At 58.4% G+C, this 57,671-nt stretch carries 42 protein-coding genes (1 of these 42 running past the window's edge); 31 read left to right on the plus strand and 11 right to left on the minus strand.

Annotated features, from left to right (window positions below; all coding sequences use genetic code 11):
- Positions 1-105: 105 nt before the first annotated feature.
- A complete protein-coding gene (gene ngg / locus PMI37_RS08020) occupies positions 106-1,851 on the minus strand; it encodes an N-acetylglutaminylglutamine synthetase (RefSeq protein ID WP_008079752.1) in 1,746 nt (581 codons plus the stop codon).
- Positions 1,852-1,854: 3 nt separating this feature from the next.
- Entirely contained in the window at positions 1,855-3,627 is a 1,773-nt protein-coding gene (locus tag PMI37_RS08025; RefSeq protein WP_008079753.1) for an N-acetylglutaminylglutamine amidotransferase, read from the minus strand.
- Positions 3,628-3,985: 358 nt separating this feature from the next.
- On the opposite strand from PMI37_RS08025, the gene PMI37_RS08030 reads away from it, so the two are divergent.
- The gene (locus PMI37_RS08030; protein WP_238552697.1) at positions 3,986-8,764 is read left to right on the plus strand and encodes an NEL-type E3 ubiquitin ligase domain-containing protein; all 4,779 of its coding nucleotides are present in this window, start codon (positions 3,986-3,988) and stop codon (positions 8,762-8,764) included.
- 3 nt (positions 8,765-8,767) lie between these two features.
- Here PMI37_RS08030 and mnmC read toward each other — a convergent pair whose 3' ends face one another.
- Positions 8,768-10,747 (minus strand): bifunctional tRNA (5-methylaminomethyl-2-thiouridine)(34)-methyltransferase MnmD/FAD-dependent 5-carboxymethylaminomethyl-2-thiouridine(34) oxidoreductase MnmC, encoded by a 1,980-nt coding sequence (gene mnmC, locus PMI37_RS08035; RefSeq protein WP_008079755.1) that lies wholly within the window; start codon positions 10,745-10,747, stop codon positions 8,768-8,770.
- Positions 10,748-10,974: 227 nt separating this feature from the next.
- Here mnmC and pap point away from each other — a divergent pair, with 227 nt between their 5' ends.
- Complete coding sequence (pap, locus tag PMI37_RS08040; protein WP_008079756.1) at positions 10,975-12,489, plus strand: polyphosphate:AMP phosphotransferase; 1,515 nt, start codon at positions 10,975-10,977, stop codon at positions 12,487-12,489.
- Between the two features lie 102 nt (positions 12,490-12,591).
- Positions 12,592-13,776: a thiolase family protein gene (locus PMI37_RS08045; protein ID WP_008079757.1), complete on the plus strand. Its 1,185-nt coding sequence runs from the start codon at positions 12,592-12,594 to the stop codon at positions 13,774-13,776.
- A gap of 135 nt (positions 13,777-13,911) precedes the next feature.
- Here PMI37_RS08045 and PMI37_RS08050 read toward each other — a convergent pair whose 3' ends face one another.
- Positions 13,912-14,106, minus strand: a complete 195-nt coding sequence (locus tag PMI37_RS08050) for a DUF6316 family protein (protein ID WP_008079758.1) — start codon at positions 14,104-14,106, stop codon at positions 13,912-13,914.
- Positions 14,107-14,316: 210 nt separating this feature from the next.
- On the opposite strand from PMI37_RS08050, the gene PMI37_RS08055 reads away from it, so the two are divergent.
- On the plus strand, positions 14,317-15,270 hold the full coding sequence (locus PMI37_RS08055; RefSeq protein ID WP_008079759.1) for a DMT family transporter: 954 nt from the start codon (positions 14,317-14,319) through the stop codon (positions 15,268-15,270).
- Between the two features lie 79 nt (positions 15,271-15,349).
- Here the strand turns inward: PMI37_RS08055 and PMI37_RS08060 are convergent, their stop codons facing one another.
- Positions 15,350-16,744 (minus strand): class II fumarate hydratase, encoded by a 1,395-nt coding sequence (locus PMI37_RS08060; protein ID WP_008079761.1) that lies wholly within the window; start codon positions 16,742-16,744, stop codon positions 15,350-15,352.
- Positions 16,745-16,938: 194 nt separating this feature from the next.
- On the opposite strand from PMI37_RS08060, the gene PMI37_RS08065 reads away from it, so the two are divergent.
- From PMI37_RS08065 to PMI37_RS08085, 5 genes are all read left to right on the plus strand, one after another.
- Entirely contained in the window at positions 16,939-17,460 is a 522-nt protein-coding gene (locus PMI37_RS08065; RefSeq protein ID WP_008079765.1) for a DUF2059 domain-containing protein, read from the plus strand.
- A 12-nt stretch (positions 17,461-17,472) separates the two neighbouring features.
- Positions 17,473-17,772, plus strand: coding sequence for a BolA family protein (locus PMI37_RS08070; RefSeq protein WP_008079766.1), 300 nt, complete (start codon positions 17,473-17,475; stop codon positions 17,770-17,772).
- A 296-nt stretch (positions 17,773-18,068) separates the two neighbouring features.
- Positions 18,069-19,010: an oxygen-dependent tRNA uridine(34) hydroxylase TrhO gene (trhO, locus tag PMI37_RS08075; RefSeq protein WP_008079767.1), complete on the plus strand. Its 942-nt coding sequence runs from the start codon at positions 18,069-18,071 to the stop codon at positions 19,008-19,010.
- A gap of 35 nt (positions 19,011-19,045) precedes the next feature.
- Complete coding sequence (locus PMI37_RS08080) at positions 19,046-19,648, plus strand: DsbA family protein (RefSeq protein ID WP_177323301.1); 603 nt, start codon at positions 19,046-19,048, stop codon at positions 19,646-19,648.
- Entirely contained in the window at positions 19,641-21,458 is a 1,818-nt protein-coding gene (locus PMI37_RS08085; RefSeq protein WP_008079769.1) for an ABC transporter ATP-binding protein, read from the plus strand. Before PMI37_RS08080 ends, PMI37_RS08085 begins: the two co-directional genes overlap by 8 nt.
- 4 nt (positions 21,459-21,462) lie before the next feature.
- Here PMI37_RS08085 and PMI37_RS08090 read toward each other — a convergent pair whose 3' ends face one another.
- Positions 21,463-25,974, minus strand: a complete 4,512-nt coding sequence (locus PMI37_RS08090; RefSeq protein ID WP_008079770.1) for a deaminase domain-containing protein — start codon at positions 25,972-25,974, stop codon at positions 21,463-21,465.
- Between the two features lie 177 nt (positions 25,975-26,151).
- Here PMI37_RS08090 and PMI37_RS08095 point away from each other — a divergent pair, with 177 nt between their 5' ends.
- A complete protein-coding gene (locus tag PMI37_RS08095; RefSeq protein ID WP_008079771.1) occupies positions 26,152-28,611 on the plus strand; it encodes an EAL domain-containing protein in 2,460 nt (819 codons plus the stop codon).
- 79 nt (positions 28,612-28,690) lie between these two features.
- The gene (locus PMI37_RS08100) at positions 28,691-29,452 is read left to right on the plus strand and encodes a TenA family transcriptional regulator (protein ID WP_443216814.1); all 762 of its coding nucleotides are present in this window, start codon (positions 28,691-28,693) and stop codon (positions 29,450-29,452) included.
- Positions 29,453-29,590: 138 nt separating this feature from the next.
- On the opposite strand, the gene PMI37_RS08105 is transcribed toward PMI37_RS08100, so the two are convergent.
- The 5 genes from PMI37_RS08105 to PMI37_RS08125 all read right to left on the minus strand — a co-directional run bounded on the left by PMI37_RS08105 (position 29,591) and on the right by PMI37_RS08125 (position 34,559).
- Positions 29,591-30,517, minus strand: a complete 927-nt coding sequence (locus PMI37_RS08105) for a GGDEF domain-containing protein (protein WP_008079773.1) — start codon at positions 30,515-30,517, stop codon at positions 29,591-29,593.
- Positions 30,518-30,878: 361 nt separating this feature from the next.
- Positions 30,879-31,619: a YciK family oxidoreductase gene (locus PMI37_RS08110; RefSeq protein ID WP_008079774.1), complete on the minus strand. Its 741-nt coding sequence runs from the start codon at positions 31,617-31,619 to the stop codon at positions 30,879-30,881.
- A 173-nt stretch (positions 31,620-31,792) separates the two neighbouring features.
- Positions 31,793-32,464: an N-acetylmuramic acid 6-phosphate phosphatase MupP gene (gene mupP, locus PMI37_RS08115; protein ID WP_008079775.1), complete on the minus strand. Its 672-nt coding sequence runs from the start codon at positions 32,462-32,464 to the stop codon at positions 31,793-31,795.
- A gap of 4 nt (positions 32,465-32,468) precedes the next feature.
- Complete coding sequence (gene ubiG / locus PMI37_RS08120) at positions 32,469-33,167, minus strand: bifunctional 2-polyprenyl-6-hydroxyphenol methylase/3-demethylubiquinol 3-O-methyltransferase UbiG (RefSeq protein WP_008079776.1); 699 nt, start codon at positions 33,165-33,167, stop codon at positions 32,469-32,471.
- Positions 33,168-33,224: 57 nt separating this feature from the next.
- Positions 33,225-34,559 (minus strand): TRZ/ATZ family hydrolase, encoded by a 1,335-nt coding sequence (locus PMI37_RS08125; RefSeq protein ID WP_008079777.1) that lies wholly within the window; start codon positions 34,557-34,559, stop codon positions 33,225-33,227.
- 108 nt (positions 34,560-34,667) lie between these two features.
- Between PMI37_RS08125 and mtnA the strand changes: the two genes are divergently transcribed.
- From mtnA to PMI37_RS30925, 20 genes are all read left to right on the plus strand, one after another.
- On the plus strand, positions 34,668-35,744 hold the full coding sequence (gene mtnA / locus PMI37_RS08130) for an S-methyl-5-thioribose-1-phosphate isomerase (RefSeq protein WP_045123059.1): 1,077 nt from the start codon (positions 34,668-34,670) through the stop codon (positions 35,742-35,744).
- A gap of 433 nt (positions 35,745-36,177) precedes the next feature.
- On the plus strand, positions 36,178-38,952 hold the full coding sequence (gyrA, locus tag PMI37_RS08135) for a DNA gyrase subunit A (RefSeq protein ID WP_008079779.1): 2,775 nt from the start codon (positions 36,178-36,180) through the stop codon (positions 38,950-38,952).
- Between the two features lie 229 nt (positions 38,953-39,181).
- Positions 39,182-40,267 carry a 3-phosphoserine/phosphohydroxythreonine transaminase gene (serC, locus tag PMI37_RS08140; RefSeq protein ID WP_045123060.1) on the plus strand — a complete coding sequence of 362 codons (1,086 nt, stop codon included), beginning with the start codon at positions 39,182-39,184 and terminating at the stop codon, positions 40,265-40,267.
- On the plus strand, positions 40,267-41,361 hold the full coding sequence (gene pheA / locus PMI37_RS08145; protein ID WP_007908404.1) for a prephenate dehydratase: 1,095 nt from the start codon (positions 40,267-40,269) through the stop codon (positions 41,359-41,361). Before serC ends, pheA begins: the two co-directional genes overlap by 1 nt.
- Before the next feature lie 13 nt (positions 41,362-41,374).
- Positions 41,375-42,487 (plus strand): histidinol-phosphate transaminase, encoded by a 1,113-nt coding sequence (gene hisC / locus PMI37_RS08150; protein ID WP_008079782.1) that lies wholly within the window; start codon positions 41,375-41,377, stop codon positions 42,485-42,487.
- 28 nt (positions 42,488-42,515) lie between these two features.
- Entirely contained in the window at positions 42,516-44,723 is a 2,208-nt protein-coding gene (locus PMI37_RS08155; protein WP_008079783.1) for a bifunctional prephenate dehydrogenase/3-phosphoshikimate 1-carboxyvinyltransferase, read from the plus strand.
- Positions 44,720-45,409 (plus strand): (d)CMP kinase, encoded by a 690-nt coding sequence (gene cmk, locus PMI37_RS08160; RefSeq protein WP_008079784.1) that lies wholly within the window; start codon positions 44,720-44,722, stop codon positions 45,407-45,409. Before PMI37_RS08155 ends, cmk begins: the two co-directional genes overlap by 4 nt.
- A 119-nt stretch (positions 45,410-45,528) precedes the next feature.
- Positions 45,529-47,214, plus strand: a complete 1,686-nt coding sequence (gene rpsA / locus PMI37_RS08165) for a 30S ribosomal protein S1 (protein ID WP_008079785.1) — start codon at positions 45,529-45,531, stop codon at positions 47,212-47,214.
- Positions 47,215-47,410: 196 nt separating this feature from the next.
- Positions 47,411-47,689, plus strand: a complete 279-nt coding sequence (locus PMI37_RS08170) for a hypothetical protein (RefSeq protein ID WP_008079786.1) — start codon at positions 47,411-47,413, stop codon at positions 47,687-47,689.
- A gap of 151 nt (positions 47,690-47,840) precedes the next feature.
- On the plus strand, positions 47,841-48,137 hold the full coding sequence (gene ihfB, locus PMI37_RS08175) for an integration host factor subunit beta (protein ID WP_003189779.1): 297 nt from the start codon (positions 47,841-47,843) through the stop codon (positions 48,135-48,137).
- 30 nt (positions 48,138-48,167) lie between these two features.
- Positions 48,168-48,407 carry a lipopolysaccharide assembly protein LapA domain-containing protein gene (locus PMI37_RS08180; protein WP_008079788.1) on the plus strand — a complete coding sequence of 80 codons (240 nt, stop codon included), beginning with the start codon at positions 48,168-48,170 and terminating at the stop codon, positions 48,405-48,407.
- Positions 48,408-48,632: 225 nt separating this feature from the next.
- Positions 48,633-49,709: a dTDP-glucose 4,6-dehydratase gene (gene rfbB / locus PMI37_RS08185; protein ID WP_177323300.1), complete on the plus strand. Its 1,077-nt coding sequence runs from the start codon at positions 48,633-48,635 to the stop codon at positions 49,707-49,709.
- Complete coding sequence (gene rfbD, locus PMI37_RS08190) at positions 49,706-50,599, plus strand: dTDP-4-dehydrorhamnose reductase (RefSeq protein WP_008079790.1); 894 nt, start codon at positions 49,706-49,708, stop codon at positions 50,597-50,599. The genes rfbB and rfbD overlap by 4 nt, the downstream gene beginning before the upstream one ends.
- Positions 50,596-51,486, plus strand: a complete 891-nt coding sequence (gene rfbA / locus PMI37_RS08195) for a glucose-1-phosphate thymidylyltransferase RfbA (RefSeq protein ID WP_008079791.1) — start codon at positions 50,596-50,598, stop codon at positions 51,484-51,486. The genes rfbD and rfbA overlap by 4 nt, the downstream gene beginning before the upstream one ends.
- A 57-nt stretch (positions 51,487-51,543) precedes the next feature.
- The gene (locus PMI37_RS08200) at positions 51,544-52,467 is read left to right on the plus strand and encodes a glycosyltransferase (RefSeq protein WP_008079792.1); all 924 of its coding nucleotides are present in this window, start codon (positions 51,544-51,546) and stop codon (positions 52,465-52,467) included.
- Positions 52,464-53,423 carry a UDP-glucose 4-epimerase family protein gene (locus PMI37_RS08205; protein ID WP_008079793.1) on the plus strand — a complete coding sequence of 320 codons (960 nt, stop codon included), beginning with the start codon at positions 52,464-52,466 and terminating at the stop codon, positions 53,421-53,423. Before PMI37_RS08200 ends, PMI37_RS08205 begins: the two co-directional genes overlap by 4 nt.
- 349 nt (positions 53,424-53,772) lie before the next feature.
- Positions 53,773-54,780, plus strand: coding sequence for a glycosyltransferase family 2 protein (locus PMI37_RS08210; protein WP_008079794.1), 1,008 nt, complete (start codon positions 53,773-53,775; stop codon positions 54,778-54,780).
- A gap of 117 nt (positions 54,781-54,897) precedes the next feature.
- Positions 54,898-55,716: an ABC transporter permease gene (locus PMI37_RS08215; RefSeq protein ID WP_008079795.1), complete on the plus strand. Its 819-nt coding sequence runs from the start codon at positions 54,898-54,900 to the stop codon at positions 55,714-55,716.
- Entirely contained in the window at positions 55,706-57,073 is a 1,368-nt protein-coding gene (locus tag PMI37_RS08220; RefSeq protein ID WP_008079796.1) for an ABC transporter ATP-binding protein, read from the plus strand. The genes PMI37_RS08215 and PMI37_RS08220 overlap by 11 nt, the downstream gene beginning before the upstream one ends.
- 4 nt (positions 57,074-57,077) lie before the next feature.
- Positions 57,078-57,671, plus strand: partial view of a glycoside hydrolase family 99-like domain-containing protein gene (locus PMI37_RS30925; RefSeq protein ID WP_008079797.1) — the 5' end (the start) only. It continues 4,275 nt past the right edge of the window; the window shows 594 of its 4,869 coding nt (coding positions 1-594); it begins with the start codon at positions 57,078-57,080; its stop codon lies beyond the right edge, outside the window.

The following is a 57,671-nucleotide window of genomic DNA, read 5'->3' on the forward strand; positions in this document are numbered from 1 at the left end:
CACGCTCTGCGTGGGAATGCAGCCCGGGACGCTCTGCGTCCCAAATGGACGCGGAGCGTCCGGTGAGGCGTTCCCACGCAGAGCGTGGGAACGATCAGGAAGGGGTTAAATGGCCGGCTGGCTGTGTGGAAACAACAAATCGACAAACCGCTCCGCCGTCGGCTGCGGCTCATGGTTGGCCAGCCCGGCGCGTTCGTTGGCCTCGATAAACACGTACTCCGGCTGATCCGCCGCTGGCACCATCAAGTCGAGCCCGACCATCGGAATGTCCAGCGCGCGCGCCGCACGCACCGCCGCGTCGACCAGTGTCGGATGCAGAATCGCCGTGACGTCTTCCAGCGTGCCGCCGGTGTGCAGATTCGCCGTACGCCGCACGAACAGATGCTCGCCGGCCGGCAAAACACTGCTGTAGTCATACCCGGCGGCATGCAAGGTGCGCTGGGTTTCGTGATCCAGCGGAATCTTGCTCTCGCCACTGGTGGCCGCCTGGCGACGCCGACTTTGCGCCTCGATCAACGCACCGATCGAATGCTGACCATCGCCGACCACTTCCGCCGGTTTGCGAATCGCCGCCGCGACCACTTCAAAACCGATCACCAGAATTCGCAGATCAAGGCCTTCGTGGAAACTCTCCAACAGCACGCGGCTGTCGAACTGCTTGGCCGCTTCGATGGCCTGCTGCAGCTCTTCGATGGTCTGCAGATCCACCGCAACGCCCTGGCCCTGTTCACCGTCGAGCGGCTTGACCACCACCCGTTGATGCTCATCGAGAAAGGCCAGATTGTCGTCGGCATTGCCCGCCAATTGCTGAGACGGCAGATTCAGACCGGCCGCTTTCAGCACCTTGTGCGTCAGGCTTTTGTCCTGACACAGGCTCATGCTGATCGCGCTGGTCAGGTCGCTCAGCGATTCGCGGCAGCGCACGCGACGGCCGCCATGGCTGAGGGTGAACAACCCGGCATCGGCATCGTCGACCTGCACATCAATGCCGCGCCGATGCGCTTCTTCAACGATGATCCGCGCGTACGGATTGAACTGCGCCTCCGGGCCGGGGCCAAGAAACAGCGGCTGGTTGATACCGTTCTTGCGCTTGATCGCGAAGGTCGACAGGTTGCGGAAACCGAGCTTGGCGTAGAGGCTTTTTGCCTGACGGTTGTCGTGCAACACCGATAGATCCAGATAGCTCAAACCGCGACTCATGAAGTGCTCGATCAGATGTCGCACCAGCACTTCGCCAACACCCGGCCGCGAGCATTGCGGATCAACCGCCAGGCACCACAGGCTGCTGCCGTTTTCCGGGTCGTTGAACGCCTTGTGATGGTTCAGGCCCATGACGCTGCCAATCACCGCGCCGCTGTCCTCATCCTCCGCCAGCCAATACACCGGGCCGCCCTGATGGTGCGGGGTGAGCAGCGTGGCATCGATCGGCAACATGCCGCGTGCCGAATACAGCAGGTTGATCGCCTGCCAGTCCGCCTCGCTCTGCGCACGGCGGATACGGAAGCCGCGGAACACGCGAGTGGCCTGGCGATAATCGCTGAACCACAGGCGCAGCGTGTCGGATGGGTCGAGAAACAGCTGCGTCGGTTCCAGGCCGAGAATCTGCTGCGGCGCGGCGACGTACAAGGCAATGTCGCGCTCGCCGGGTTGCTCATTGAGCAACTCGCGAGCCAGCGATGCCGGGTCGGGAAAGGTGTGGCCGATCAGCAACCGGCCCCAGCCGCAATGCACTGCAATGGGGTCGGCCGCCAGGGTGCTGCCATCTTCGGCCAGCCGTGCCTGCAAGCGTTCGTAGGACGGTGTCTGACCGCGAATCAGGCGTTGGTTGATGGCCGTGGCGTGGGGTTTCATCGATCAGATTCCTTGTTCACTGAGCCACAGGTTCAGGGCCGCCAGTTGCCACAGTTTCGAGCCGCGCAATGGCGTCAGTTGGCCTTGCGGATCAGTCAGCAGTTTGTCGAGCATGGCCGGGTTGAACAGGCCGCGATCCTGACTCGGATCGAGCAGCAGTTCGCGCACCCAGTTCAGCGTGTCGCCTTGCAAATGCTTGAGGCCAGGCACCGGGAAGTAGCCTTTTTTACGGTCGATCACTTCACTTGGAATGACCCGGCGCGCGGCTTCTTTCAGCACCTGCTTGCCGCCATCGGGCAGCTTGAATTTGCCTGGGACACGGGCCGACAGTTCAACCAGTCGATAGTCGAGAAACGGCGTTCGTGCTTCCAGGCCCCAGGCCATGGTCATGTTGTCGACGCGTTTGACCGGATCGTCGACCAGCATCACCGTGCTGTCCAGACGCAAGGCTTTGTCGACTGCCGCATCAGCGCCGGGCTGTGCGAAATGTTCTTTGACGAAGTCGCCGGCGGCGTCATTTGCAGTCAGCCATTTCGGTTGTACGGTGGCGGCATAATCGTCGTAGCTGCGGTCGAAGAACGCGTTGCGATAGGCCGCATAAGGATCGGCCGCGCCATCGACTTGCGGGTACCAGTGATAACCGGCGAACAGCTCGTCCGCGCCCTGGCCACTCTGTACCACCTTGCAGTGCTTGGCCACTTCGCGCGACAGCAGATAGAACGCGATGCAGTCATGGCTGACCATCGGTTCGCTCATCGCGCGGAACGCGGCGGGCAGTTGCTCGATGATCTCTTTCTCGTCGATGCGCAGTTGATGGTGCTGCGTGCCGTAGTGCTTGGCGATCAGATCGGAATACTGGAACTCGTCGCCGCGCTCGCCGCCGGCATCCTGGAAGCCGATGGAAAAGGTCGACAGATTCTCAACGCCGACTTCACGCAACAGACCGACCAACATGCTCGAATCGACACCGCCGGACAGCAGCACGCCGACATCGACGGCGGCACGTTGACGAATCGCTACCGCTTCGCGAGTGCTGTCGAGCACGCGGTCGACCCAGTCTTCCAGCGTCAAATTTTTCTCGTCGTCGTGTGGGCCGTAAGGCAGCGTCCACCAGGTTTTCTGCTCGGTGGTGCCGTCGGCTTCAACACGCATCCAGGTCGCTGGTGGCAGCTTTTCAACGCCAGCCAGCAGGGTGCGTGGCGCAGGGACCACGGCATGGAAATTCAGGTAGTGATTAAGCGCCACCGGATCGAGAATCGGGTTGATGTCGCCGCCCTTGAGCAGCGCCGGCAGGGCCGAGGCAAAACGCAAACGCTGGCCGGTGCGCGACAGGTACAGCGGCTTCACGCCGAGACGGTCACGGGCGATGAACAGGCGCTTGGCGTCGCGCTCCCAAATGGCAAACGCGAACATGCCGTTGAGTTTCGGCAGCAGCGCTTCGCCCCAGGCGTGGTAGCCCTTGAGCAGCACTTCGGTGTCGCCACCGGAATAGAAGGCATAACCCAGCGCTTCGAGCTCAGCGCGCAATTCCGGAAAATTGTAGATCGCGCCGTTGAAGGCCAGCGACAGGCCGAGTTGACTGTCGATCATCGGCTGCGCCGAGCCGTCCGACAGGTCCATGATTTTCAGGCGACGATGGCCCAGGGCAATCGGCCCTTGGGCATGGAAGCCCCACGCATCAGGGCCGCGAGGCGCCAGGTGATGGGTGATTCGCTCGATGGCTGCAAGGTCTGCAGGTTGTTGATCAAAACGTAACTCGCCAGCTAATCCGCACATAAAGTCCTTACCGGTTTTTCCGTTGGGGAGGGTGTTTCTTCAGCGGCCAAATGGCCGGTACTCAGAAACTGACCCGGTGCGGTGGTGGGAGTTTTAGAACGATGAGTTATAAGCGCGTGGATTCGACCCTGCGCAATGACGCGACTTGCCTCATCTCACTTAACAGCTGATTGAAATCGAATGGCGGTATATAGATATTTTATCGGTGCAAAAAACTGTTGAATCAGCTGGATTTCAGGCGTTTTTTTAGGTTTTTTATTCTTCCTCGGTGTTGATATGGTCGACGTTCGAACCTCGCAATAAAGGACTATTGCAGATGCCGACCACAGAAATAAAAACGCAGTCTCCGGATTTGACTTTGAACACGTTGCTTGACGCCACTGGCGATCTCGACAGCGCCGAAGCCTTGCAAAAAAGCCTGCCTGCTTTTTTGCTGAAATGTTCAGCCATCCAACTCGCGGCGATTGATCGAACCACCCGGGAGTTGCACGCCATTCAACTGACAGTCCAGAGGGAGCTGGACACGCTCAAGCCGTTGCACACCTTTTGTATCGATGAGCTGAACCTCGCGCTGCGCCACAAGTGGCCAGTGAATTTCGACGTAGAAAAAGATTTCCTGAGCTTGCCGGGTGCCGATTGCGGTTGCGAGCCCCTATCGACGGACGAAAACGGCGTACAAACCTTTCCGGCTGCCACGCAGACACTGTTACAAGCGGCAATGCAGAACTTCACCGCTGAGGAAGCCACAGGTGATTTTCCTGTCGGCGGTCAGGTTGTCGTGCACAGCGCCACGGCTGGCGTCAGCGGTTTGACCGTGGCGGCCTTTGCCGGACTATGCCGAGAGCTGGACCTTGGCAAACGCTACCAGGCGCATTTTCAGCAGGTCTTCGGTCTTTTGGGGGCTGACGGCAAGGTCGTGGTACGCAACACCATGATTCGCGACATGGCGAAAATGAAAAAGCTGTTGTTGCAAATGGACACCCACCTTGCCGCGATCAGGCATCACATCTCACCTGCCGGTTTGCAGACCGTGCAACGGCTGATTGACGCCGAGGGTGTGGCGTCGGCAGCGACGCTGCACTACAACGACCAGACACTGATGATGCAAGGCCTGGAGATTTTCAACAGCTGCGTCTGGGGTGTCGTGGTGTTTTGCGCCCATTCGTTCGAAACGCATCCTCAGGAACCGTGCCTGGTGTATATGGCGGGAGAGCCCGAGCGCGCGTTGTACGAGTACCCGAGTTTCAATGCGTTCAAACAGTACCTGACGCAAAAGTTGAAGGATCGGCGCTACAAGGATTACTTCGCCAACAGCATTGATGAAGATGACAAGGCAGATTTTTTCAAGGCTGTTGCCGATTCCGCCGAGCTGGAATCCATCAGGTCATTGCCGATCACGGTGCCGTTGTTCGAGTTCATGGTGCAAAGTCACGTGGGCAAAATGCAGGTTGATGCACGCAAACTGGCGGTGCCGACCGCCGATATTGATGACGATGCACGCCGCAAACGTCTGCTGGACTTTCTCCAGCTCGGTGTCAGCGTTGCCTCCGTAGCAGGACTCTTTGTACCGGTTCTCGGCCAACTGATGATGGGTGTTGCGGTAGGGCAATTGCTTGGCGAGGTGTATGAAGGCGTCGAGGACTGGCAGCGGGGCGACCAGCAGGAAGCGCTGTCACACCTGCTCGGCGTCGTGGAAAACATCGCACTGATGGGCGTGCTCGCGGGGGGCCAGAAAGTCGTTGGCACGCTCGGACGCCATCTGGTGCGCTCCCACCCGACGTTCTTTGGCCAGTTCACCGCGATTTACAATCAAGCCGGCAAACCGCGCCTGTGGAAGCCAGATTTAAGCCCTTACGAGCATGACCTTCCGCGCGGATTCACGCTGGCCGACGGTGCCGAAGACCTTCATCAAATCGGCAGCAGGTTTTACGGTCGGGTCGGGCACCGAATCCTTGCGGGCACTACCGATTCGGCAGCGCGTAGCTGGCGTCTGCAACATCCCGGGCGCCCTGAAGCGTTCTCCCCTGTACTTGAACGTCACGTCGAAGGTGGCTGGCGCACTCCGGCCGAAGACACAGAACAGTGGCGCAGCGCGGCGTATACCCTCAAACGCATCGATCCACAGCTGTGTGATTTTACCGATGCCGAACTGGACATGATGCGCAGGATCAGCGGCGACCGCTACGAAGCGTTGCAGCGTGCCTTGCACGACAATCTGCCGCTGTCATCCCGGCTGCGCGACAGCGTGGAGCGACTGCGTACGGAGCGACGGTTACGCGTGCTCATCGCCGAGCTTGAGCGGGGCGAAACCCACTCAGGGCAACCTGTGCATGAACAGTTGCGTGCGTTGTCGAAGCTGCCCGGCTGGCCCACAGACCGTTACATCGCGGTCACCGATGCCGCGGGCGAAGTCACCGCAACCTATCCTCTCACTGCGGTGCGCGACGATCGTCTCAGTGTGGTGATCACTGAAGATCAATTGGCCGAAGGCCAATTGCTGCAAACGGTGATCGATGGTTTGTATCAGAAGGAAGTCGATGCCTTGCTGGGGGGCAATCCCGGTCGTCAGAACGAACGCGAGATTCTCGCTAAAACACTCGGCTCATGGCTCAAGGCTGATCGTCCGGCGGTGGTCCAGCGAATGTATGAACGCTATGACCGGATCGAGGCTGACGATGTGCAGAAGCTGCGCAATACGTTTGTCGAGCTGCCGGCGCGCCATGCGCAGCGTCTTATCGATCAAGCGCCGAGTGTCGAGCGTGTGCATCTGCTTTCCAGCGGTCGAGTGCCTGTCGGTCTGGCGCAGAAGGTCAGGGCCGCGACCCATCAGGTACGTGTTGATCGTGCGCTGATCGGGCTTCATTTGCCGGCAATGGCCAATCCGGACACTGAAAAGCTGGCCATACAGTTACTGCCTCATTTGAGCGGCTGGGATGCGCAGCTGCGGCTTGAGTTACGAGAAAAAACCCTGAACGGGTCTTTGCTGGATGCGATTGGTATTGAGCCGGCGACGCCGTTGAATACCCGCACTTTGGTTAAATCCAATGGCGGGTATGAGGTGTTTGACGGCGACAGCAAATCGCTGGGACGGGTTGAAGCGGGGGCTGACGATCTCTATCACGCCATTCTCAAGGCGCTGGCTCCTGCGCAACGTGCCGCCGCCGGATTCCCCGACCCGGTGCCTGTTGATGGGGCTCGGCTACGCAACAAACTGCTTGAAACTGCACTGGACGAGCGCGAGGTGACTGCGCGTATGTTGATCACCGGCAAGTCTGAGCCGGTTGTTTTCGAGCCGGCTTGTGTGCAGGCCGATCAGGTGATGACAACGACTCATCCGCGAGCATTGCTGCGCAAAGTCTTGAGGCTTTTCCCCAGCTACAGCGAAGCCCAGGCCAGCCAATTGATCGATCAACTGGGCAATGACCCGCTGACCCGGGCAACCGGTGTAAAGGCGTTGCGTGAGGATCTGCAAAGCCTGCGCGATGCACTGCAACTCTGGAGCGAGGACGAGCCTGCGATAAGGGCGCTCGGCGGGGATTGGCAAGAGGTGCGTCGTAGTCGCAAAGCCACCGCTGAACTGATCGAGGACAGTTTTCGGCGACTTTTATGGGTCAGAGACGTCAATGGTCAACCCGTTTGTACGTTGAATCTGGACGGCATGCGAGTCGGCAAACTGCCCACTCTGCCACCTGGTCTGAAGTTCGACCACATCAAGCGATTGTCGTTGAGGAACATGGAGCAAGGGGACGATATCGCGTATTTCCTCCGCTCGTTCAAGCAAGTTGAATCCCTGGAGCTTGATCGCAACAAGCTCACTCGGCTGCCGGAAATTCTCTCGTTCATGCCTGATCTTGGCCGGTTGAGCCTGGCGGGTAACCAGATCAAGCTGACCGAGCAGACGCTGCTGAAACTGAGCCAGTTGCGCACGCTTCACAGTTTGAACCTGAGCGGCAATCCGCTGGGGGCAACCCCGGATGTCAGCCATATGTTGAAATTGCGCTCTCTGGCACTGCGCGAGACCGGTGCTACGGAGTTGCCCAACGGTCTGGCACGTTTGCCGAATCTGGATTGGGTGGATTTGCGCAACAACGAAATTAAGGTATTGCCGGATTGGCTCTTCAAAACCCCGCGACGTTTCAGTGAGGCACTTAACCTGCGATTCAATCCACTGTCCGATGTCAGCAACACGCACCTGTCGAATTACCGGGAAAACATCGGCGTCGGCATGGGCTATCTGGATAACGATAATGCCCGTCTCGACGAAAACCAGGCGCGATCGCTCTGGTTCACTGACGGCGCGGGGGAGGACTGGAATCGTCGTAACCGAATCTGGATGGCATTCAAAGATGATCCGAGGGCCGAAGGATTATTCCATCTGCTGGCGGAACTCAGTCATACCGCCGATTCCGAGAAAGCGACCCAAGACATGCATCGACGGGTCTGGGCGGTACTCGAAGCGGCGGAGCAGCGAGCGCCGTTGTACGAACAGATCCTCGATCTGGCGGCCAATCCGATCAACTGTACGGACAGTGCGGCAATAAACTTCAGTCATCTGGAAATCGCCGTTGAAGTCGACAGGGTGATCAACCCTGCTGAAGGTCGGGTAAATGGTGCCAAACCCCTGATCAAACTCGGCCGTGGTCTGTTTCGCCTGGATCAGTTGAACCAGATCGCTCAAGAACATGCTGACAAGAATCCGACCGCCGATCCTTTGGAGGTCAACCTCGCGTATCGCACCGGCCTCGCCGATGACCTGGATTTGCCGGGCCAGCCGCGGTTCATGCGTTATGCACTACTGGGCGGTGTGACCCCTGCCGATCTGGACATCGCGAAGAACAGGATCGTTGCGGCTGAAGCTTCAGCGCAGTGGATGACGTTTCTGCAGCGCCAGCCATTCTGGTGTGATTACCTCAAACGCACGTTCAGCCGCCAGTTCACCAGTATTGACGAGATTTTTTCACCGCAACTGGATGCCGTGTTCGGGCAGGCGAGCACACTCAGTTCCGCGGATTATCTCAGTCAGATGGATGCGATCAAGTTCCAGCGCGAACTGGCTGAGGAAGCTGTGCTGACACGCCTGACCGACGATGCGATACGTCTGGTTAATCTGGGGATCTGCGCCATGCCCCAAGGGTAAGAGCTACTTGCCGCGAATCAGACGGCGCAACGCAAAGCGATTGGGGTGGCATGCCTCGGCGACACTTCGCGGCAGCGGCAACGGTTCGTTGTCGAGCCAGGCGGCGAGCAATTCACCCGACAGCGGTGCGGTGATCAGACCGCGAGAACCGTGGCCGCTGTTGACGTAGAGCCCGTCAAGCCACGAGCAGGCCACGTCCGGAACCTGGCGGGCATCTTTGGCTAACGTGGCGTATACCTGATCGAACGCTTCGCGGTCGGCGAGGGGGCCGACGATCGGCAAATAGTCAGGGCTGGTGCAGCGGAAGGCAGCGCGGCCCTGAAGGTTTTCGACAGGCTGTGCGCTGATGTGCAGACGCGACACGAGGTCGCTGGAGATTTCTTCGAGCATCGCCAGATTGCCTTGGTGTTCGGCGATGGTCGGGGTCAGGTCATCGCTGTTGAAATCGAAGCTCGCACCGAGGGTATGTTCGCCCAAACGTGCCGGGGCGACGTAGCCTTCGGCGCAGACCACGGTGGTCAGCGCTCGGCTTTCTGCGGTCTCGGCAAGTCGAGTAATTTGTCCGCGAATGCGCTTGAGCGGCAGCTCGGCACTTTGCGCAAAACGTTTGATCTCGGCGGCGCCGGCCAGCACCACGACCGGTGCGCTGGCCAGTAAGCGGTCACCGTCGAAGGCTTGCCACTGATCGTCGACTTTGCGCAGTTCCAGTACGTCACGATGGCTGAACAGTTCGATGTTCGGCTGCGCGGCTTGCGCCTGACACAGCGCCGGTGGATGCACCCAGCCGCCCTCGGGATAGTACAAACCGCCGTGGGCCAAAGCGATGCCGGCGCGGTGTTGCGCTTCGGGCTGGTCGAGCCATTGCAGTAAATCCTCGGGGAAGGCTGCGGCCAATTGCGCATGGCGCTCGGCTTCCTTGACATTGAACGCCAGTTGCAGAACGCCGCAATCGTCCCAATCGGTGCCGCGTTGCAGGGTTTCCAGCAAGCGACGGGTGTAGCCGAAACCGCTGACGATCAATTGCGATAACGCGGTGCCGTGGGCGGAGAGCTTCAGATACAGCACGCCCTGCGGATTGCCCGAGGCTTCTTGCGCCACGCCATCGTGGCGCTCCAGCAAGCTCACTTGCCAACCGCGCGCGGCGAGGCTGGAAGCGGTGGCGCAACCGGCCAGTCCGGCGCCGATTACCAGCGCACGACGTTCGCCTGCCACTGGGGCAGGGCGGGCGAACCAGGGTTTTTCCGCGGCGGGCGGTGCAACCTCTGACGGCCAGCCGAGAAACTCGCCGCGCAGTATTTCCCATTTGTGGCCAATGCCCGGCGTGCGCTTCATCTTGAACCCGGCGGCGTTGAGCAAGCGTCGCACCCAGCCGGTACTGGTGAAGGTGCTGATGGTCGAGCCGGGTGCCGCCAGTCGCGCCAGTTCGACGAACAGTTCGGCGGTCCACATGTCGGGGTTTTTCGCCGGAGCGAAGCCGTCGAGAAACCATGCGTCAATCTGTGCATCGAGTTGCGGCAGTTGCTCCAGCGCATCGCCGATCAGCAGGGTCAGCGTCACGCGACCGTCGGCCAATGTGATGCGCTGAAAACCTTGATGGATCGCAACGTAATGGCGTAGCAACTGGTCGGCCAGCGGCTTGAGTTCTGGCCACAAGGCCAATGCCCGTTGCAGATCGGCCGGGCTCAGCGGGTATTTTTCGACACTGACAAAATGCAGCCGCGCACCGGCCACGGCGTGTTGCTCGAACAATTGCCAGGCACAGAGAAAATTCAGCCCGGTGCCAAAACCGGTTTCGCCGATGACCAGTCGCCCACCGGCCCCCAGCGCAGCAAAACGCTCGGCCAAGCGGTTTTGTTCGAGGAACACATAACGGGTTTCATCCAGACCGGATTTGTCGGAAAAATACACGTCATCAAACACTCGCGAACGCGGGCGTCCCTGGTCATCCCAATCGAGTTGGGCGTGGGGCAATACGGGTTTCATGGCAGGCTCGGCAACGACAAGGCGGCCATTCTAGCCGATCGGGCGAGGGGTGCTTGATCCATGGCAATGTCTGATCCAGGGGGCCATGGAAAATGTCAAAAGATCGCAGCCTTCGGCAGCTCCTACAGGGTGGATTGCATTCCAGTGTAGGAGCTGCCGCAGGCTGCGATCTGTTCAGAGGTTGTCATCATCCGCTAGTCTTGCTGAACCCTGGAAGGAGCCGTCCAATGTTTGAATCCGCTGAAATCGGTCACGCCATCGACAAAGACACCTACGAGGCCGCCGTCCCGGCATTGCGCGAAGCGCTGCTGGAAGCCCAGTTCGAGTTGCAGCAGCAAAAACGTTTCCCGGTGATCATTTTGATCAACGGCATCGAAGGTGCGGGCAAGGGTGAGACGGTCAAGTTGCTCAACGAGTGGATGGATCCGCGCCTGATCGAAGTGCGCACCTTCGATCAGCAGACCGATGAAGAACTCGCACGGCCACCGGCCTGGCGTTACTGGCGGATGCTCCCGGCCAAAGGGCGGATGGGGATTTTCTTCGGCAACTGGTACAGCCAGATGCTCCAGGGGCGGGTGCACGGCTTGTTCAAGGACCCGCGTCTGGATCAGGCCATTGCCGGAGCCGAGCGTCTGGAAAAGATGCTCTGTGACGAAGGCGCGTTGATCTTCAAATTCTGGTTTCACCTGTCGAAGAAGCAGATGAAGGCGCGACTCAAAGCGTTGGCCGACGATCCGCTGCACAGTTGGCGCATCAGCCCGCTCGACTGGCAGCAATCGGAGACCTACGACAAATTCGTCAAATACGGCGAGCGCGTGCTGCGCCGCACCAGTCGCGACTATGCGCCGTGGCACGTCATCGAAGGTATGGATGCGAACTACCGCAGTCTGGCCGTCGGCAAGATTCTTCTCGAAGGTCTGCAAAATGCGTTGAAACGTCCGGACGTGCATCCTCACGATGTCAGCGCCGCGCCGCTGGGCACGCCGGTCGATCAATTGAATTTGCTCGACAGCCTTGACCTGACCCAGCGCCTCGACAAGAAAGATTACGAAGAACAATTGATCACCGAACAGGCGCGGCTCTCGGGCTTGATGCGCGACAAGCGCATGCGTCGCCATGCACTGGTCGCGGTGTTCGAAGGCAACGATGCGGCGGGCAAGGGCGGGGCGATCCGTCGGGTCGCGGCGGCGCTCGACCCGCGTCAGTACAACATCGTGCCGATTGCCGCGCCGACTGAAGAGGAACGTGCGCAGCCGTACTTGTGGCGGTTCTGGCGGCACATTCCGGCGCGCGGCAAGTTCACCGTGTTCGACCGCTCGTGGTACGGCCGCGTGCTGGTGGAGCGGATCGAGGGCTTCTGCACGCCCGCCGACTGGCTGCGCGCCTACGGCGAAATAAACGACTTCGAAGAGCAACTGGCCGATGCCGGGGTGATTGTCGTCAAGTTCTGGCTGGCGATCGACAAGGACACGCAGATGGAGCGCTTCCAGGAGCGCGAAGAGATCCCGTTCAAGCGCTTCAAGATCACCGAAGATGACTGGCGCAACCGCGACAAGTGGGATGCCTATCGCGCCGCCGTCGGCGATATGGTTGATCGCACCAGCTCCGAAATCGCCCCGTGGACACTGGTCGAAGCCAATGACAAGCGCTGGGCGCGGGTCAAAGTGCTGCGCACGATCAACCGCGCGCTGGAAGACGCTTTCGAAAAATCCGACAAGCATGCCAAGAAGCACAAGGACTGAGGCGATGGCCGCGCATACGCGGGGTGAATGATTGTCGCGGTCGGCAATCGGGTGGACTTATGCTCGGTCCACTCTCAACCGACCACAACAATGAGGTATGCCATGCGTGAAGTGGTGATCGTCGACAGCGTGCGGACTGGCCTGGCCAAATCCTTTCGCGGCAAGTTCAACCAGACCCGCCCCGATGACATGGCGGCTCACTGCGTCAACGCGCTGCTCACGCGCAATGACATCGACCCGGCCAGCGTCGAGGATTGCATCGTTGGCGCCGGTTCCAACGAGGGCGCCCAGGGTTACAACATCGGCCGCAACGTCGCGGTGCTCTCGCGTCTGGGCACTGGCACGGCCGGCATGACCCTCAATCGGTTCTGCTCGTCTGGCTTGCAGGCGATTGCGATTGCCGCCAACCAGATTGCCTCGGGTTGCAGCGACATCATCGTCGCCGGCGGTGTCGAGTCGATCAGCCTGACGATGAAAAGCGTCAACACCGATCACCTGATCAACCCGCTGCTCAAACAACAGACGCCGGGCATCTATTACACGATGGGGCAGACTGCCGAAGTGGTCGCGCGGCGTTATGGCGTCAGCCGTGAGGCGCAGGATCGCTACGCGTTGCAGAGCCAGATCCGCACTGCGCAAGCGCAGGCGGCCGGGTTGTTCGACGATGAAATTGTGCCGATGGCGGTGAAGTATCGCGTTGAAGACAAGAACACTGGCGAGGTGCAGATTCTCGATGGCGTAGTTGATCGCGATGACTGCAACCGTCCGGACACCACGTATGAAAGCCTCGCCGGGTTGAAACCGGTGTTCGCTGAAGACGGTTCGGTGACGGCGGGCAACTCGTCGCAACTGTCCGACGGTGCGTCGATGACGCTGGTGATGAGCCTGGAAAAAGCGCTGGAATTGGGCCTGAAGCCGAAAGCCTTTTTCCGTGGCTTTACCGTGGCCGGCTGCGAGCCGGACGAGATGGGCATTGGCCCGGTGTTCTCGGTACCGAAATTGCTCAAGGCGAAAGGTTTGCAGGTAGCGGACATTGATCTGTGGGAACTGAACGAGGCGTTTGCTTCGCAGTGCCTGTACAGCCGTGATCGGCTGGAGATCGATAACGACAAGTACAACGTCAATGGTGGCTCGATTTCGATTGGTCACCCGTTCGGCATGACCGGGTCGCGGCAGGTCGGGCATCTGGTGCGTGAGTTGCAACGGCGTAATTTGCGTTACGGCATCGTCACCATGTGTGTGGGGGGCGGGATGGGTGCGACCGGTTTGTTTGAGGCGGTGCGCTAAATCGAGCGTTATTTATCGCTTGTGAAATCGTCATCGCTGGCAAGCCAGCTCCCACAGGTTTTGTAGAGTTCACACAATTTGTGTAAGCCAGCAATCCTGTGGGAGCTGGCTTGCCAGCGATTGGATCACCACCGCCTAACGTTTCGAATCCAGACCTTGCATCCGCGCAATGTAAGCCTGAATTTCCTTCGAAATTTGCTCGGCACTCTCAAACGGCCCCTCAAGGGTGTTTTCCCGAGTGCTGAAAAACAGTTCGCCATTGACCCGACACACGCGGTCGCTGCGAAAGTGCGTGGCGGGGGCGCTGTCGTGGGCGCGCATTCCTAACATGATCGGTCTCCTTGGCTGTTGCGCTGGAACGGATCCAATCAGCTTATGCCTGAAGCACTTAACCCGCGCGGCCAGCCGATCAACGGCAGCGCGTCAATTTAATGCTGCGACCTGCACAGTTTCATTCGCGTCCTGGCCCCAACTGTCCCTGTGTCGCGCCCGGCGGCACGCCTAGAATGAGCGCACTCGTCAGCAGGTTTTGGGGTTCACATGCACATTTCATCCGGTCGCTGGGTCTACGGATTGTTCCTGGCGCTGCTGACTGCATTTCTGTGGGGCATCCTGCCGATCAAGCTCAAACAGGTGTTGCTGGTGATGGACCCGATCACCGTAACCTGGTTTCGCTTGATGGTGTCCGGCAGCTGCTTGTTCATTTATCTGGCCGCGGTCAAACGCCTGCCGAGTCGTAAAGTGCTGGGGCCCAAGGGCGGCTGGCTGGTGCTGATGGCGGTGCTTGGCCTGGTCGGCAACTATGTGCTTTATCTCATGGGCCTTAATTTGCTCAGCCCCGGCACCGCGCAACTGGTGGTGCAGATGGGCCCGATCATGTTGCTTATCGCCAGTCTGTTTGTGTTCAAGGAGCGCTTCAGCATTGGCCAGGGCATCGGGTTATTGGTGCTGCTGATCGGTTTTGTGCTGTTCTTCAATCAGCGTTTGGCGGAATTGCTGACCTCGTTGTCGGATTACACCGCCGGGGTGTTGCTGGTGCTGTTGGCATCGACGGTCTGGACGTTTTACGCGTTGGGCCAGAAGCAATTGCTGACGGTGTGGAATTCGTTGCAGGTGATGATGGTGATCTACCTGTTCTGCGCGTTGTTGCTGACGCCGTGGGTGCATCCGCTCGAGGCGCTGGAACTGAGCCCGTTGCAAGGCTGGTTGCTGCTGGCGTGCTGCATGAATACGTTGATTGCCTATGGCGCGTTTGCCGAAGCGCTGGCGCACTGGGAGGCATCGCGGGTCAGTGCGACGTTGGCGATTACGCCGTTGGTGACGTTTGGTGCGGTGGCGATTGCGGCGGGAGTCTGGCCGGAATACGTGCATGCCGAGCAGATCAACGCGCTGGGGTATGGCGGGGCGGTGTTGGTGGTGTTGGGGTCGGCGCTGGTGGCGTTGGGGCCATCATTGATTGCCGGGCTCAAGGCGCGGCGCATGCGTATGGCCTGAAGATCAAAAGATCGCAGCCTGCGGCAGCTCCTACATGAGACCTGTGTAGGAGCTGCCGCAGTCTGCGATCTTTTGTTGTTTAGCCCTTGGCCCCAGCCTCAATCATATTCTCCGGCCGCACCCACGCATCAAACTCTTCATCGGTCAGATAGCCCAGCGCCAACGCCGCCTCACGCAAGGTCAGCCCCTCGCTGTAAGCCTTTTTGGCGATTTCGGCGGATTTGTCATAACCGATGTGCGGATTCAACGCCGTCACCAGCATCAACCCACGCTCCAGATGTCGCGCCATGACTTCAGCGTCCGGCTCAAGCCCGGCGATGCAGTGCTGCTGGAAGTTGCTGCAGCCATCGCCGAGCAGGCGAATCGATTGCAGCAGGTTGTGGATGATCACCGGTTTGTACACGTTCAACTGCAAGTGACCTTGACTGGCGGCAATGCCGATCGTCACGTCGTTGCCCAGGACCTGACAGGCGAGCATCGACAGCGCTTCGCACTGCGTCGGGTTGACCTTGCCCGGCATGATCGAGCTGCCCGGTTCGTTGGCCGGCAGCCGCACTTCGGCAAAACCGGCGCGCGGGCCGGAGCCAAGCAGACGCAAGTCGTTGGCGATTTTCATCAGCGCCACGGCGAGGGTTTTCAGCGCACCGGAGAGGCTGGTCAGCGGTTCGTGGCCGGCGAGGGCGGCGAACTTGTTCGGCGCGGTGACGAATGGCAGACCCGACAGCGCCGCCAGTTCGGCGGCAATCGCTTCACCGAAACCGTGCGGCGAGTTCAGCCCGGTGCCGACGGCGGTGCCGCCCTGCGCCAGTTCACACACTGCGGGCAGCGCAGCGCGGATCGCCCGTTCGGCGTAATCCAGCTGCGCGATAAAACCCGACAATTCCTGACCGAAGGTGATCGGCGTCGCGTCCATCATGTGCGTGCGCCCGGTTTTCACCAGCTTCATGTGCCGTGCGGCCAGTTCGGCGAGACCTCCGGACAGCTCGGCAATCGCCGGCAGCAGTTGTTCCTGCACGGCTTGCGCGGTGGCGATGCTCATCGCAGTGGGGAAGCAGTCGTTGGAGCTTTGCGAGCGGTTGACGTGATCGTTCGGGTGCACCGGCGTCTTGCCGCCGCGCGGGTTGCCGGCCAGTTCGTTGGCGCGACCGGCGATCACCTCGTTGACGTTCATGTTGCTTTGGGTGCCGCTGCCGGTCTGCCAGACCACCAGCGGGAACTGGTCGTCGTGCTGGCCGTCGAGGACTTCGTCGGCGGCTTGTTCGATGAGGCGGGCGATGTCGGCGGGCAGGTCGCCGTTGCGGTCGTTGACCCGGGCGGCGGCTTTCTTGATCAGCGCCAGGGCGTGCAGTACCGGCAGCGGCATGCGTTCCTGACCGATGGCGAAGTTGATCAGCGAGCGTTGCGTCTGAGCACCCCAGTAAGCGTCGTCCGGGACTTCGATCTGGCCCAGGCTGTCGGTTTCGATACGGCTCATCGTGCACACTCCTGTTGGTCTGTTTGCGCAGTTTAGGCCGGCTTCGGCCCGGGTGGTTCCATCGAATCGATTGTTGACCGGTAAAACCCCGTCAATCAAGCGCGGCAAGGCTTGGGGGGTTGAGCCGCGGCGTTTTTTAGGCGCAGAATGGTCGCCCTTGGGGTTTTACCTCGCTTTGCTTAAAAGGAAACTCGATGACTCGTCTTCGTGCCATCTGTACCGCGGTTGCACTGGTTTGCGCCAGCGGCCAGGTGCTTGCCGATACCGCCAGCCACAACGCCAGTGCCGAAGCTTTCCTGACCCTGGCACACGCTGACAAGCTGGGCACTCCGGTGTACATGCAAGTCCAGCAAATGTTCGCTCAGCGTTTTGAGCAGACCAAAGCCCCGGAATCCAAGAAAGCCACGCTGGAAACCTACCAGGCCAAGGCCAACGCCGCCCTGGACCAGGCCATTGGCTGGAACAAGCTGAAGCCGGACATGGTCAAGCTCTACACCACCAACTTCAGCGAATCCGAGCTGAAAGATCTGGTCGCGTTCTACCAGTCGCCACTGGGTAAAAAAGTCCTGGAAAAAATGCCGCAGCTGACTCAGCAATCGGCCCAGATGACCCAGGCCAAACTGGAAAGCGCGGTACCGGTAGTCAACAAGCTGCTGGAAGACATGACCAACGAGCTGGCCCCGAAAGGCGCTGCTCCGGCCAAGAAAAAGCCGTAAGCGGAGTTCGTGATGAGCATGCAACAACGCATCGAATCCACGCTGGGCCTGTTACAGCCTGAGCATCTGCAAGTGCTGGATGAAAGCCACATGCACAGTCGCGGGTTGCAGACCCACTTCAAGGCAGTGGTGGTCAGCGCGCAGTTCGAAGGCCTGAACCGGGTCAAGCGCCACCAGAAAGTCTACGGCACGCTCGGCGAGCTGATGGGCGAGTTCCATGCGTTGGCGCTGCACACCTACACCCCGCAGGAATGGGCAGAGACCGGCGCCGCCCCGGCGTCGCCGACCTGTGCCGGCGGAAGCAAACACTGATTTTGGATGTGGCGGGATTTTTGTGGCGAGGGGATTTATCCCCGTTGGGTTGCGAAGCAGCCCCAAAAGCCACAGAACCCAATCTACCTGAAAGACCGCATTCTCAGGGTTTGGGGCCGCTTCGCAGCCCAGCGGGGATAAATCCCCTCGCCACAGGTTTTGTGTTGTCACAGAAGACTCAGTACATCCAAAACACATCGTGTTTTTGCTAGAATCCGCAACGCGCCGCTCACCCGGCGCGTTTTTTTTTGAATCCGGTTCACCCTTTGCGAGGGTAGCCACCTGGAGAAATACCCATGACACAACCGATTGTCGTGGCGGCACTGTATAAGTTCGTCACCCTCGAAGATTACGTCAACCTGCGCGAGCCGCTGCTGCAAGCGATGGTCGACAACCAGATCAAAGGCACCCTGCTGATCGCCGAAGAAGGCATCAACGGCACGGTGTCCGGCACTCGCGAAGGCATCGACGGCCTGCTCGCCTGGCTCAAGAACGACCCACGCATGATCGACATCGATCACAAAGAGTCGTACTGCGACGAGCAGCCGTTCTATCGCACCAAAGTCAAACTGAAGAAAGAGATCGTCACCCTCGGTGTCGAAGGCGTCGACCCGAACAAAAAGGTTGGCACCTACGTTGATCCGCAAGACTGGAACGCGTTGATCAGCGACCCCGAAGTGCTGTTGATCGACACGCGCAACGATTACGAAGTGTCGATTGGCACCTTCGAAGGCGCCATTGATCCGAAAACCACCAGTTTTCGCGAATTCCCTGACTACATCAAAGAACACTTCAACCCGGCCGTGCACAAGAAGGTCGCGATGTTCTGCACCGGCGGCATTCGCTGCGAAAAGGCTTCGAGCTACATGCTCAGCGAGGGCTATGAAGAGGTTTACCACCTCAAGGGTGGCATTCTGAAGTACCTCGAAGAGGTGCCGCAGGAAGAAACCAAGTGGCAGGGTGACTGCTTCGTGTTCGACAACCGCGTGACCGTGCGCCACGACCTCAGCGAAGGCGACTACGATCAATGTCATGCCTGCCGCACACCGGTCAGCGTTGAAGATCGCGCCAGCGAGCATTACGTCGCCGGCATCAGTTGCCCGCATTGCTGGGACAAGCTGAGCGAGAAGACCCGGCGCAGTGCCATCGATCGGCAGAAGCAGATCGAACTGGCCAAGGCGCGCAACATGCCGCACCCGATCGGCTACAACTACAAGCAAGCATCCACCGAGGCTTAATCATGTCTGCACGCCTGCTCTATGTGATGGACCCGATGTGTTCGTGGTGCTGGGGTTTTGCTCCAGTGGCCAAGGCATTGGTGGAGCAGGCGCAGGCAGCCGGGGTCGAGCTGCATCTGGTGGTCGGTGGTTTGCGTACCGGCAGTGGCTCGGCGCTGGAGCCGACCACGCGGCGCTACATTCTCGAACACTGGCAAGCGGTCACCGAGGCCACCGGCCAGCCGTTCCAGTTCGACGGCGCGTTGCCCGATGGATTTGTCTACGACACCGAGCCGGCCTGCCGCGCGATCGTCACTGCGCGCAGCCTGGCGCCGGATTGCGCATGGACACTGGTCGGACTGATCCAGCAGGCGTTTTACGCCGAAGGTCGTGACGTTACCCAAGCCAGTGTGCTGGTGGAACTGGCAGAGCAGGCCGGCGTGCCACGCATCGAATTCGCCGCGTTGTTCGACCATGCCGATCAACACAAAGCCACTCAGGCCGATTTCAGTTGGGTGCAGGATCTGGGCATCGCCGGTTTCCCGACCCTGCTCGCCGAACGCAATGGCCAACTGGCCTTACTTACCAATGGCTATCAACCGCTCAGCGAACTGTCGCCGTTACTCGGCCGCTGGCTGGAGCGCGCCGCCTGTGCCTGACCTGGCCGATGACACGCCAGCCGTAAAGCGTGTCGACCGGCTGAGCTGGGCAGAAGTCCGGCGACTGGCTCTCACACACAAAAAATCCCTGTGGATCGCTAACGGCGTGGCTGTTCTGGCGACGCTGTGCAGCGTGCCGATTCCGTTGCTGTTGCCGTTGCTCGTCGACGAAGTGCTGCTCGGCCACGGCGATGCTGCGTTGAAAGTCATGAACCATGTGTTGCCCAGCATGTGGCAGCAAGCGGCGGGCTATATCGGCCTGATGTTGTTAGTGACGTTGACCCTGCGCTGCGGCTCACTGTGTTTTGGCGTGTTGCAGTCGCGACTGTTCGCACGGCTGGCCAAGGACATTGTTTATCGCATTCGCGTGCGCTTGATCGAACGCCTCAAGCGCATCTCGCTGGGCGAATACGAAAGCCTGGGCAGCGGCACGGTGACCACGCATCTGGTCACCGACCTCGATACCCTCGACAAATTTGTCGGCGAAACCCTCAGCCGTTTTCTGGTGGCGATGCTGACGCTGGTCGGCACCGCGAGCATCCTCATGTGGATGCACTGGAAACTGGCGCTGCTGATTCTGCTGTTCAACCCGCTGGTGATCTACGCCACGGTGCAGTTGGGCAAACGCGTCAAGCACCTGAAGAAACTGGAGAACGACAGCACCTCGCGTTTCACCCAGGCGCTGAGCGAAACCCTCGACGCGATTCAGGAGATTCGCGCAGGCAACCGTCAGGGCTTTTTCCTTGGAAGGCTTGGCCTGCGGGCGCAGGAAGTGCGCAATTACGCGGTCAACTCGCAGTGGAAGACCGACGCCTCCAACCGCGCCAGTGGTTTGTTGTTCCAGTTCGGTATCGATATTTTCCGTGCGGCGGCGATGCTCACCGTGCTGTTCTCCGACCTGTCGATCGGGCAGATGCTCGCGGTGTTCAGTTACCTGTGGTTCATGATCGGCCCGGTCGAACAACTGCTCAATCTGCAATATGCCTACTACGCGGCGGGCGGTGCGCTCACGCGGATCAATGAGCTATTGGCGCGTGCCGACGAGCCGCAGTATCCCGGCGGCGTCGACCCGTTCAAGGGGCGCGACACTGTGGGCATTCAGGTGCAAGGCTTGAGCTTCGGTTACGGCGATGAACTGGTGCTCGATCAGCTTGATCTGTCGATTGCCCCCGGTGAGAAAGTCGCAATCGTTGGCGCCAGTGGCGGTGGCAAAAGTACCCTCGTGCAATTGCTGCTGGGTCTGTACACGCCACTGTCCGGCACCATCCGCTTCGGCGGTTCGACCCAGCAGGAAATCGGCCTCGATACGGTTCGTGAAAACGTCGCGGTGGTGCTGCAGCACCCGGCGTTGTTCAACGACACCGTGCGCGCCAACCTGACCATGGGCCGCACACGCACGGACGAAGCTTGTTGGCAGGCGCTGGAAATTGCCCAGCTGGAGGCGACTATCCGCGCCTTGCCCGATGGCCTCGACAGCATCGTCGGCCGCTCCGGCGTGAGGCTTTCTGGCGGTCAGCGCCAACGCTTGGCAATTGCGCGGATGATCCTCGCCGAGCCGAAAGTCGTCATCCTCGATGAAGCCACCTCGGCCCTCGATGCCGCCACCGAATACAACCTGCACCAGGCCATGGCGCGCTTCCTCAATGGCCGCACCACGCTGATCATCGCCCACCGTTTGTCAGCGGTGAAGCAGGCCGATCGCGTGCTGGTGTTCGATGGCGGGCAGGTGGCCGAAGACGGCGATCATCAACAACTGATCGCCGATGGCGGTTTGTACGCCAAGCTCTACGGGCATCTGCAGCGCCACTGAGTGCTCACTTCCAGAGCACGTTCATCGCGTCCGGACTGCCGTCATAGCCGAATTGTTTCATCACCACCGCGCAGGAGTCGCACGGCGCCATGGTTGTGGCAATGGTGATCGAATTCAGCGTCTTCGCATCCGGGTATTTTTCGCGAATCACCCGGATGAGCTTGCTTTCGGTATCCAGTGACGTCGGCCGTGACGTCAGGGCGGGCGTGTAGGTCTCGATGTTGTCGATGGTGTGTGGAATCGCACGGATCTTTCCCGCAGCGGAGACGTTGAGTGAAGTCGCCGCAAACCGGTGGTCATGATCGATGTTGAAGTAAGTGATGTTGCCAAGCGTGACCTGAGCGTTATCCGGGTGACGGGCAAACAGTGGCAGGAATGCCGTATCACCCTGCTGTCCAGAGACGCTGACATACACCTCTCGACTCCCCGTTTGCGTAGTGATCTCGGCGAAGGCGATGTTTCTCGGGCTGTGCAGTTTTTTTCTGGTTTTCTGGCTGATGAGTAACTGCAGTTGCTGCATGGTGTTATCGATTTTCAGCGCTTTTGCATTGGCTGCCTTCGCGTCAAAGGTAATCACGGTTTTTTCGAACAGTGCGTTGAACACCCGCGCGGTCGTCTCGCGAGCGCTGTCCGGCGCGGCGCGGGATAACGACCAGGTCGCAGCGCCATCACTGGAGTGCCTGACGATCATTCGTGTGGAGTGGTCGAAGAGCACCGCTTCACCGGGGCTGGTGTCGACTTTGATCCGGCGCAACGTATCGGGCGGGTTGCTGTGGCCGCCAATCGGCACGGCGATTTTATCCATGGCTTTCATCGCGCGCTCGACGGCGGTTATGCCATAGATTCGGGCGATGTTGTTGGCGTTCAATGAGCCGATGTACACCGTCGTCAGTTCTTGGCGCAGCTGCGCCGACAGGGTGGCGGCCTGCTTGAACAACAACGGATCCTTGAGGCTCTGTCCCTTGGTGAGTTCGGCGACGTAAAAGCCCCCGGCGTTCAAACGCATGAACACGAGCTGCGTAGAGTCATGCATGTCCTGGCTGATCGTCGCGCCGACCTGGAACGTGTCAGTCAGGGATCCTCCCGGCCTTGGCAGATTGACGCTGACCCGCCCATACATACCTTTCTGGAATGTCATCGTGGCGTTGAGTCTGGTGTGTTGGCCTATATCGGCTGCACGCAGCGGGGCGTGCCCGGCGGCCGGTATATAAATGCTGTCACCGAACCAGGTGGCCCAGCCCTTGCTGTCATCAAAGCTGCCCGGCGCAGGCGTTGGCGCCGGATCGCGGGTGACATAACGGGTTTCACAGACCTCGTTGCCGGGTGCGCGTCGCACCCGGCAAGGCAGCATTTTCACTCGTTGGCTATCGTCGATCAGGTCTGCGCGGCGTAGCACATCGCCGTCCAGGCGATAGGCCACGTCATCGATCAACAGGGTAGTCCTGCCGTCGGCTTCAAGCAGTTCGCGAACCCGGGATTGCTGTGAGATTTCAATCAGCGAATGGCCATCGGCATTGCCCACCGAATTGTACGTGGAGCGCCCCGGCGACAGCTCCGTCGATGTCATCAGCAGTCGCGGGCCGTAAGGCTTGAGCGAGAGTGGCTCAATCAGAAAATATCGATTGCCTGCCGGTGTGGCGATGCTGCGCACCGGCACATCATTGATGCCTTTGAAGGTGGCCAGGTCATCACCCTGCGCCAAGGGTTTCCAGGCGCCCGGATCGGTCACCTGCGTAATGCCTTTCACCAAATCGTAGTGCGCAGTGGTTGCTATCAAGGTGCGAACCCCGGTAAGACTGCTGCGTCCCGCGCGGTACAGCACGCGCCCTGTCAGCAGCAGCGATTGACGCGACAGTTTGAGGCTGGCAGAGACAACCGCCAGTGGATTGAGATTTTTCAGGGTGGCGTTGAGCAGTTTGCCGGACACCTTGCTGAAAGCAGGCAATGCTGAACGAATACCGATCCGGCTGGCGGTAGCCGCCAGCCGGATAGAGCCCGCAGCAAATTTTCCCAGCGGCACGGCGAACGAAAGCACGTCAACGACAAGCCCCGCCACGCCCAGCAAGCGGGTACCAAAATCGTCGGATTTCAGGTCATCGATACCGCCCCAGAACGGCACGAAAGGCTTGATGGATTCTAGCCAGTGGCCGGCCGCCTTATCGCGGTCGAACGCCGTTTCTCCCCATGCTACCGAGCGTAGTTCGTCGACGTTGTAATAAAACAAAACTTCGGCAACGAGGGCGGCGATCTTCTGAGTGCGAGGTGAGTTCAGTATCAGGCCACTGTGAATGGAATGTGCGGCAGGCGGTGCGGGTAATGAGTCGAGCCGAGAAATGAACGCTCGGCACGTGGCGTCCTCCAGCGGCACTGTTCCTTGGTGATAAGCCTGCCAATCAAGGGGCAACTGCTTGTTGGTGCGGGCGTTAAGCGGCCCCATGTCTTTAAATATGAGGGTTTTTCTGATGGCTGGCCCGAGGTGTTCGGCGGTGATGTCGTGTCTGCGGCGGATAATGCCGGCACGCGGCAGGCATTCATAGAAACGCGAATCGCCCTCTATTGGCTTGGCTTCCAGCAAAAAGCCCAACCGCGCTTGCCGTGACGGCGGGATTTCTTCGCCTGTAGTGAGAGAGGACATCTCGTTGAGAATCTGATTGAGGGAATGGATGCGTACTTCACCCTGTGCCAGCGCCTGGCGCTCGTCCCACGGCAGCGATATCAGCAAATGTCTGATCAGGCAGGCGTAAGCTTTCTTGCTGTCCGCCACATAGCCTTCGAAACGCTGATTGAACGTGAGCTCGATGTCCGGCAGGAACTCGCTATAGAACGCTGGTAATCCTGACGTGCGAAAGGTGCGCCACTTTTCGTCCGTCTCAACGCGGTTATCGCTTGAAAGCACAATCCAGTTCTGGCGTGGTATGCCATCGAGAATCACCGACCATTTCTGGCCATGTTTGAACCCGCCTCCAGCGTAGACCTCGGCAAACTCATACGCGGAGGCTTTGATGTCGGGCAGTATGATGACTGCGCGTTTGCTCCTGCCGGTGACGGCTTTCGTAAGCCTCAGACCTTTGGGCATTTTATTGAGAGGAAAGCCGCGGGCAATTTCGGCTTTTGCAATGTCCAGTCTTGGCTCAGGTTGCGCGTTCAGTTGGCTGATTGCCTGACTCAGTTCCTGGGTCGAGTTGTCCAGCGTTGACAGCGCTTCGGTGATAGAAACCACAGTCAAATCACCCAAGGCAGCGGCAGCAGCCCAGCGTTGCGCCGGTTCGGCGCGGGTCAATGCGATCAGTTGCATCAGCTCATTCGAGGCGTTTTCGCTCTGACGGAGCGGCAGGTCGATCAATTGTTGAAAGCTCAACCGATGCAGCAAGCCTGGCTCAAGTGCTTGTGCCAGATTGACGCCGTGGACGAAATTGACCCAGGCAATCGAGCTGGCGTAAGGAAGATCAGGCGGAACATCCGGTACCGCGAAGTCGCTGGAGTATTTAGACAGAAGCAGGTGGCCCACCAACACCTGTTCCAGAGTCTCGGCCTCTGTTTCACGGACGATCGCGTATTCACTCAAGTGCTTTTCGAAGTCGCGGCGTAATGTCTGATAGCTCTTGCCGCGATGTTCCCTGCTGTTTAGATCAAACCCCACGAGGGTGCCGGGCTGGTGGCCGTGTGAACTCGAGTACCACAGGCGCAAGGCTTCAGCGACGAGGTGTGGAGAGATGTCGGGCGGCGGCTGTTCGTCTGCTTTTGCGCCGTACCAGTTGAGCCACTGGACCAAATCTTCTGCCAATGCCTGGGCCTTGGGGCAATTGAGCAACCGGTCGAGACTGCGCATTGGGCTGGCGCGTACTTGCTCGACGGTTGCGTCAGGCAGTGCTTGTCTGACGAGGGAATCGATGGCACTCGTCTCGTTCTTGGCCACTATGTTTTCAACTGCGGCCACCACGTACTTATGTTCATCTGGCTGGAAAAGACTGTTGATATCAGCAACGGTGCCCAGTCTCAGGCGGTGAATGGCCCGAGCTTCTTCAACGTAAAGGATCAATGCATCGAGCTGCTTGAACAGCGCGGGGGGGACGCCGTAAAAACTCAGGGCAATGCAGATCGGCAACATGGCGTCGGCGCGCAGGTTCCCGCCAAGCGCTCTGGTTCCCCGTTCGACAGCGCTGAACAAGCCCCGCAATTGAGGGAACTCCTCTGGCTCGAGGTACGCATGGCCGCCGCCAATTCTGGTGGTTTCATAAGTCGTCCGCTGGCCATCGATGGTGACTTCCATGCGACGTGCGTTCAGCTTCCGCTGCGCCAGTGTGGCCAGGTAGATCGGGTTTTTCATCAACTGTGCAAGTGAAGAAAGCGCGTCCATGTGGACGCGGTGCAGTGGTGTATTTGATGCTGGAATGTAGTAACAGCCTTCAATCTCGCTGGACGTTTCCTTGACGCTGTTCAAGCGAACCAGCAGTCCATCGTATTCGTTGAGCAAAGCGATATGTTGTTGAGAAGGTGTAATGGGTGAGGGCGTCATGATCGGCAGTGCCTTTGCAAATGAGGAGAGTCACCAGTTTCATGGCTTCACCCGATTGCGTGGCGGTACATATATATATCGGCGTCTATGCCGCTTGCCGGGAGCGCAAACGCCTCCTAGTCTTGGTGGGTGGTCTGATCGGAAGGGATGGTCAGGCAGTGCCATACAAGGGATCCCATGAAGCAAAAGCGGACTCTCGGAACGCCACGGTTGCTTGGCATCGTCTGGCCATTCATCGCCGTCGTGTTGTTTCAGGCGTTATTGGGCGGTGTGAGTCTCTATGTCCTGTCGGCCGTTCGCGGTTACGTGGCAGGCGAAAGTCTGTGGTCCAAAGGCCAGAAAGACGCCATCTATTACCTGAACCTGTACGCCGACAGCCGCGACGAGGCGATCTTCCCCAAGTATCAAAGCGCGATCGCGGTGCCTCAGGGCGGGCATCAACTACGCGTGGCGCTGGATCATCAGCCGCCCGATCTGGCGTCTGCCCGCGATGGCATTCTCAAGGGCGGCAACCACCCGGACGACGTTTCCAGCCTGATCTGGCTGTACCTCAACTTTCGTCATTTCAGTTATCTGGAAACCGCCATCGACCGCTGGACGGTCGGCGACGCCTATCTGGTCGAACTGGATAACGTGGCTCAGGAGATGCATCGGAGCATCACTGGCAACACGGCGGGCGAGGCGGACATTCGTCGCTGGAAGGCGCAGATTTTCGCCATCAACGACGCTGTGACTCCGGCGGCCAAGGCGTTCAGTGATGCCTTGGGCGAAGGTTCGCGGATGATTCTGCGCCTGCTGCTGTTGACCAACCTCGCCACGGCGCTGGGGCTGATCGTGCTGGCGCTGTTGCGCACGCACAAGCTGCTCAAGCAGCGCCATGCCTTTGCCGAAGCGCTGCAACTGGAGAAGGATCGAGCCCACGTCACCCTGCATTCTATTGGCGACGGGGTGATCACCACTGACGTTGCCGGGGCCATCGACTACATGAACCCGGCCGCCGAGGCCATGACGCACTGGAAAGCCGAGCAGGCTGCCGGTTTGCCCTTGGCGGCGCTCTTCAACCTGCTCGACGACAACGCGCAGACCGAAGGGCTGACACTGATCGAGCACATCCTCAGTGGCAAACTCAGTGGTGGCAGCGAGCATTCGAAACTGATCCAGCGCCTCGACGGCAGTACAGTGTCGGTGACGCTGGTGGGCGCACCGATCCGCAATGCCGGCAAAGTCAGTGGCACGGTGCTGGTGCTGCACGACATGACGCAGGAGCGGCAATACATTGCCAACCTGTCGTGGCAGGCGACCCACGATGCGCTGACCGGGTTGGCCAATCGCCGTGAGTTCGAATATCGCCTGGAGCAGGCGCTGCACAATCTCACCCGTCAGGGCGGGCGGCATGCGTTGATGTTCCTCGATCTGGATCAATTCAAACTGGTCAACGACACCTGTGGGCATGCCGCCGGCGATGAACTGTTGCGGCATATCTGCGCGTTGCTGCAGTCCGGTTTGCGCGAGGGCGACACCTTGGCGCGATTGGGCGGTGACGAATTCGGCATTCTTCTGGAGAACTGTGCGCTGGAGGCGGCCGAGAAGATCGCCGACAGCCTGCGCCAGACCGTGCAGAACCTGCATTTCGTGTGGAAGGGCCGGCCATTTCTGACCACCGTCAGTATCGGCCTGGTGCATGTCGGCCAGACGCCGACCACCCTCGAAGCGTCGTTGCGTGCCGCCGACATGGCCTGCTACATGGCCAAGGAAAAGGGCCGTAATCGGGTGCAGGTCTACCACGCCGACGATTCGGAGTTGTCGTTGCGCTTCGGTGAGATGGCCTGGGTACAGCGCTTGCACATGGCACTGGAGGAGAACCGGTTTTGTCTGTACGCCCAGGAAATTGCGCCGTTGGGTGCCGCCGGGGGAGAGCGTGCGCACATCGAAATTCTGTTGCGTCTGCATGATGAAGCGGGGCGGATGATTCTCCCGGACAGTTTCATTCCGGCCGCTGAACGTTATGGTTTGATGAGTCAGTTAGATCGTTGGGTAGTGCAAAACGTATTTAAGGTTATTGCTCAATGTATTGCCGAAGAACATGAAGGTCCGTTGGCGATGTGTGCGATTAATCTGTCAGGCATTACTATAGGAGATGACGCTTTTTTGCACTTCCTGCGTGAGCAGTTTGTTAACTACGCCATACCGCCTGAAATGATTTGTTTTGAAATTACTGAAACCAGTGCGATTTCAAATTTAGGCAGTGCAATACGTTTTATTAATGAACTCAAAGGTTTAGGTTGTTACTTCTCGCTGGATGACTTTTGTGCCGGAATGTCTTCATTCGCTTATCTGAAACATTTACCTGTAGACTTCCTGAAGATCGACGGGAGTTTCGTAAAGGATATGCTGGACGACCCGATTAACCGCGCAATGGTCGAAGTGATCAATCACATCGGGCATGTCATGGGGAAACAGACAATTGCCGAGTTTGTAGAAACAACCCAGATCGAGCAGGCATTGCTTGAAATTGGCGTTGATTACGCTCAGGGTTATATTATCGAACGTCCGCAATTGTTTACCTGTGACAGTTTGCAAAGTCGGCCCGCCAGACCGCAGCCGCTGTTATTCAAAGCGCCTGGCACGTTCCGTTGAAGTCTCTCGCCGATCCTTATAATCACAAATCAAAAGGAGCCGAACAGTGATCGACACATTCAACCGAACCGGACCACTCATGGAATCTGCAAGTTATCCTGCCTGGGCACAACAGCTCATTGAGGATTGCAGCGAGAGCAAGCGCCGGGTTGTCGAACATGAGTTGTATATGCGCATGCGGGATAACAAGCTCAGCGCCAAAACCATGCGCCAGTATCTGGTCGGGGGCTGGCCGGTAGTTGAGCAGTTCGCGTTGTACATGGCGCAGAACCTGACCAAGACCAGGTTTGCCCGCCACCCTGGCGAAGACATGGCGCGGCGTTGGCTGATGCGCAATATTCGCGTTGAACTCAATCATGCCGATTACTGGCTGCACTGGAGTCGCGCCCATGGTGTCAGCCTGGAAGACTTGCAGGCGCAGCAAGTGCCGCCGGAACTGCACGCCTTGAGTCATTGGTGCTGGCACACCAGTTCCGCCGATTCGCTGATTGTCGCCATCGCTGCGACCAACTATGCAATCGAGGGCGCGACCGGTGAGTGGTCTGCACTGGTCTGCTCGACGGGGGTGTACGCCGCCGCGTTCCCGGAAGAGGATCGCAAGCGCGCGATGAAGTGGCTGAAGATGCACGCGCAGTACGACGATGCGCATCCGTGGGAAGCGCTGGAGATCATTTGCACCCTCGCCGGCATGAACCCGAGCATGGCTTTGCAAACCGAGTTGCGTCAGGCGGTGTGCAAGAGCTACGACTATATGTACCTGTTCCTCGAACGCTGCATGCAACTGGAGACGTCCGAGCGTTTGCTGGTAAGCCGTGAACGCCGGGCTGTCGTCGAAAGCTGATTACAGCTGACACCGCGTAAAAAATGTAGGAGTGAGCCTGCTCGCGATTGCGGACTGTCAGTCAACATCATTGTTGAATGTCAGATCGCATCGCGAGCAGGCTCGCTCCTACATTTGATTTGGGGGTGTCCGGAGGGCTTAGCCCGCCATTGCCAAGCGGTTGCGGCCTTCGCGTTTGGCCACATATAGCGCGCTATCCGCGCGGCGCAGCAGGCTTTCCGCCGATTCGCCGGGCAGCAGCGTCGAACAGCCGAGGCTCACCGTCAGCTCGATCAGCTGGCCATCGGCGTAATACTCGGCCGCTTGCGCCGCGTAACGCAAACGTTCGCCGACCATCGCTGCCGGTTCGCGGCTGGTGTTCGACAGCAGAATCAAAAACTCTTCGCCGCCATAACGAAAGACCATGTCGACATTGCGCAGTTGGCCCTTGATCGAGGCGGCAACAGCTTTGAGCACGTCATCGCCGGCGCTGTGGCCGTGGCTGTCGTTGACCCGTTTGAAGTGATCGATATCGAGCATCAACACCGACAGTGGTTGCAGGTGCCGACGCGACATTTCGATCTCGCGTTGCAGGGTCTGCTCCATGGCAATGCGGTTACCGGCACCGGTCAACGGATCGCGCAAGGCGCTCTGGGTCGCGGCGCGGTAGAGCAGGGCGTTGCGCATCGGGAACAGCAACGACGACAGCAGCGACTCCAGATTGCCTTGTTCATGCTCGTTGAAACGCTGATTGCGGCGGAACACCAGTTCGCCCATGTGCTCACCTTCGTGGCTCAGGCTGTAACTGACGGAGTGATGACCGCGCGCGCCAAACTCCAGGCGCAGGTCGCTGCCCTTGTGCACGTAGCTCAAGGCGTCCAGCGGCACGAGACGCTGAACTTCGCGGAAAAACAGACCGAGGATGCGTTGTGGTTCGAGACTGGTTTGCAGTTGCAGGCTCAGTTGCTGGCGCAATTGCGCAAGACTGGCGGGCCGCTCCAGAAGTGGCGGCTGCTGACCGAAACCCAGGCGTTGCAATTTGGCACTGTCGAAGTCAATTGCATTGGTCTGGGAAGGTGATTTCATATGGCGTGAGCCCCTAAGCAGTAAGTCTGTCTTACAGGCTGGGTGAGAGCGGCTATGGGCTGCGCGTCATACTGATCCATCAGTCCCGTAGGACATTTGGCATAAGTTTAGTCTGCCTGATGACGATTAGTAAGCTATCGAAATCGGCCTTGCCCCATTGCCTTCACACGGCATGCTTTGAGGAAATTTAGAGCGAAAGTCGTGCCATTCGGTTCAGGTTTATTAAAACCCTTTGTATTCAATGGCTTGTGTTATTTCGGAGTGGAGGGGCGCTGGATAATTGACTCAATTGTTGCAGTCGGCAGCGGCAAATGCATGCCGCGACGGGATTCCGCCACGGCAACAAAAGCGACGTATGGCATTACTGGGCGTTGAATGCCTGGCCGTTGATACCGCTGCTGTCCGGCCCCATCAGGTAGAGGTAGACCGGCATGATCTCCTCGGGCGTCGGGTTGTTCAGCGGGTTTTCCCCTGGATAAGCCTGCGCGCGCATGCTGGTGCGGGTGCCGCCCGGGTTGATGCTGTTGGAGCGCACCGGTGCTACGCCGTCGACCTCATCGGCCAGGGTTTGCATCAAGCCTTCGGTAGCGAACTTCGACACGCCATAAGCGCCCCAGTATGCGCGGCCCTTGCGACCAACACTGCTGGAGGTGAACACCACCGACGCATCCTGCGACAGCTTGAGCAGCGGCAACAAGGTGCTGGTCAGCATGAACATGGCGTTGACGTTGACCTGCATGACGCGCATGAAATTTTCCCCGGACAACTGCTCGATCGGCGTGCGCGGGCCGATGATCGAAGCATTGTGCAGCAGACCATCGAGGTGGCCGAATTCAGCTTCGATCATCGCTGCCAGTTCATCGTACTGATGGGGCAGGGCGGTTTCGAGGTTGAACGGAATCACTGCCGGCTGCGGATGGCCCGCCGCTTCGATCTCGTCGTAGACCTGGGTCAGATTGGCTTCGGTCTTGCCCAGCAGCAGCACGGTCGCGCCGTGAGCGGCGTAGGTTTTCGCCGCAGCCGCGCCAATGCCACGACCGGCACCGGTGACCAGAATGACCCGATCCTTGAGCAATTCGGGGCGAGCGGAGTAATCAAACATAAAAACCTCACAATCCATTCATGAAGACCTGCTTCACCCTGTGGCGAGGGGATTTATCCCCGTTCGGCGGCGAAGCCGTCGCAAAACCTGTGTGTCACATCGCCTGGATGAAAGCGGGGGCCGCTTCGCAGCCCAACGGGGATAAATCCCCTCGCCACAAGATCTGATTCAGATCAGCAGCTGCAGAGCGCGCTGTCGAGCACCTTGCGCAACTCCGACGGGTGATCCACCACCACGTCCGCGCCCCAATGCCGTGGGTTGTCGTCCGGGTGGATGTAGCCAAACGTCACCGCCGCCGTTTTCGTGCCAGCATCGCGGCCCGACTCGATATCACGCAGATCATCGCCTACAAACAACACCGTCGACGGATCCAGATCAAGCATCTTGCACGCAAGGATCAACGGTTCCGGATCCGGCTTGCTGTTCTTCACGTGATCCGGGCAGATCAGCAACGCCGAACGCTCGGCCAGCCCCAGCTGCTGCATGATCGGCTCGGCAAAGCGCAGCGGCTTGTTGGTGACCACGCCCCAGACCAGATTGGCTTTTTCAATGTCGGCGAGCAATTCGCCCATGCCGTCGAACAACTTGCTGTGTACCGCACAGCCGACCAGATAGCGCTCGAGAAACTCCAGGCGCAGCTCCTCGAAGCCCGGTGATTTCGGGTCCATCGAGAATGTCACTGCAACCATGGCTTTGGCGCCGCCGGAGATCTCGTCGCGGATGTGCTTGTCGTTGATCGGCGGCAAGCCACGATCCGCGCGCATGGCCTGGCAGATGGCGATGAAGTCCGGCGCCGTGTCGAGCAGGGTGCCGTCCATGTCGAAAAGGACTGCTCTGATGGCCATCGACTTATTCCTCGCGCAAGGTCTGGATCATGTAGTTGACGTCAACGTCGCTGGCCAGTTTGTAGTGCTTGGTCAGCGGGTTGTAGGTCAGGCCGATGATGTCCTTGACGGTCAGGCCGGCCATGCGGCTCCACGCGCCGAGCTCGGACGGGCGGATGAATTTCTTGAAGTCGTGGGTGCCGCGCGGCAGCAGCTTCATGATGTATTCGGCGCCGACGATGGCAAACAGATAGGCCTTCGGGTTGCGGTTGATGGTCGAGAAGAACACCTGGCCGCCGGGCTTGACCATACGGAAGCAGGCACGGATCACCGACGATGGATCCGGTACATGCTCAAGCATTTCAAGGCAGGTGACGACGTCGAACTGCTCAGGCATTTCTTCTGCGAGGTCTTCGGCAGTGATCTGGCGGTATTCGACGTTGACGCCGGATTCCAGCTGATGCAGTTGCGCGACCGCCAGCGGCGCTTCGCCCATGTCGATGCCCATGACGGTGGCGCCACGCTGGGCCATCGCTTCGCTGAGGATGCCGCCACCGCAACCGACGTCGAGGACTTTCTTGCCGGCCAGATTGACCCGCTCGTCGATCCAGTTGACCCGCAGCGGGTTGATGTCGTGCAGCGGTTTGAATTCGCTTTCACGATCCCACCAGCGATGGGCCAGGGCTTCGAATTTGGCGATTTCGGCGTGGTCGACGTTGCTCATGTTGAATCCTCTAAAACTTGAAAAAGGGCTGTAGCCCCGGAGTTTGCCCCGGGGTGTTTACGATTCGGTGTGGCCGCTGATGCGCTGGCCCCAGGCCCGGGCGGTGGCGCCCAGTTGCTCTTCGTCCATGCGCGTCAGGCGCCGGTCGTCGAGCAGTTGCTTGCCGGCGACCCACAGGTGTTTCACGCAGTCGCGACCGGTGGCATAGATCAGCTGCGAAACCGGGTCGTAGACCGGTTGCTGGGCCAGACCGGACAGGTCGAAGGCGACGATGTCGGCGGCTTTGCCGATTTCCAGCGAGCCGACTTGCGCCTCGATCCCTAATGCTCGCGCGCCATTCAATGTGGCCATGCGCAGCGCACGATGGGCGTCCAGCGCGGTGGCCGAACCGGCGACGGCTTTGGCCAGCAGTGCGGCGGTGCGGGTTTCGCCGAGCAGGTCGAGATCGTTGTTGCTGGCCGCGCCATCAGTGCCGACTGCGACATTCACTCCAGCCTGCCACAAACGCTCTACCGGGCAGAAGCCGCTGGCCAGTTTGAGATTGGATTCCGGGCAATGGATCACGCTGGTGTTGCTTTCTACCAGCAGCGCCAGGTCGTCATCGCTGATCTGGGTCATGTGCACGGCCTGGAAGCGTGGGCCGAGCAGGCCCAGGCGACCGAGGCGGGCCAGCGGGCGTTCGCCGCGCTGCTCCAGCGCTTGCTGGACTTCGAACGCGGTTTCGTGGACGTGCATGTGGATCGACGCGTCCAGTTCCTCGGCGATCACGCGGATTTTTTCCAGATTCTCGTCGCCGACGGTGTACGGTGCATGAGGGCCGAAGGTGATCTTGATGCGTTCGTGATGCTTCAAGTCGCCGAACAGCTCGACGCCTTGGCGAATCGCTTCATCGGCACTGCTGGCGCCCGGGATCGGGAAATCGAGGATCGGAATCGCGATTTGCGCACGAATGCCGCTGTTGTGCACGCGCTCGCTGGCGACTTTCGGGAAAAAATACATGTCCGAGAAGCAGGTGATGCCGCCCTTGATCTGCTCGGCGATGGCCAGATCAGTGCCATCGCGGACAAAATCTTCGTCGACCCATTTCGCTTCGGCCGGCCAGATGTGGTTTTCCAGCCAGGTCATCAGCGGCAGATCATCGGCCAGGCCACGGAACAGCGTCATTGCTGCGTGGCCGTGGGCGTTGATCAGGCCGGGGGCGAGCAGCACATCCGGCAGTTCGCGAACTTCTGTGGCGTTACACTTCAATGCTTCGGCGCGCGGGCCGATAAACACGATGCGACCGTCGCGGATGCCCAGGCCATGCTCCTTGAGCACAACGCCAGCGGGTTCGACGGGTACCAGCCAGGTCGGCAGCAATAATAAGTCGAGCGCAATGGCAGGTTTCGGCATCGAGGGTCGGTTCCAGTGCTTTTGTAAAGGATGGCGAAGTATACCCGAGCGTCTTCGCGGGGGGATCGCTATAATCGGCGGCTTTTGTTCATGAGTGCGGGGTGTGGGATGCGCGATCGACTGTTGGCTGCGGAGAAAGTGAAGGCCATCGAGTGGCGAGACGGCGCGCTGCACCTGCTGGATCAGCGTATTTTGCCGTTCGAAGAAACGTGGATTGCCTACACCAGCGCCGCCGGCGTGGCTGAGGCGATTCGCTCGATGGTGGTGCGTGGCGCGCCGGCCATCGGCATCAGTGCGGCCTACGGCATCGTGCTCGCGGCGCGCACGCGGATCGCTGAAGGTGGTGACTGGTACACAGCGCTGGAAGAGGATTTCGCCTTGCTGGCTGATTCCCGTCCGACTGCGGTCAACCTGTTCTGGGCGCTCGGTCGTATGCACGATCGCCTCGATCGTTTGAAAGAAAATGCCGATCCGCTGGCGGCGCTGGAAGCCGAGGCGATTGCCATTCATGAAAGCGATCGGGAAGCGAATCTGACCATGGCGCAGCTCGGCGTCGACCTGATCCGCAAGCATCAGGGCAATGCGCAGGCGATTCTGACCCACTGCAACACCGGCGCGCTGGCTACGGGCGGTTTCGGTACCGCGCTGGGTGTGATTCGCGCAGCCTTTATTGAAGGCATGGTCGAGCGCGTTTACGCCGATGAAACCCGCCCGTGGCTGCAAGGCTCGCGTTTGACTGCGTGGGAACTGGCTAACGAAGGCATTCCGGTCACCCTGAATGCCGACTCCGCTGCTGCACACATCATGAAAACCAAAGGTGTGACCTGGGTGATCGTTGGCGCCGACCGCATTACCGCCAACGGTGACGTGGCGAACAAGATCGGCACCTATCAACTGGCGGTCAACGCCATGCACCACGGCGTGCGTTTCATGGTCGTGGCGCCGAGCTCGACCATCGACATGAACCTGGCCAGCGGTGATGACATTCCGATCGAAGAACGTGATGGCGCCGAGCTGCTGGAAGTCGGCGGCAAGCGCGTCGGTGCCGACGTTGAAGCGTTCAACCCGGTGTTTGACGTGACGCCGGCCGACCTTATCGACGCGATCGTCACCGAGAAAGGCATCGTCGAGCGCCCGGATACCGCCAAAATGGCCCAGTTGATGTGCCGCAAGCGCCTGCACTAATGCGGTGACACTCAATGTATGAGCTGCCGAAGGCTGCGATCTTTTGACTTTATCTTCTAAAAACAAAATCAAAAGATCGCAGCCTTCGGCAGCTCCTACATGTGTGCCTACCCTCGAATGTCAATAAACATCGCTAATCCACACCACAAATCTACGCTCAAAGAAGCTCTGAGCCTCTCTCGTCCCCGTTAAGCCTGTCACCGGTCAACTAACTATGCTCCATGCGCATCTGGGGGATAGGTGCGTGGCGGCCTTTGTGATAACATCCGGCGTTTTCCGAGGCAGCTTCACGAAGCTGTCTTTACTGCGCAAATCCGCGATCCAATGTTGATTTGTCGTAAGTCGGCGCATGGCACTCGGCCGGCCCCGACGAGCTTCGTTGCTCCCACATGGATATGACGAAGTTTCACCAGAAAAAGGAATCAGGCTTCTCATGGGCGAACTGGCCAAAGAAATCCTCCCGGTCAATATCGAAGACGAGCTGAAGCAGTCCTACCTCGACTACGCGATGAGCGTAATCGTCGGCCGTGCACTGCCGGATGCGCGCGATGGCCTCAAGCCCGTGCACCGTCGCGTACTGTTCGCGATGAGCGAGCTGGGCAACGACTACAACAAGCCGTACAAGAAATCTGCCCGTGTTGTCGGCGACGTGATCGGTAAGTATCACCCGCACGGTGATACTGCCGTGTACGACACCATCGTTCGTATGGCCCAGCCTTTCTCCCTGCGCTATCTGCTGGTAGACGGTCAGGGTAACTTCGGTTCGGTCGACGGCGACAACGCTGCGGCGATGCGATACACCGAAGTGCGCATGACCAAGCTGGCGCACGAACTGCTGGCCGACCTGCACAAAGAAACCGTGGACTGGGTGCCGAACTACGACGGCACCGAAATGATCCCGGCGGTCATGCCGACCCGTATTCCCAACCTGCTGGTCAACGGCTCCAGCGGTATCGCTGTGGGCATGGCGACCAACATCCCGCCGCACAACCTCGGTGAAGTCATCGACGGTTGCCTGGCGCTCATCGACAACCCTGAGCTGACCGTCGATGAACTGATGCAATACATCCCCGGCCCGGATTTCCCGACCGCGGCGATCATCAACGGTCGCGCCGGCATCATCGAAGCGTACCGCACTGGTCGCGGCCGTATTTACATGCGCGCCCGCTCGATCATTGAAGACATCGACAAGGTCGGTGGCCGTCAGCAAATCGTTATCACCGAACTCCCTTACCAGTTGAACAAGGCGCGCCTGATCGAGAAGATCGCCGAGCTGGTCAAAGAGAAGAAGCTGGAAGGCATCACCGAACTGCGCGACGAGTCCGACAAGGACGGTATGCGCGTCGTGATCGAACTGCGTCGCGGCGAAGTGCCTGAGGTGATCCTCAACAACCTCTACGCCCAGACCCAGCTGCAATCGGTATTCGGCATCAACATCGTTGCGCTGATCGACGGCCGCCCACGCATCCTGAACCTCAAGGATCTGCTGGAAGCCTTCGTCCGTCACCGTCGCGAAGTGGTCACCCGCCGTACCGTTTTCGAACTGCGCAAGGCGCGCGAGCGTGGTCACATCCTCGAAGGTCAGGCCGTTGCCCTGTCGAACATCGACCCGGTCATCGCGCTGATCAAGGCTTCGCCGACGCCGTCGGAAGCCAAGGAAGCGCTGATCAGCACCGCGTGGGAATCCTCCGCCGTGGTTGCGATGGTTGAGCGTGCCGGTGCTGATTCCTGCCGTCCTGAGACTCTGGATCCGCAATACGGTCTGCGCGAAGGCAAGTACTTCCTGTCGCCAGAACAGGCGCAAGCCATTCTGGAACTGCGTCTGCACCGTCTGACCGGTCTGGAACACGAAAAACTGCTGGCCGAGTATCAAGAGATTCTCAACCAGATCGGCGAGCTGATCCGCATCCTCAACAGCGCTGTGCGCCTGATGGAAGTGATCCGCGAAGAGCTGGAAGTGATTCGTGCCGAATACGGCGACGTGCGCCGCACCGAGATTCTCGATGCCCGTCTCGATCTGACCCTGGGTGACATGATCCCGGAAGAAGAGCGCGTCGTGACCATCTCCCACGGTGGCTACGCCAAGACCCAGCCATTGGCTGCGTACCAGGCTCAGCGTCGTGGCGGCAAAGGCAAATCGGCCACCGGCGTCAAGGATGAGGACTACATCGCTCACCTGCTGGTTGCCAACAGCCACACCACGCTGCTGCTGTTCTCCAGCAAGGGCAAGGTGTACTGGCTCAAGACCTACGAAATCCCGGAAGCGTCCCGCGCTGCCCGTGGTCGTCCGCTGGTCAACCTTCTGCCATTGAGCGAAGGCGAATACATCACCACCATGTTGCCGGTCGATCTCGAAGCCATGAAGCGTCAGGCTGAAGAAGAAGAGGCTGAAGGCGTTGAGGTTGATGTAGAAGAAATCGAAAACAGCAACGAGACCGACGAAGAACGTCGTGCCCGTATCAAAGCTGCTGACCGCAAGAAAGCACCGTTCATCTTCATGTCGACCGCCAACGGCACCGTGAAGAAAACTCCGCTGGTGGCCTTCAGTCGTCAGCGCAGCGTCGGCCTGATCGCGCTGGAGCTGGACGAAGGCGACATCCTGATCTCCGCTGCTGTCACCGACGGCGAGCAGGAAATCATGCTGTTCTCCGACGGCGGCAAGGTAACGCGCTTCAAGGAATCCGAAGTTCGCGCCATGGGCCGTACCGCCCGCGGTGTGCGTGGCATGCGTCTGCCAGAAGGGCAGAAGCTGATCTCCATGCTGATTCCGGAAGAAGGCAGCGAAATCCTCACCGCTTCCGAGCGCGGCTATGGCAAGCGTACGGCGATCACCGAGTTCCCTGAGTACAAGCGTGGCGGTCAGGGCGTTATCGCCATGGTCAGCAACGAACGTAACGGCCGTCTGGTCGGCGCGGTTCAGGTGCAGGACGGTGAAGAGATCATGCTGATCTCCGATCAGGGCACATTGGTGCGTACCCGTGTCGACGAAGTGTCGAGCCTGGGTCGTAACACGCAAGGTGTGACGCTGATCAAACTGGCCAAGGATGAAACCCTGGTCGGGCTGGAGCGGGTTCAGGAGCCTTCGGAAATCGAAGGTGAAGAGCTTGAGGGGGAAGAGGGCGAGGAATTCGAAGGCACCGTCGTGATCGACGATGCTGTTGAAGACCAGCAACTCGACGCCGCAGCAGACGAAGAACCGCAAGAATAAGCGGGCAACCAAGGGGGCGGATGAAAATTCGCCCCCTTGTTATTTGTCCTGTTTGAAAATTTGCAACACTGCACGGGATCGTTCCCACGCTTTGCGTGGGAATGCCGCTCGGGACGCTCCGCGTCCCATGATGCAGAGCGTCATTGGATGCATTCCCACGCAGAGCGTGGGAACGATCATCCGCAGACTAAAAGATTTAAGTGACCACCAAATCAGAGCGAGATTGGATGTGAGCAAGCGAGCCTATAACTTCTGCGCCGGTCCTGCGGCGCTTCCTGAAGCTGTCCTGCAGCGCGCCCAGGGTGAACTCCTTGATTGGCACGGCAAGGGTCTGTCGGTCATGGAAATGAGCCATCGCAGCGATGAGTTCGTGTCCATTGCCACCCAGGCCGAGCAGGATCTGCGTGACCTGCTGAATATCCCGTCGAACTACAAAGTGCTGTTTCTGCAAGGTGGCGCCAGCCAGCAATTCGCGCAGATTCCACTGAACCTGTTGCCTGAAGGCGGCTCGGCCGACTATATCGACACCGGTATCTGGTCGCAGAAAGCCATCGAAGAAGCCTCGCGCTACGGCCGCGTCAACGTCGCCGCCACCGCCAAGCCTTACGACTATTTCGCCATCCCGGGCCAGAACGAGTGGAAGCTGTCGAAAGACGCCGCTTACGTTCACTACGCGCCGAACGAAACCATCGGCGGTCTGGAATTCCAGTGGATCCCGGAAGTCGGTGACGTGCCGCTGGTGGCTGACATGTCTTCCGACATTCTGTCGCGCCCGGTCGATATCTCGCGCTTCGGCATGATCTACGCTGGCGCCCAGAAGAACATCGGCCCGAGCGGCATCGTCGTCAACATCATCCGCGAAGACTTGCTCGGCAAGGCGCGTGCGCTGTGCCCGACCATGCTCGACTACAAAGTCGCCGCAGATAACGGCTCGATGTACAACACCCCGCCGACCCTGGCCTGGTACCTGTCCGGTCTGGTGTTCCAGTGGCTGAAGGAGCAGGGTGGCGTCGACGCGATCGCCAAACTCAACGACGTCAAACAGCGCACGCTGTATGACTTCATCGACGCCAGCGGCCTCTACAGCAACCCGATCAACAAGTCGGACCGCTCGTGGATGAACGTGCCGTTCCGTCTGGCCGATGATCGTCTGGACAAGCCATTCCTCGTCGGTGCCGAAGAACGCGGCCTGCTCAATCTGAAAGGCCACCGCTCCGTGGGCGGCATGCGCGCCTCCATCTACAACGCCGTCGACATCAACGCGGTCAACGCGCTGGTGGCGTACATGGCTGAATTCGAGAAGGAACACGGCTGATGTCCGAGCAAGAACTCAAGGCACTGCGCGTTCGCATTGACGCTCTGGACACCAAAGTCATGGAGCTGATCAGTGAGCGTGCGCGTTGCGCCCAGGAAGTCGCGCGAGTAAAGATGGCCTCGCTGGCCGAAGGCGAAGTGCCGGTGTTCTATCGTCCTGAGCGCGAAGCTCAGGTGCTCAAGCGGGTGATGGAGCGCAATCAGGGGCCGCTGGGCAACGAAGAGATGGCGCGGTTGTTCCGCGAAATCATGTCGTCGTGCCTGGCGCTGGAGCAGCCGCTGAAAGTGGCTTACCTCGGCCCTGAAGGCACCTTCACCCAAGCCGCAGCCATGAAACACTTCGGCCACGCCGTCATCAGCAAGCCGATGGCGGCGATCGACGAAGTGTTCCGTGAAGTGGCGGCCGGTGCGGTGAATTTTGGCGTGGTGCCGGTGGAAAACTCCACCGAAGGCGCGGTCAATCACACGCTGGACAGCTTCCTCGAACACGACATGGTCATCTGTGGCGAAGTCGAGCTGCGTATTCACCATCACCTGTTGGTTGGTGAAAACACCAAGACCGACAGCATCAGCCGCATCTATTCCCACGCGCAGTCGCTGGCCCAGTGCCGCAAGTGGCTGGACGCGCATTACCCGAATGTTGAACGCGTCGCGGTTTCCAGCAACGCCGAAGCGGCCAAGCGGGTTAAAGGCGAGTGGAATTCGGCGGCGATTGCCGGTGATATGGCGGCAGGGCTGTATGGCCTGACCCGTCTGGCCGAGAAGATCGAAGACCGTCCGGACAACTCGACGCGCTTCCTGATGATCGGTAATCAGGAAGTGCCGCCGACCGGCGACGACAAGACCTCGATCATCGTGTCGATGAGCAACAAACCCGGCGCGCTGCACGAGCTGCTGGTGCCGTTCCACGACAACGGGATCGACCTGACCCGCATCGAAACCCGTCCATCGCGCAGCGGCAAATGGACTTACGTATTCTTCATCGACTTCGTCGGCCACCACCGTGATCCGTTGATTAAAGGTGTGCTGGAAAAGATCAGTCAGGAAGCAGTAGCACTCAAAGTGCTGGGTTCCTACCCGAAAGCAGTTCTCTAAGGGGCGGTAGCAAATGAGTGGCAACTTCCTCGCTCTGGCACAGCCGGGCGTGCAACAACTTTCGCCGTACGTTCCGGGCAAGCCTGTGGACGAACTGGCGCGCGAGCTGGATCTGGATCCGGCGAAAATCGTCAAACTGGCGAGCAACGAAAACCCGCTGGGCGCCAGTCCGAAAGCCTTGGCGGCGATCCGTGAAGAGCTGGCCGAGCTGACCCGTTATCCGGATGGCAATGGTTTCGCATTGAAATCCTTGCTGGCCGAGCAGTGCCGCGTCGAGCTGAATCAGGTCACGCTGGGCAACGGTTCCAATGACATTCTTGAACTGGTCGCGCGTGCCTATCTGGCGCCGGGCTTGAATGCGGTGTTCAGCGAGCACGCATTCGCGGTTTACCCGATCGCTACTCAGGCGGTCGGCGCGCAAGCCAAAGTGGTGCCGGCCAAGAATTGGGGGCATGACTTGCCTGCAATGCTCGCGGCCATTGATGCCAACACCCGCGTGGTGTTCATCGCCAACCCGAACAACCCGACTGGCACCTGGTTCGGCGCTGAAGCGCTGGACGAGTTCCTCCAGGATGTTCCGGAGCACGTGTTGGTGGTGCTGGATGAGGCGTACATCGAGTACGCCGAAGGCAGCGATCTGCCTGATGGTCTGGATTTCCTCGCCGCGTACCCGAATCTGCTGGTTTCGCGCACCTTCTCCAAGGCTTACGGCTTGGCGGCGTTGCGCGTTGGCTACGGCCTGTCGACTCCGGTTGTTGCTGACGTGCTGAACCGCGTTCGCCAGCCGTTCAACGTCAACAGCCTCGCGTTGGCAGCAGCCTGCGCAGCGTTGAAAGACGAGGAGTATCTGGCGCAAAGCCGTCAGCTCAACGAGTCGGGCATGCAGCAGTTGCAGGCCGGTTTTCGTGAGCTGGATCTGGGCTGGATCGAGTCGAAAGGCAACTTCATCTGCGTCGATCTCGGCCAGGTTGCGGCCCCTGTATTCCAGGGCTTGCTGCGCGAAGGCGTGATCGTGCGTCCAGTGGCCAATTACGGCATGCCGAACCACCTGCGGGTGACCATCGGTCTGCCAGCGGAAAACAGCCGTTTCCTTGAAGCGCTGCGCAAGGTTCTGGCTCGTGGGTGATGTCACTGCAATGCAATCTGCTGCACCTATGATCGGTCGCCTTGTGGTGGTCGGTCTGGGGTTGATCGGTGGTTCGTTTGCCAAAGGCTTGCGGGAAAGCGGTGTGTGCCGTGAAGTGGTCGGGGTCGATCTCGATCCGCAATCGCGCAAGCTCGCGGTCGAGTTGGGTGTGGTCGATCGTTGTGAAGATGACTTGGCAGCGGCTTGCCAGGGTGCTGACGTAATTCAGCTGGCGGTGCCGATTCTGGCCATGGAAAAAGTGCTCGCGCGTCTGGCGAGCATGGATCTGGGCTCGGCGATTCTGACCGACGTCGGCAGCGCCAAAGGCAATGTGGTGCGCGCGGCAACCGAGGCGTTTGGCGCGATGCCGCCGCGTTTCGTGCCGGGCCATCCGATTGCCGGTTCCGAGCAGAGCGGGGTGGAAGCCTCCAATGCTGAGCTGTTCCGTCGTCACAAAGTGATTCTCACGCCGCTCGAGCAAACCGATCCGGCTGCACTGGCGGTGGTTGATCGTCTGTGGCGCGAATTGGGCGCCGACGTCGAGCACATGCAAGTCGAGCGTCACGATGAAGTGTTGGCCGCGACCAGCCATCTGCCGCATTTGCTGGCCTTTGGTCTGGTCGATTCGTTGGCCAAGCGCAATGAAAACCTTGAGATCTTCCGTTACGCTGCCGGTGGTTTCCGCGATTTCACAAGAATTGCCGGAAGCGACCCGGTGATGTGGCACGACATCTTCCTCGCCAACCGCGAGGCTGTCCTGCGCACACTCGATACATTTCGCAGCGACCTCGACGCCTTGCGCGACGCGGTCGATGCAGGGGATGGGCACCAATTGTTGGGCGTTTTCACTCGCGCCCGGGTTGCCCGCGAGCATTTCAGTAAAATCCTGGCCCGCAGGGCCTATGTGGACGCTATGAATTCCAACGATCTGATCTTCCTGGCTCAACCTGGTGGCCGCCTGTCCGGTCGGATTCGCGTACCGGGTGACAAATCGATTTCCCACCGTTCGATCATGCTCGGTTCGCTGGCCGAAGGCGTCACCGAAGTCGAAGGCTTCCTCGAGGGCGAAGACGCCCTGGCGACCTTGCAGGCGTTCCGTGACATGGGCGTGGTCATCGAAGGCCCGCACCACGGCCGCGTGACCATTCATGGTGTCGGCCTGCATGGTCTGAAACCGGCGCCGGGCCCGATCTACCTGGGCAACTCCGGTACTTCGATGCGTCTGCTGTCCGGCCTGCTGGCCGCGCAAAACTTCGACAGCACTTTGACTGGCGATGCGTCGCTGTCCAAGCGTCCAATGAATCGCGTGGCCAATCCGCTGCGAGAAATGGGCGCCGTGATCGAAACCGCTGCTGAAGGTCGTCCACCGATGACCATTCGTGGCGGACACAAGCTTAAAGGCGTGACTTACACCATGCCGATGGCCAGTGCCCAGGTGAAATCCTGCCTGCTGCTCGCCGGTCTGTACGCCGAAGGCAAGACCACCGTGACCGAGCCGGCCCCGACTCGTGATCATACCGAGCGCATGCTGCGCGGCTTCGGTTACCCGGTCAGCGTTGAAGGCGCGACGGCTTCGGTTGAATCCGGCGGCAAGTTGACGGCGACCCATATTGAAGTACCGGGTGACATCTCGTCGTCGGCGTTCTTCCTCGTCGCAGCCTCGATCGCCGAAGGTTCGGAGCTGGTGCTCGAGCACGTCGGCATCAACCCGACCCGTACCGGCGTCATCGACATCCTGCGCCTGATGGGTGCGGACATCACCCTGGAAAACCAGCGCGAAGTCGGCGGCGAGCCTGTGGCTGACCTGCGCGTGCGAGCAGCTAAACTCAAGGGTATCGAGATTCCCGAGGAGCTGGTTCCGCTGGCCATCGACGAGTTCCCGGTACTGTTCGTCGCCGCTGCCTGTGCCGAAGGGCGCACTGTGTTGACCGGCGCTGAAGAACTGCGCGTCAAGGAATCGGATCGTATCCAGGTCATGGCGGACGGTTTGCTGGCGCTGGGCGTCAAGTGTGAACCGACCCCGGACGGCATCATCATCGACGGTGGCCAGATCGGCGGCGGCGAAGTGCATGGTCACGGCGATCACCGCATTGCGATGGCTTTCAGCGTGGCCTCGCTGCGCGCCACTGCGCCGATCCGCATCCATGATTGCGCCAACGTCGCGACGTCGTTCCCGAACTTCCTCGCGTTGTGCGCGCAGGTCGGTATTCGTGTGGCACAAGAGGCTCAGTCGTGAAAAACATTGCACCGGTCATTACCATCGATGGGCCAAGCGGCTCGGGCAAAGGCACGGTCGCCGGGATTCTGGCCAAGCGTCTGGGCTGGAATCTGCTGGATTCGGGTGCGCTGTACCGCTTGCTGGCGTTTGCTGCGCACAATCATGGTGTTGACCTGACCAATGAAGAGCTGCTGAAAAAACTGGCCGCTCATCTGGATGTGCAGTTCATCGCGGCGACCGACGGTCAGTTGCAGCGGATCATCCTGGAAGGTGACGAAGTCAGCGATGTCATTCGCACCGAGAGCATCGGTTCCGGTGCTTCGCAAGTGGCGGCATTGCCGGCTGTACGCGAGGCGCTGCTGCAGCGTCAGCGCGCTTTCCAGGAGGCGCCGGGCTTGGTGGCCGACGGTCGCGATATGGGCACGGTGGTTTTTCCAAGTGCGCCGCTGAAGATTTTCCTCACCGCGAGTGCCGAGGAGAGGGCGCGCCGTCGATATTTGCAGTTGAAGGGCAAAGTCGAGGGTGTTAGTCTGTCGAGTCTGCTAGATGAGATCCGTGCACGCGATGAGCGTGACACCCAGCGAGCGGTAGCCCCGCTTAAGCCGGCGGCTGACGCCATACAGCTGGATTCCACGGAGTTGTCCATTGATCAGGTGCTTGAACGCATCATGAGCGAGATCGCCATTCGCGATATCGCCGGGTGACCAAGAAGGTTGCAGGGGACCAGTCATAGTCCTGTGGCGCTTCTTTTATTTGAAACTAACCCACACCGTCTGGGGTGTGGAGATGGGCGTATCCTTCGCCCTCATTTACAGGAATTAAAATGAGCGAAAGCTTTGCGGAACTCTTTGAAGAAAGCCTAAAAACCCTGAACCTTCAGGCAGGCTCCATCATCACCGGTGTTATCGTTGATATCGATTACCAAGCTCGCTGGGTAACCGTTCACGCTGGCCTGAAGTCTGAAGCACTCATCCCGCTTGAGCAGTTCTACAACGACGCTGGCGATCTGACTATCAATGTCGGTGACGAAGTTCACGTTGCTCTGGACTCGGTTGAAGACGGTTTCGGTGAAACCAAGCTGTCCCGTGAAAAAGCCAAGCGCGCTGAGTGCTGGATCGTTCTGGAAGCAGCCTTCGCAGCTGAGGAAGTGGTCAAGGGCGTTATCAACGGTAAGGTTAAAGGCGGCTTCACTGTCGACGTTAACGGCATCCGTGCGTTCCTGCCAGGTTCCCTGGTTGATGTCCGTCCAGTGCGCGACACCACGCACCTGGAAGGCAAAGAGCTGGAATTCAAGGTCATCAAGCTGGACCAGAAGCGCAACAACGTTGTCGTTTCCCGTCGCAGCGTCCTGGAAGCCGAGAACTCCGCCGAGCGTGAAGCTCTGCTGGAATCCTTGCAGGAAGGCCAGCAAGTCAAAGGTATCGTCAAAAACCTCACCGATTACGGCGCATTCGTCGATCTGGGTGGCGTGGACGGCCTGCTGCACATCACCGACATGGCCTGGAAGCGCATCAAGCATCCTTCCGAGATCGTTAACGTTGGTGACGAAATCGACGTCAAGGTTCTGAAATACGATCGCGAACGCAACCGTGTTTCCCTGGGCCTGAAGCAACTGGGCGAAGATCCATGGGTTGCTATCAAAGCCCGTTACCCAGAAAGCACTCGCGTTACCGCTCGTGTAACCAACCTGACCGACTACGGCTGCTTCGCTGAGCTGGAAGAAGGCGTTGAAGGTCTGGTACACGTATCGGAAATGGACTGGACCAACAAGAACATCCACCCTTCGAAAGTCGTACAAGTCGGCGACGAAGTGGAAGTTATGGTTCTGGACATCGACGAAGAGCGTCGTCGTATCTCCCTGGGCATCAAGCAGTGCAAATCTAACCCATGGGAAGATTTCTCTGGCCAGTTCAACAAGGGCGATAAAATCTCCGGCACCATCAAGTCGATCACCGATTTCGGTATCTTCATTGGTCTGGACGGCGGCATCGACGGTCTGGTTCACCTGTCCGACATCTCCTGGAACGAAGTGGGCGAAGAAGCCGTACGTCGTTTCAAGAAGGGCGACGAGCTGGACACCGTTATCCTGTCGGTTGACCCAGAGCGCGAGCGTATCTCCCTGGGTATCAAGCAGCTGGAAAGCGATCCGTTCTCCGAGTACGTCTCGGTTAACGACAAAGGCGCCATCGTTAAAGGCACTGTGAAAGAAGTTGACGCCAAAGGCGCCATCATCGTTCTGGCCGACGATATCGAAGCGACTCTGAAAGCCTCCGAAATCAGCCGTGACCGCGTTGAAGACGCGCGCAACGTTCTGAAAGAAGGCGAAGAAGTAGAAGCCAAGATCATCAGCGTTGATCGTAAGAGCCGCGTGATCCAACTCTCCATCAAGTCGAAAGACGACGCTGAAGAGAAAGAAGCTATCCAGAGCCTGAAAGCAGCTCCGGAAGGCGAAGCAGTTGACACCACCATGGCTGCACTGCTGAAGCAAGCAATGGCCAAACAGAACTAAGTTCTGCTTGATCATGAAAAAGGGCGACTTCGGTCGCCCTTTTTTGTGCCCGCAATTTGGCGGCAGGTCAGGTTTCCAGTGAAACCAATCTCACGTTTGGGCTGTCTGTTTCTTTATTCGGATCAATCGTCTATTCGCGACTAAGCTTGGACTTGGGTGCGCAGTAGTCGGGCAGTTGCCTGGCATAAGGAAGTGGATGAACAAGTTTATTGTCCTCATAGCGATCTTGTTGTGCGCTGGCTGTACTACAAGTGCCAAGAGCCATGCGGTGCGCGGGGTCAGTGGTATTGAAGTCGATTGTTCCGGTTTGGGCTCGGGCTGGGAAAAGTGCCAGAAGCGTGCAGCGAAAGAGTGCAAGGGCGCTGGCTATAAGGTGGTGACGCGATCTGATGACGCTAAGGATGAAGATGAGTTTCCCTTTGGCTTCAATCCAGCTGGCTACGTGACGCGTACCATGCTGGTGATCTGTCGCTGAGTGCGGTGAACCGGTTTGGTGATCTGATGCTCTGCAAATGGGCGTTTTGACGCTAAGGAAGATATGTCAATCCCTGGGCTGTTCAAAATCTTCCGGGCGTGCTAAAACCTTTCAAGCGCTGATCTAGCTGCTTGAAAAAGAAGGGAAAAATATGACGAAGTCGGAGTTGATCGAACGAATTGTCACCCATCAAGGGCTGCTCTCCTCCAAGGATGTGGAGCTGGCCATCAAGACCATGCTTGAACAAATGTCCCAGTGTCTGGCCACCGGTGATCGTATCGAGATCCGTGGGTTTGGCAGCTTCTCACTGCATTATCGCGCGCCGCGTGTAGGGCGCAATCCAAAGACCGGTCAGTCCGTCAGCCTTGACGGTAAGTTCGTTCCACACTTCAAGCCGGGCAAAGAACTGCGCGATCGTGTGAACGAGGAAGAGGAGGAGGGCGTTTGATCCTCGCTGCTGAATATCAGGGAGATGCTCATGCGTAATCTCAAGCGCATACTTCTTGGCGTTTTCGTTTTGTTGCTTGTCTTGGTTGTTCTGGCCTTTGTCCTTGAAAACCAGCAGGCGGTGTCGTTGTTGTTTCTAGGTTGGTCCGGGCCGCAACTTCCGGTGTCGTTGGTTGTTGTCGTGGCATTGCTGATCGGCATGTTTATCGGCCCGATTCTCGGCTGGTTCCTGGGACGCTCGTCCAGAGCTGCACGCAAGCGCCTTGTCTGAAAACGACAGGTGCAGGGCATCTGTCGAAATTGCGCCTCTGCCTGTCTATATCCATTAGTAAAACCTTCATTAAGCTGTAAAATGCAGCCCTTGTTCGATAGTGGCCTATTCCCACGTCGATTCAGACTGACTCTGACGGAAGCCTCTAATTTGATGGCTTCTGCATTCATGGATTAGACAGTGCTCGTTGGTGTCACTGTCCGCAGCTCAAGGGTATGCTTTCGCGTGAAAATTCTAGTTACCGGCGGCGCCGGGTTCATCGGCTCGGCAGTCATTCGCCACATCATTTCCAACACCGCCGATTCTGTCGTCAATGTCGACAAGCTGACTTACGCCGGTAACCTGGAGTCTTTGGCTGAAGTCAGCCAGGACTCGCGATACGCATTCGAACGCGTTGATATCTGTGATCGCGATCAAATCGACCGCGTCCTGCGAGAGCATCAGCCGGATGCGATCATGCATCTTGCTGCAGAGTCGCACGTTGATCGTTCGATTTCGGGGCCTTCCGAATTCATTCAAACCAACATCATCGGCACTTACACGTTGCTCGAGGCGGCTCGTCATTACTGGGCTGCGCTTGATGATGCACGTAAAGCCAACTTTCGCTTCCATCACATTTCCACTGACGAAGTGTATGGCGACCTGGAAGGCCCGGAAGACCTGTTCACTGAAACCACGCCCTACCAGCCAAGCTCGCCATACTCGGCCAGCAAAGCCAGTTCCGATCATCTCGTGCGCGCGTGGGCTCGCACCTATGGCCTGCCGACTCTGGTCACCAACTGCTCGAACAACTACGGTCCTTGCCACTTCCCCGAGAAGTTGATCCCGCTGATCATCCTCAATGCTTTGGAAGGCAAGCCGTTGCCTGTTTATGGCAAAGGCAACCAGGTTCGTGACTGGCTCTACGTGGAAGACCATGCACGTGCGTTGTATAAAGTCGTCACCGAAGGTGTCATTGGTGAGACTTACAACATCGGTGGTCACAACGAGAAGCAGAACATTGAAGTTGTTCATACGCTTTGTGCGCTGCTTGATGAGCTTCGTCCAGACTCCGCGTATCGTCCGCACGCAAGCTTGATCACTTACGTGCAGGATCGTCCTGGTCATGACCAGCGCTACGCAATTGATGCCAGCAAGATTCAGCGGGAGTTGGGCTGGACGCCGGAAGAAACCTTCGATACCGGCATTCGCAAAACGGTTGAATGGTACCTGCAGAACACCGAGTGGGTTGCTCACGTGAAGAGCGGCAGCTACCAGCAGTGGATCGATCAGAACTACGCAGATCGTTCGAACAAAGCATGAAAATCCTACTGCTAGGCAAAAATGGCCAGGTAGGCTGGGAGTTGCAACGCTCCCTGGCACCTGTTGGCGAATTGATTGCCCTGGATCGTCATCCAGTAGGCAGCTTGAGCGGCGATTTATCCGACCTCGATGCACTTCGCGCGACGATTCGTCAGGTCAAACCCGACGTTATCGTCAATGCAGCAGCTTACACCGCTGTCGATAAGGCCGAATCCGACATCGAACTGGCTGATCGCGTCAACGGTCTCGCTACTCAGGTGATGGCGCAGGAAGCCGCAACACTGGGTGCGTGGCTGGTTCACTATTCCACCGACTATGTGTTCAGTGGTGAAGGCTTGACGCCGTGGCGGGAGACCGATGCGGTATCGCCGGTGAATCATTACGGCGCCAGCAAGCTGGCGGGCGAGCAGGCGATCGTCGCTTCGGGCTGCAAGCACCTGATCTTTCGTACCAGTTGGGTCTATGCCGCGCGTGGCAACAATTTTGCCAAGACCATGCTGCGTCTGGCCAAGGATCGCGAAACACTGGGTGTGATCGCCGATCAGATTGGCGCGCCGACCGGTGCTGAGCTGATCGCCGACGTCACCGCGCAGGCTATTGGGCAGGTCCTGCTGCGTCCGGAACTGGCTGGGCTCTATCATTTGGCCGCCGCCGGCGAAGTCTCCTGGCACGGTTATGCCAGCCATGTGATTGACTTTGCCAAGGCCAATGGTGAAGCGCTTGCCGTCACGGCGATCAATCCCATCGATACCACCGCTTACCCGACACCTGCGCGCCGTCCTTTGAATTCCCGACTGGATACTCAAAAACTGCGCGACAATTTTTCTCTACACTTGCCGGATTGGCAAAGTGGTGTAACCCGAATGCTTAGGGAAGTTCTGAATAAATGACCACGACAAATCGTAAAGGCATCATTCTCGCCGGTGGTTCGGGCACGCGCCTGCACCCGCTGACACTCGGCGTTTCCAAGCAGATGCTGCCAATCTACGACAAGCCGATGATCTTTTATCCGCTGTCGGTACTGATGCTCGCAGGAATGCGTGAAATTCTGATCATCTCCACGCCGGAAGATCTGCCATGTTTCCGCAAGCTACTGGGTGATGGCAGCCTGTACGGCGTGAAGTTGACCTATGCCGAGCAGCCAAGCCCGGACGGGCTGGCTCAGGCGTTCATCATCGGCGAAGAGTTCATCGGTAACGACCCTTGCTGTCTGATCCTGGGTGACAACATCTTTTACGGTCAGCACTTCTCCGACAACTTGCGCTCGGCCTGTGCCCGGCAGCAGGGTGCGACCGTGTTTGGCTACCATGTTTCCGATCCGGAGCGCTTTGGTGTGGTGGAGTTCGATGCATCCGGACGTGCCCTGAGCATCGAAGAAAAGCCGCTGAAGCCAAAATCCAGCTACGCGGTGACCGGTCTCTATTTCTACGACAACCAGGTCGTCGACATTGCCAAGAAGATCAAGCCTTCCGAGCGTGGCGAGCTGGAAATCACCGACGTCAACCGTGCTTACCTCGAACAGCAGACACTGAATGTCGAAATGCTGGGGCGTGGTTTCGCCTGGCTGGATACCGGCACTCACGACTCTCTGCTTGAGGCCAGCCATTTCGTACATACCATCGAACAGCGCCAGGGCCTGAAAGTCGCGTGCCTGGAAGAAATCGCCTACCACAACGGCTGGATCACTGCCGAACAGTTGGGTGTGCAAGCTGAAGCCTTGAAGAAGACCGGTTACGGCCAATACTTGCAGAAGTTGCTGGACTCGCCTTCTCACTGATTCGTAAAAACGAAGTCGTTCGAGTGAGAAAGTTTATCCAGTCCGAGCAGGAAAGTTATGCCAGTAAAACATCCCAAGGTTGCGGTTTTGCTGGCGGCCTTCAATGGAATGCAGTGGATTGAAGAGCAACTCGCCTCGATTCTTGGCCAGTCGGGTGTCGATGTAAGCGTTTATATCAGTATTGATACTTCTACCGATGGAACCGAGGCGTGGTGCGCGGCATACGCGTCTCGGCATCCCGGTGTTGTCGTGTTGCCGCCCGCCGGCTCTTTCGGAGGCGCTTCGCGGAATTTTTTCAGGCTGATCCGTGATGTAGCTATCGAGAGCTACGATTTCGTCGCATTTGCTGATCAGGATGACATCTGGTATCCGGACAAGCTTGAGCGGGCGGTGCGCGAGATTCGGTCACGCGCGGTGGATGCCTATTCGAGCAATGTCGTCGCATTCTGGCCGGACGGCCGCACCCATCTGCTTGATAAGGCGCAGCGCCAGACACCTTGGGATTTTCTGTTTGAAGCTGCTGGCCCGGGCTGCACGTATGTGCTGAGTCGCCCATTCGTCAGCGCCCTGCGCACCGCGATGCTGGCTGACTGGCAGGAATTACAGCACGTCAGCCTGCATGATTGGTATTGCTATGCGTTTGCCCGAAGTCGGGGCTTCAAATGGTTTATCGACCATCGACCGTCCATGAGTTATCGCCAGCATGAACGAAATCAGGTCGGTGCCAATACCGGTCTTAATCCACTGATTGCGCGCTACAAGACTATTCATGACGGGTGGTGGTTTTCCCAAGTCAGAAGGATCGTCCGTTTGGTCGGACTTGAAAATGATCGGTTTGTCCGACGCTGGCTGCCATTGGGGCGGTGGCAGATGCTGACCCTTTCACTGAGTGCCTGGAAGTGTCGGCGTCGAGTGCGCGACAAGATATTTTTCTTCTGTGTTTGCTGGGCTACAGCGGTAATTGGAAACAAAGCCAAATGAGCGCTTCTCGTGTTTTAGTGACAGGTGCTACCGGGTTCGTCGGTGAGGCGCTCGTATTTCGTTTGTTGCGCGATAAGGTATTTACGCCTGTCGCCGCCGTTCGTGGCGAAACGAGGTTAGCCGGTCTTTGTCCGGTAGTGGCGTTCGGGTTGGACGAAAACTCCCCGCTACCGCCTTTGGAAGATGTTGATGTAGTCGTCCATTGCGCGGCGCGCGTGCATGTCATGAATGAAGTGGCTGCAGATCCGCTCGCGGCGTTTCGACAGGTCAACGTCGAAGGCACCGCGCGACTTGCCCGTCATGCGGCGAAATCCGGAGTCAAACGCTTCATTTTCATCAGTTCGATCAAGGTCAACGGCGAGGTAACATTACCGGGTGCGCCGTTTTCTGCTGATGATGCGCCGGCGCCGGTCGATCCTTACGGAATATCCAAGCGTGAAGCGGAGGACGCATTAAGGCAGATCAGTCAGGACACAGGGATGGAAGTCGTGATTATCCGACCGCCCCTGATCTATGGCCCAGGCGTCAAAGCCAACTTTCTCAATATGATGCGTTGGCTTGAGCGCGGCATACCGCTGCCTTTTGGTGCGATCAACAATCGTCGCAGTCTGGTGGCTATCGGCAATCTCATCGATCTGATCACTGTGTGTATCAAGCATCCCGCCGCTGGCGGCCATGTGTTTCTGGTCAGTGACGCGCAAGACCTTTCTACAACGCAATTGCTTCGGCGAATGGCGGGCGCGCTGAACGTCAAGCCTCGCCTGCTGCCATTGCCGTCTTCGTTGATGACGGTGGGGGCAGCGCTGATCGGGCGTCAGGATCTGGCGCAGCGTTTGTGTGGTTCTCTGCAGGTCGATATCGGCAAAACCCAGGCCATCCTTGGGTGGTTGCCGGCTATTAGCGTGGATCAAGCATTGCGCAATACGGCAGGGCACTACCGTGCGAAGCAATGGTGAAGCTGATGATGGCTCTCGCTGCGTCGAGAACTTGGCAAACTGCCACCCCTATTTTGCTCAAAGGCCTCTTGCTACCCTATGCCCGCAACGCAAGGGGCATCAGAAACATTGGAGCCATGAGCTCATTATTATCAAGGTTAAAATCTCTCGGTCTGCGTCGGAGATAGGGAAGGCGTAATGTCACTGGGCTATCAAATGGCGCTGCTTCGTCGTTATAATTGCAAATTTTGCGCAGCTTGGAGCAGCGTGTGAGCCTGTTTCATAAGGCTTGTTCGACTGTCCAGGTTTTCGTATGTATTGAACGAACTTGCGCAGGCAAAGTTTTATCATTTCAGCAACGGAGTGCTCGGTGGTAGCCCCCCTTTCCCCGGTTGTCCAAAACAACAGTTTGGATCGCCGCTGTATAGACGATAGTCAGCAAGATTCGGTGGCGCATTTGGGATGTGTTGCGATTCTTGTCTGTACGTTCAATGGTGAGCGCTTTTTGGCTCAACAACTGGAATCCATCGCTCGTCAAACTTACCCCCACTGGTTTGTAGTGGTCTCGGACGATGGTTCATCTGACTCGACATTGGCATTGCTTCGCGAGTTCGGTGAGCGCTGGGGGCATGACAAACTATTGATTCAGCACGGCCCGGGGCGTGGTTATGCAGCCAATTTCCTCACTGTTACCTGTGATGAGTCAATTGATGCCGACTTTTATGCGTGGGCGGATCAGGACGATATCTGGCAGCAAACAAAGCTGGAAGTGGCTTTGCAGCGATTGGCGCAAGCGCCGGTCGATGTGCCCGCGCTTTACTGCGGCAGAACCGAGCTGATCGACGAGCGCGGTAATCACATTGGCCTTTCACCCTTGTTCAGCCGGCCCATGGGATTTTCCAATGCATTGGTGGAGAGCGTCGGCGGCGGCAACACGATGGTCTTCAATGATGTCGCTCGTCAGTTGTTTCAGCGAGCGGGGAGCGGGGTGGATATCGTGTCGCACGACTGGTGGGCGTACCTGCTGGTGAGCGGCAGCGGTGGAAGGATTCTTTACGATTTTTCACCGACCGTTCTTTATCGCCAGCATGACGCCAATCTGATTGGCGCGACTTCGGGGTTGCGCGCCCAGATCGGTCGTTTGCGCATGTTGTTTCGTGGTCGTTTTCGCGGCTGGAATCAAAAGAATGTTACTGCGCTGGAGTCGAATCGACTGCAGCTCAATGAAGAAAGCAGGACGAGGCTGGATTGTTTCCAGCGGGCGCGTCGCTCACGTGGCTTGTCCCGGATCATCTGGTTACGACGATCCGGAGTCTACCGGCAATCCTTATGGGGCAATCTGGGGCTGATGCTGGCGACGCTGTTCAATGGAATTTGACACTCACGTTGCTTTGGCTCCTTTCAGGAATAATTCTGTGGTCACTCAAGTAGTCATCAAACAAGAGCGTTTGCTGGGGAAGCTGGACTCCCTCGGTTTTTTTGAGGTTTGTGCACAATGCTGAATTTTTCAACATCGCCGAAGGAGATGGTAGGCGGCATCTGGCGCAACAGAGGCCTGATCCGGGCGCTGGTGCAGCGTGAAATTGTCGGGCGCTATCGCGGATCCATCATGGGCATGCTGTGGTCGCTGTTCAATCCGATCGTCATGCTGGTGATCTATACATTCGTTTTCAGCGTCGTGTTCAAAGCCAGGTGGAGCGTAGACAGTAGCTCCAAAACCGAATTTGCCCTGATGCTGTTTGCCGGGTTGATTGTGTTCAACCTGTTTTCCGAGTGCATCAACAGAGCGCCAGGACTGATCGTCGGCAACGTCAACTATGTGAAGAAAGTAGTGTTTCCGCTGGAAATTCTCCCTTGGGTAACCTTGGGTGCTGCGATGTTCCACTTCCTTGTCAGCCTGAGCGTCTGGTTGGTTGCCTACCTGATTTTTTTCGGCAAGTTGCACCTGACAATTCTGCTGCTGCCGGTGTTTCTGGCGCCGCTGCTGATTTTTGTCATAGGCCTCGTCTGGTTCCTCGCCTCGATGGGCGTATATCTGCGAGATGTCAGTCAGATCATCGGGGTATGTACCTCGGTTCTGATGTTCCTATCGCCGATTTTCTATCCCATCACCGCGCTGCCGGAACAATACCGGCACTTGCTGTTTCTGAATCCCCTGACACCCGCGATCGAAGATACGCGAGCGTTGCTTTTCCGCGGTGAACTGCCCAGCTTCATTCACCTCGGTTTCTACTATATCGCTGCAGCTCTTGTCTTCTGGCTAGGATTTGCGTGGTTCCAAAAAACGCGTAAAGGATTTGCCGATGTCCTCTAATACAGCGATTGCCGTTAACGGTCTGAGCAAGTGTTTTCATATCTACGACAAACCGAGAGATCGGCTGCTGCAAATGTTCGCGCGCGGCCGTCGGCAATACTTTCGCGAGTTCTGGGCGTTGCAGGATGTCTCCTTCACCATCAACAAGGGTGAGACGGTCGGTATTCTTGGGCGCAATGGCAGTGGTAAGTCGACGCTGCTACAGATGATTTGCGGCACGCTCAATCAGACGCATGGTGACATCCTCACGCACGGCCGTGTGGCCGCCTTGCTAGAGTTGGGTTCTGGCTTCAACCCGGAATTCAGCGGACGTGAAAACGTTTACATGAACGCTGCGGTGCTCGGTCTTACGCGTGAAGAAACCGATGCGCGGTTTTCCGAAATCGAAGCGTTTGCCGAGATTGGCGAGTTTATCGATCAGCCAGTCAAGACCTATTCCAGCGGCATGATGGTTCGCCTGGCATTTGCGGTAGCGATTAACGTTGACCCACAAATTCTGATTGTCGATGAGGCATTGTCTGTCGGCGACGAGTTGTTCCAGCGCAAGTGTTTTGCCCGCATCGAAGCGATCAAGGCCAGTGGCGCGACAATTCTGTTCGTATCGCACTCCGGCAGTGCGGTCATTGAACTGTGTACCCGCGCCATTCTTCTGGATAAAGGCGAGAAGCTTGCTGAAGGTGTGCCCAAGGTCATCGTCGGTCAGTATCAGAAGTTGCTGTATGCGCCTGCCGACAAGGTCAGTGTCATACGTGAAGAGATCAAGTCCGGTGCCCTGGAACGACGTGAACTGGAGGCCGAGGCGAAACGCTCTGCGATCGCCGTCGAGGCATCACAAGCCTCGGACAACGGGTTGGAGGAGTACTACGACCCGCATATCGTTTCCAAGAGCGTGATGTCCTATGAATCTCACGGCGTTCTGATCAGCGACCCACGCATCCTCAATACTGCCGGGCAGCAGGTCAATTGCCTCAAGCGTGGTGACACCTATCGATACACCTATCGGGCGACATTCGCGACAGGTGCCGTAGCGGTCCGTTTTGGCATGATGATCAAGACATTGGCGGGCATCGAAATCGGTGGTTCCGCAAGTGCGGCTGGCGCCCAGGACTCCATTACGTATGTCGCTGCCGAGAGTGAAGTTCAGGTCGAGTTCGCATTCGAGTGCAACCTGAACCCAGGCACCTATTTCCTCAACTGTGGGGCAGTCGGCGTCGTGGGCGAAGGTGAAACGTACCTTCACCGATTGATCGATGCATGCCTGTTCCGGGTTCTGCCGGAAACCGCGCTCACAGCGACCGGAACGGTTGATTTCAAATGTATTCCAGCTATTACCATTTCAAGCGTTGAGCATAATTAATCTTATGGATCATAAACAAATAGTCGTCGTTCTGGGCATGCACCGAAGCGGTACGAGTGCCATTACGCGTGGTTTAAAAGTCCTTGGCGTCGACCTGGGCGACAATCTGTTGCCTGCCGAATCGGGCAATAATGAAAAAGGCTTCTTTGAAGACGCAACGATCACTGCGTACAACGAAGAGTTATTGGCCGCGTTGGGCCACGCCTGGGATAGCCTGGTGCCAATCAGCCCTGAAGAGCTGAGCTTGCCGATCACCCAAAGCCATAAGATTCGTGCCATCGAGCATCTGCGTGAGAAAGTCGCTCACATCAAGTGTTTCGGCGTAAAAGACCCGCGCATGGCCAGACTGTTGCCGTTCTGGCAGGAAATCTTTGCCGAGCTGGGTCTGAAAGTCAGCTACGTTGTCGCCTTCCGTAATCCCAAGAATGTGGCTTACTCGTTGGTCAAGCGCAATGAGTTCGAAGTGGAGAAGGGCTACTTTCTCTGGCTGGAGCACATGCTGTTCAGCTTGAAGTACAGCCAGGGTGCTTCGCGGGTTTTTGTCAACTACGAGCTGATGCTTCAGGCACCTGAGCAGCAGTTGCGCCGTATTTCCGAG

The sequence above is a fragment of the Pseudomonas sp. GM80 genome (genome assembly GCF_000282515.1).
In the GTDB taxonomy this organism is placed as follows: domain Bacteria; phylum Pseudomonadota; class Gammaproteobacteria; order Pseudomonadales; family Pseudomonadaceae; genus Aquipseudomonas.

Coding starts and splice junctions, on each gene's coding strand:
- ngg (WP_008079752.1), bottom strand. CDS start 1,851: ATGAAACCCCACGCCACGGCCATCAACCAACGCCTGATTCGCGGTCAG.
- PMI37_RS08025 (WP_008079753.1), bottom strand. CDS start 3,627: ATGTGCGGATTAGCTGGCGAGTTACGTTTTGATCAACAACCTGCAGAC.
- mnmC (WP_008079755.1), bottom strand. CDS start 10,747: ATGAAACCCGTATTGCCCCACGCCCAACTCGATTGGGATGACCAGGGA.
- pap (WP_008079756.1), top strand. CDS start 10,975: ATGTTTGAATCCGCTGAAATCGGTCACGCCATCGACAAAGACACCTAC.
- PMI37_RS08045 (WP_008079757.1), top strand. CDS start 12,592: ATGCGTGAAGTGGTGATCGTCGACAGCGTGCGGACTGGCCTGGCCAAA.
- PMI37_RS08050 (WP_008079758.1), bottom strand. CDS start 14,106: ATGTTAGGAATGCGCGCCCACGACAGCGCCCCCGCCACGCACTTTCGC.
- PMI37_RS08055 (WP_008079759.1), top strand. CDS start 14,317: ATGCACATTTCATCCGGTCGCTGGGTCTACGGATTGTTCCTGGCGCTG.
- PMI37_RS08060 (WP_008079761.1), bottom strand. CDS start 16,744: ATGAGCCGTATCGAAACCGACAGCCTGGGCCAGATCGAAGTCCCGGAC.
- PMI37_RS08065 (WP_008079765.1), top strand. CDS start 16,939: ATGACTCGTCTTCGTGCCATCTGTACCGCGGTTGCACTGGTTTGCGCC.
- PMI37_RS08070 (WP_008079766.1), top strand. CDS start 17,473: ATGAGCATGCAACAACGCATCGAATCCACGCTGGGCCTGTTACAGCCT.
- trhO (WP_008079767.1), top strand. CDS start 18,069: ATGACACAACCGATTGTCGTGGCGGCACTGTATAAGTTCGTCACCCTC.
- PMI37_RS08080 (WP_177323301.1), top strand. CDS start 19,046: ATGTGTTCGTGGTGCTGGGGTTTTGCTCCAGTGGCCAAGGCATTGGTG.
- PMI37_RS08090 (WP_008079770.1), bottom strand. CDS start 25,974: ATGACGCCCTCACCCATTACACCTTCTCAACAACATATCGCTTTGCTC.
- PMI37_RS08095 (WP_008079771.1), top strand. CDS start 26,152: ATGAAGCAAAAGCGGACTCTCGGAACGCCACGGTTGCTTGGCATCGTC.
- PMI37_RS08100 (WP_443216814.1), top strand. CDS start 28,691: ATGGAATCTGCAAGTTATCCTGCCTGGGCACAACAGCTCATTGAGGAT.
- PMI37_RS08105 (WP_008079773.1), bottom strand. CDS start 30,517: ATGAAATCACCTTCCCAGACCAATGCAATTGACTTCGACAGTGCCAAA.
- PMI37_RS08110 (WP_008079774.1), bottom strand. CDS start 31,619: ATGTTTGATTACTCCGCTCGCCCCGAATTGCTCAAGGATCGGGTCATT.
- mupP (WP_008079775.1), bottom strand. CDS start 32,464: ATGGCCATCAGAGCAGTCCTTTTCGACATGGACGGCACCCTGCTCGAC.
- ubiG (WP_008079776.1), bottom strand. CDS start 33,167: ATGAGCAACGTCGACCACGCCGAAATCGCCAAATTCGAAGCCCTGGCC.
- PMI37_RS08125 (WP_008079777.1), bottom strand. CDS start 34,559: ATGCCGAAACCTGCCATTGCGCTCGACTTATTATTGCTGCCGACCTGG.
- mtnA (WP_045123059.1), top strand. CDS start 34,668: ATGCGCGATCGACTGTTGGCTGCGGAGAAAGTGAAGGCCATCGAGTGG.
- gyrA (WP_008079779.1), top strand. CDS start 36,178: ATGGGCGAACTGGCCAAAGAAATCCTCCCGGTCAATATCGAAGACGAG.
- pheA (WP_007908404.1), top strand. CDS start 40,267: ATGTCCGAGCAAGAACTCAAGGCACTGCGCGTTCGCATTGACGCTCTG.
- hisC (WP_008079782.1), top strand. CDS start 41,375: ATGAGTGGCAACTTCCTCGCTCTGGCACAGCCGGGCGTGCAACAACTT.
- PMI37_RS08155 (WP_008079783.1), top strand. CDS start 42,516: ATGATCGGTCGCCTTGTGGTGGTCGGTCTGGGGTTGATCGGTGGTTCG.
- rpsA (WP_008079785.1), top strand. CDS start 45,529: ATGAGCGAAAGCTTTGCGGAACTCTTTGAAGAAAGCCTAAAAACCCTG.
- PMI37_RS08170 (WP_008079786.1), top strand. CDS start 47,411: ATGAACAAGTTTATTGTCCTCATAGCGATCTTGTTGTGCGCTGGCTGT.
- ihfB (WP_003189779.1), top strand. CDS start 47,841: ATGACGAAGTCGGAGTTGATCGAACGAATTGTCACCCATCAAGGGCTG.
- PMI37_RS08180 (WP_008079788.1), top strand. CDS start 48,168: ATGCGTAATCTCAAGCGCATACTTCTTGGCGTTTTCGTTTTGTTGCTT.
- rfbD (WP_008079790.1), top strand. CDS start 49,706: ATGAAAATCCTACTGCTAGGCAAAAATGGCCAGGTAGGCTGGGAGTTG.
- rfbA (WP_008079791.1), top strand. CDS start 50,596: ATGACCACGACAAATCGTAAAGGCATCATTCTCGCCGGTGGTTCGGGC.
- PMI37_RS08200 (WP_008079792.1), top strand. CDS start 51,544: ATGCCAGTAAAACATCCCAAGGTTGCGGTTTTGCTGGCGGCCTTCAAT.
- PMI37_RS08205 (WP_008079793.1), top strand. CDS start 52,464: ATGAGCGCTTCTCGTGTTTTAGTGACAGGTGCTACCGGGTTCGTCGGT.
- PMI37_RS08215 (WP_008079795.1), top strand. CDS start 54,898: ATGCTGAATTTTTCAACATCGCCGAAGGAGATGGTAGGCGGCATCTGG.
- PMI37_RS08220 (WP_008079796.1), top strand. CDS start 55,706: ATGTCCTCTAATACAGCGATTGCCGTTAACGGTCTGAGCAAGTGTTTT.